This is a genomic window from Methylobacterium sp. 22177 (assembly GCF_052045615.1).
Taxonomy (GTDB): domain Bacteria; phylum Pseudomonadota; class Alphaproteobacteria; order Rhizobiales; family Beijerinckiaceae; genus Methylobacterium; species Methylobacterium radiotolerans.
In genome coordinates this window covers 1-53,634 of sequence record NZ_JBQEPK010000005.1, presented here as the reverse complement: position 1 = coordinate 53,634, position 53,634 = coordinate 1, and the positions used below count along the sequence as shown (strand labels likewise).

The 53,634-nt window shown below is 71.5% G+C and carries 60 protein-coding genes (1 of these 60 only partly in view); 30 read left to right on the top strand and 30 right to left on the bottom strand.

What is annotated here, in order from left to right; all coding sequences use genetic code 11:
- The 7 genes in view from ACTJK8_RS07545 to ACTJK8_RS07515 are tightly spaced (each overlapping or abutting the next) and all read right to left on the bottom strand, a layout consistent with a single transcriptional unit that may run on beyond the window.
- Positions 1-253, bottom strand: the beginning of a protein-coding gene (locus tag ACTJK8_RS07545; RefSeq protein ID WP_063110031.1) for a complex I subunit 5 family protein. Its footprint begins 1,502 nt before the window's first position; 253 of the gene's 1,755 nt are visible here — the first part of the coding sequence; it begins with the start codon at positions 251-253; its stop codon lies beyond the left edge, outside the window.
- Positions 250-669 carry a sodium:proton antiporter gene (locus ACTJK8_RS07540; protein WP_440761759.1) on the bottom strand — a complete coding sequence of 140 codons (420 nt, stop codon included), beginning with the start codon at positions 667-669 and terminating at the stop codon, positions 250-252. Before ACTJK8_RS07540 ends, ACTJK8_RS07545 begins: the two co-directional genes overlap by 4 nt.
- Positions 666-1,442 (bottom strand): MnhB domain-containing protein, encoded by a 777-nt coding sequence (locus ACTJK8_RS07535; RefSeq protein ID WP_012317690.1) that lies wholly within the window; start codon positions 1,440-1,442, stop codon positions 666-668. The genes ACTJK8_RS07540 and ACTJK8_RS07535 overlap by 4 nt, the downstream gene beginning before the upstream one ends.
- Entirely contained in the window at positions 1,439-1,690 is a 252-nt protein-coding gene (locus tag ACTJK8_RS07530; protein WP_012317691.1) for a Na(+)/H(+) antiporter subunit B, read from the bottom strand. The genes ACTJK8_RS07535 and ACTJK8_RS07530 overlap by 4 nt, the downstream gene beginning before the upstream one ends.
- Positions 1,687-1,971: a monovalent cation/H(+) antiporter subunit G gene (locus ACTJK8_RS07525; protein ID WP_012317692.1), complete on the bottom strand. Its 285-nt coding sequence runs from the start codon at positions 1,969-1,971 to the stop codon at positions 1,687-1,689. Before ACTJK8_RS07525 ends, ACTJK8_RS07530 begins: the two co-directional genes overlap by 4 nt.
- Positions 1,968-2,219, bottom strand: coding sequence for a monovalent cation/H+ antiporter complex subunit F (locus ACTJK8_RS07520; protein WP_012317693.1), 252 nt, complete (start codon positions 2,217-2,219; stop codon positions 1,968-1,970). Before ACTJK8_RS07520 ends, ACTJK8_RS07525 begins: the two co-directional genes overlap by 4 nt.
- Positions 2,216-2,704 carry a hypothetical protein gene (locus ACTJK8_RS07515; RefSeq protein WP_012317694.1) on the bottom strand — a complete coding sequence of 163 codons (489 nt, stop codon included), beginning with the start codon at positions 2,702-2,704 and terminating at the stop codon, positions 2,216-2,218. Before ACTJK8_RS07515 ends, ACTJK8_RS07520 begins: the two co-directional genes overlap by 4 nt.
- 129 nt (positions 2,705-2,833) lie before the next feature.
- On the opposite strand from ACTJK8_RS07515, the gene ACTJK8_RS07510 reads away from it, so the two are divergent.
- Positions 2,834-3,403 carry an NUDIX domain-containing protein gene (locus ACTJK8_RS07510; protein WP_012317695.1) on the top strand — a complete coding sequence of 190 codons (570 nt, stop codon included), beginning with the start codon at positions 2,834-2,836 and terminating at the stop codon, positions 3,401-3,403.
- A gap of 194 nt (positions 3,404-3,597) precedes the next feature.
- Positions 3,598-4,767, top strand: coding sequence for an acetyl-CoA acetyltransferase (locus ACTJK8_RS07505; protein WP_012317696.1), 1,170 nt, complete (start codon positions 3,598-3,600; stop codon positions 4,765-4,767).
- A gap of 130 nt (positions 4,768-4,897) precedes the next feature.
- Here ACTJK8_RS07505 and ACTJK8_RS07500 read toward each other — a convergent pair whose 3' ends face one another.
- The 3 genes from ACTJK8_RS07500 to ACTJK8_RS07490 form a co-directional block, all read right to left on the bottom strand.
- A complete protein-coding gene (locus tag ACTJK8_RS07500; RefSeq protein WP_440761758.1) occupies positions 4,898-6,190 on the bottom strand; it encodes an O-acetylhomoserine aminocarboxypropyltransferase/cysteine synthase family protein in 1,293 nt (430 codons plus the stop codon).
- A 58-nt stretch (positions 6,191-6,248) separates the two neighbouring features.
- Positions 6,249-6,635 carry a response regulator gene (locus ACTJK8_RS07495; RefSeq protein WP_012317698.1) on the bottom strand — a complete coding sequence of 129 codons (387 nt, stop codon included), beginning with the start codon at positions 6,633-6,635 and terminating at the stop codon, positions 6,249-6,251.
- 85 nt (positions 6,636-6,720) lie between these two features.
- Complete coding sequence (locus ACTJK8_RS07490; RefSeq protein ID WP_010686946.1) at positions 6,721-7,377, bottom strand: alpha/beta hydrolase; 657 nt, start codon at positions 7,375-7,377, stop codon at positions 6,721-6,723.
- Between the two features lie 273 nt (positions 7,378-7,650).
- Between ACTJK8_RS07490 and ACTJK8_RS07485 the strand changes: the two genes are divergently transcribed.
- The 9 genes from ACTJK8_RS07485 (at position 7,651) to ACTJK8_RS07445 (ending at position 15,790) form a co-directional block, all read left to right on the top strand.
- Positions 7,651-8,820 (top strand): cysteine desulfurase family protein, encoded by a 1,170-nt coding sequence (locus ACTJK8_RS07485; RefSeq protein WP_012317699.1) that lies wholly within the window; start codon positions 7,651-7,653, stop codon positions 8,818-8,820.
- Positions 8,821-8,889: 69 nt separating this feature from the next.
- Positions 8,890-10,359 (top strand): Fe-S cluster assembly protein SufB, encoded by a 1,470-nt coding sequence (gene sufB, locus ACTJK8_RS07480; protein ID WP_012317700.1) that lies wholly within the window; start codon positions 8,890-8,892, stop codon positions 10,357-10,359.
- 22 nt (positions 10,360-10,381) lie between these two features.
- Positions 10,382-10,621: a hypothetical protein gene (locus ACTJK8_RS07475; protein ID WP_043073162.1), complete on the top strand. Its 240-nt coding sequence runs from the start codon at positions 10,382-10,384 to the stop codon at positions 10,619-10,621.
- A gap of 15 nt (positions 10,622-10,636) precedes the next feature.
- Positions 10,637-11,389, top strand: a complete 753-nt coding sequence (gene sufC, locus ACTJK8_RS07470; RefSeq protein ID WP_012317702.1) for a Fe-S cluster assembly ATPase SufC — start codon at positions 10,637-10,639, stop codon at positions 11,387-11,389.
- 3 nt (positions 11,390-11,392) lie between these two features.
- A complete protein-coding gene (locus tag ACTJK8_RS07465; RefSeq protein WP_012317703.1) occupies positions 11,393-12,715 on the top strand; it encodes a SufB/SufD family protein in 1,323 nt (440 codons plus the stop codon).
- A 204-nt stretch (positions 12,716-12,919) separates the two neighbouring features.
- Complete coding sequence (locus ACTJK8_RS07460) at positions 12,920-14,164, top strand: cysteine desulfurase (protein ID WP_029359754.1); 1,245 nt, start codon at positions 12,920-12,922, stop codon at positions 14,162-14,164.
- 48 nt (positions 14,165-14,212) lie between these two features.
- Positions 14,213-14,596, top strand: coding sequence for an SUF system Fe-S cluster assembly protein (locus ACTJK8_RS07455; RefSeq protein WP_010685953.1), 384 nt, complete (start codon positions 14,213-14,215; stop codon positions 14,594-14,596).
- 234 nt (positions 14,597-14,830) lie between these two features.
- Entirely contained in the window at positions 14,831-15,163 is a 333-nt protein-coding gene (locus ACTJK8_RS07450; protein WP_012317705.1) for a hypothetical protein, read from the top strand.
- A 300-nt stretch (positions 15,164-15,463) separates the two neighbouring features.
- On the top strand, positions 15,464-15,790 hold the full coding sequence (locus ACTJK8_RS07445; protein ID WP_116655674.1) for a hypothetical protein: 327 nt from the start codon (positions 15,464-15,466) through the stop codon (positions 15,788-15,790).
- Positions 15,791-15,833: 43 nt separating this feature from the next.
- Here ACTJK8_RS07445 and ACTJK8_RS07440 read toward each other — a convergent pair whose 3' ends face one another.
- The gene (locus ACTJK8_RS07440; protein WP_165850975.1) at positions 15,834-16,115 is read right to left on the bottom strand and encodes a hypothetical protein; all 282 of its coding nucleotides are present in this window, start codon (positions 16,113-16,115) and stop codon (positions 15,834-15,836) included.
- A gap of 9 nt (positions 16,116-16,124) precedes the next feature.
- Between ACTJK8_RS07440 and ACTJK8_RS07435 the strand changes: the two genes are divergently transcribed.
- From ACTJK8_RS07435 to ACTJK8_RS07425, 3 genes are all read left to right on the top strand, one after another.
- Positions 16,125-16,316, top strand: a complete 192-nt coding sequence (locus ACTJK8_RS07435) for a hypothetical protein (protein ID WP_244632942.1) — start codon at positions 16,125-16,127, stop codon at positions 16,314-16,316.
- A gap of 172 nt (positions 16,317-16,488) precedes the next feature.
- Positions 16,489-17,424, top strand: a complete 936-nt coding sequence (locus tag ACTJK8_RS07430; protein WP_029359756.1) for an ABC transporter ATP-binding protein — start codon at positions 16,489-16,491, stop codon at positions 17,422-17,424.
- Positions 17,425-17,438: 14 nt separating this feature from the next.
- Entirely contained in the window at positions 17,439-18,200 is a 762-nt protein-coding gene (locus ACTJK8_RS07425) for an ABC transporter permease (protein ID WP_041372495.1), read from the top strand.
- 4 nt (positions 18,201-18,204) lie between these two features.
- On the opposite strand, the gene ACTJK8_RS07420 is transcribed toward ACTJK8_RS07425, so the two are convergent.
- A complete protein-coding gene (locus ACTJK8_RS07420) occupies positions 18,205-18,969 on the bottom strand; it encodes an alpha/beta fold hydrolase (protein ID WP_012317710.1) in 765 nt (254 codons plus the stop codon).
- Positions 18,970-19,085: 116 nt separating this feature from the next.
- On the opposite strand from ACTJK8_RS07420, the gene ACTJK8_RS07415 reads away from it, so the two are divergent.
- Complete coding sequence (locus ACTJK8_RS07415; RefSeq protein ID WP_012317711.1) at positions 19,086-19,928, top strand: FkbM family methyltransferase; 843 nt, start codon at positions 19,086-19,088, stop codon at positions 19,926-19,928.
- Here the strand turns inward: ACTJK8_RS07415 and sfsA are convergent.
- Positions 19,915-20,628: a DNA/RNA nuclease SfsA gene (gene sfsA / locus ACTJK8_RS07410; RefSeq protein WP_012317712.1), complete on the bottom strand. Its 714-nt coding sequence runs from the start codon at positions 20,626-20,628 to the stop codon at positions 19,915-19,917. The genes ACTJK8_RS07415 and sfsA overlap by 14 nt on opposite strands.
- Positions 20,629-20,705: 77 nt before the next feature.
- Here sfsA and ACTJK8_RS07405 point away from each other — a divergent pair, with 77 nt between their 5' ends.
- Positions 20,706-21,446: a competence/damage-inducible protein A gene (locus ACTJK8_RS07405; protein WP_012317713.1), complete on the top strand. Its 741-nt coding sequence runs from the start codon at positions 20,706-20,708 to the stop codon at positions 21,444-21,446.
- 43 nt (positions 21,447-21,489) lie between these two features.
- Complete coding sequence (locus ACTJK8_RS07400) at positions 21,490-22,359, top strand: formate/nitrite transporter family protein (protein WP_012317714.1); 870 nt, start codon at positions 21,490-21,492, stop codon at positions 22,357-22,359.
- A gap of 80 nt (positions 22,360-22,439) precedes the next feature.
- Here ACTJK8_RS07400 and ACTJK8_RS07395 read toward each other — a convergent pair whose 3' ends face one another.
- The 8 genes from ACTJK8_RS07395 to ACTJK8_RS07360 form a co-directional block, all read right to left on the bottom strand.
- Complete coding sequence (locus tag ACTJK8_RS07395) at positions 22,440-23,720, bottom strand: NAD(P)/FAD-dependent oxidoreductase (RefSeq protein WP_440761757.1); 1,281 nt, start codon at positions 23,718-23,720, stop codon at positions 22,440-22,442.
- A 219-nt stretch (positions 23,721-23,939) separates the two neighbouring features.
- Positions 23,940-24,425 (bottom strand): F0F1 ATP synthase subunit B family protein, encoded by a 486-nt coding sequence (locus tag ACTJK8_RS07390; RefSeq protein ID WP_174805088.1) that lies wholly within the window; start codon positions 24,423-24,425, stop codon positions 23,940-23,942.
- A 15-nt stretch (positions 24,426-24,440) separates the two neighbouring features.
- The gene (locus ACTJK8_RS07385) at positions 24,441-25,019 is read right to left on the bottom strand and encodes a F0F1 ATP synthase subunit B family protein (RefSeq protein WP_012317717.1); all 579 of its coding nucleotides are present in this window, start codon (positions 25,017-25,019) and stop codon (positions 24,441-24,443) included.
- A gap of 144 nt (positions 25,020-25,163) precedes the next feature.
- Positions 25,164-25,391, bottom strand: coding sequence for a F0F1 ATP synthase subunit C (locus ACTJK8_RS07380; protein ID WP_007566773.1), 228 nt, complete (start codon positions 25,389-25,391; stop codon positions 25,164-25,166).
- Between the two features lie 66 nt (positions 25,392-25,457).
- Entirely contained in the window at positions 25,458-26,213 is a 756-nt protein-coding gene (locus tag ACTJK8_RS07375) for a F0F1 ATP synthase subunit A (RefSeq protein ID WP_012317718.1), read from the bottom strand.
- A 74-nt stretch (positions 26,214-26,287) separates the two neighbouring features.
- A complete protein-coding gene (locus ACTJK8_RS07370) occupies positions 26,288-26,662 on the bottom strand; it encodes an AtpZ/AtpI family protein (RefSeq protein ID WP_012317719.1) in 375 nt (124 codons plus the stop codon).
- A 191-nt stretch (positions 26,663-26,853) separates the two neighbouring features.
- Entirely contained in the window at positions 26,854-27,498 is a 645-nt protein-coding gene (locus ACTJK8_RS07365) for a DsbA family protein (protein WP_012317720.1), read from the bottom strand.
- 89 nt (positions 27,499-27,587) lie between these two features.
- Positions 27,588-28,070, bottom strand: a complete 483-nt coding sequence (locus tag ACTJK8_RS07360; protein ID WP_012317721.1) for a DUF721 domain-containing protein — start codon at positions 28,068-28,070, stop codon at positions 27,588-27,590.
- A gap of 133 nt (positions 28,071-28,203) precedes the next feature.
- Here ACTJK8_RS07360 and mutY point away from each other — a divergent pair, with 133 nt between their 5' ends.
- A complete protein-coding gene (gene mutY, locus ACTJK8_RS07355) occupies positions 28,204-29,547 on the top strand; it encodes an A/G-specific adenine glycosylase (RefSeq protein ID WP_058607355.1) in 1,344 nt (447 codons plus the stop codon).
- Between the two features lie 104 nt (positions 29,548-29,651).
- Here the strand turns inward: mutY and ACTJK8_RS07350 are convergent, their stop codons facing one another.
- Positions 29,652-30,842, bottom strand: coding sequence for a site-specific DNA-methyltransferase (locus ACTJK8_RS07350; RefSeq protein ID WP_440761756.1), 1,191 nt, complete (start codon positions 30,840-30,842; stop codon positions 29,652-29,654).
- A gap of 586 nt (positions 30,843-31,428) precedes the next feature.
- Between ACTJK8_RS07350 and ACTJK8_RS07345 the strand changes: the two genes are divergently transcribed.
- From ACTJK8_RS07345 to ACTJK8_RS07325, 5 genes are all read left to right on the top strand, one after another.
- Positions 31,429-31,779 (top strand): septal ring lytic transglycosylase RlpA family protein, encoded by a 351-nt coding sequence (locus tag ACTJK8_RS07345; protein WP_012317724.1) that lies wholly within the window; start codon positions 31,429-31,431, stop codon positions 31,777-31,779.
- Between the two features lie 124 nt (positions 31,780-31,903).
- Positions 31,904-32,218, top strand: coding sequence for a polyhydroxyalkanoic acid system family protein (locus tag ACTJK8_RS07340; protein ID WP_012317725.1), 315 nt, complete (start codon positions 31,904-31,906; stop codon positions 32,216-32,218).
- Between the two features lie 79 nt (positions 32,219-32,297).
- Entirely contained in the window at positions 32,298-32,534 is a 237-nt protein-coding gene (locus ACTJK8_RS07335) for a hypothetical protein (protein ID WP_012317726.1), read from the top strand.
- Positions 32,535-32,600: 66 nt separating this feature from the next.
- Positions 32,601-34,400, top strand: a complete 1,800-nt coding sequence (locus ACTJK8_RS07330; RefSeq protein ID WP_024830997.1) for an ATP-binding cassette domain-containing protein — start codon at positions 32,601-32,603, stop codon at positions 34,398-34,400.
- 43 nt (positions 34,401-34,443) lie between these two features.
- Entirely contained in the window at positions 34,444-35,943 is a 1,500-nt protein-coding gene (locus ACTJK8_RS07325) for a carboxypeptidase M32 (protein WP_058607349.1), read from the top strand.
- Positions 35,944-35,991: 48 nt separating this feature from the next.
- Here ACTJK8_RS07325 and ACTJK8_RS07320 read toward each other — a convergent pair whose 3' ends face one another.
- Both ACTJK8_RS07320 and ACTJK8_RS07315 read right to left on the bottom strand, forming a co-directional pair.
- A complete protein-coding gene (locus tag ACTJK8_RS07320) occupies positions 35,992-39,468 on the bottom strand; it encodes an AAA family ATPase (RefSeq protein WP_440761755.1) in 3,477 nt (1,158 codons plus the stop codon).
- Positions 39,469-39,490: 22 nt separating this feature from the next.
- A complete protein-coding gene (locus ACTJK8_RS07315) occupies positions 39,491-40,729 on the bottom strand; it encodes a metallophosphoesterase family protein (RefSeq protein ID WP_440761754.1) in 1,239 nt (412 codons plus the stop codon).
- A gap of 307 nt (positions 40,730-41,036) precedes the next feature.
- Between ACTJK8_RS07315 and ACTJK8_RS07310 the strand changes: the two genes are divergently transcribed.
- On the top strand, positions 41,037-41,822 hold the full coding sequence (locus ACTJK8_RS07310; protein ID WP_012317731.1) for an endonuclease/exonuclease/phosphatase family protein: 786 nt from the start codon (positions 41,037-41,039) through the stop codon (positions 41,820-41,822).
- Here ACTJK8_RS07310 and ACTJK8_RS07305 read toward each other — a convergent pair.
- The 4 genes from ACTJK8_RS07305 to ACTJK8_RS07290 form a co-directional block, all read right to left on the bottom strand.
- Positions 41,740-43,176, bottom strand: coding sequence for a phospholipase D-like domain-containing protein (locus tag ACTJK8_RS07305; protein WP_029360418.1), 1,437 nt, complete (start codon positions 43,174-43,176; stop codon positions 41,740-41,742). The two genes, ACTJK8_RS07310 and ACTJK8_RS07305, sit on opposite strands and share 83 nt — an antisense overlap.
- Positions 43,177-43,241: 65 nt before the next feature.
- Complete coding sequence (locus ACTJK8_RS07300) at positions 43,242-43,553, bottom strand: hypothetical protein (protein ID WP_012317733.1); 312 nt, start codon at positions 43,551-43,553, stop codon at positions 43,242-43,244.
- Positions 43,554-43,680: 127 nt separating this feature from the next.
- Complete coding sequence (locus ACTJK8_RS07295; RefSeq protein ID WP_012317734.1) at positions 43,681-44,493, bottom strand: enoyl-CoA hydratase; 813 nt, start codon at positions 44,491-44,493, stop codon at positions 43,681-43,683.
- Between the two features lie 118 nt (positions 44,494-44,611).
- Positions 44,612-44,965 (bottom strand): AMP-dependent synthetase, encoded by a 354-nt coding sequence (locus ACTJK8_RS07290; RefSeq protein WP_245297789.1) that lies wholly within the window; start codon positions 44,963-44,965, stop codon positions 44,612-44,614.
- A gap of 402 nt (positions 44,966-45,367) precedes the next feature.
- Here ACTJK8_RS07290 and ACTJK8_RS07285 point away from each other — a divergent pair, with 402 nt between their 5' ends.
- Positions 45,368-45,778, top strand: a complete 411-nt coding sequence (locus ACTJK8_RS07285) for a hypothetical protein (protein ID WP_012317736.1) — start codon at positions 45,368-45,370, stop codon at positions 45,776-45,778.
- A 28-nt stretch (positions 45,779-45,806) separates the two neighbouring features.
- Here the strand turns inward: ACTJK8_RS07285 and ACTJK8_RS07280 are convergent, their stop codons facing one another.
- The gene (locus ACTJK8_RS07280; RefSeq protein WP_024830990.1) at positions 45,807-46,496 is read right to left on the bottom strand and encodes a uracil-DNA glycosylase; all 690 of its coding nucleotides are present in this window, start codon (positions 46,494-46,496) and stop codon (positions 45,807-45,809) included.
- Between the two features lie 282 nt (positions 46,497-46,778).
- Here ACTJK8_RS07280 and hemH point away from each other — a divergent pair, with 282 nt between their 5' ends.
- Both hemH and ACTJK8_RS07270 read left to right on the top strand, forming a co-directional pair.
- Positions 46,779-47,861 (top strand): ferrochelatase, encoded by a 1,083-nt coding sequence (hemH, locus tag ACTJK8_RS07275; RefSeq protein WP_012317738.1) that lies wholly within the window; start codon positions 46,779-46,781, stop codon positions 47,859-47,861.
- A 93-nt stretch (positions 47,862-47,954) separates the two neighbouring features.
- A complete protein-coding gene (locus tag ACTJK8_RS07270) occupies positions 47,955-48,113 on the top strand; it encodes a hypothetical protein (protein WP_012317739.1) in 159 nt (52 codons plus the stop codon).
- Positions 48,114-48,157: 44 nt separating this feature from the next.
- Here the strand turns inward: ACTJK8_RS07270 and ACTJK8_RS07265 are convergent, their stop codons facing one another.
- Positions 48,158-49,078, bottom strand: a complete 921-nt coding sequence (locus ACTJK8_RS07265) for a peptidylprolyl isomerase (RefSeq protein WP_029360420.1) — start codon at positions 49,076-49,078, stop codon at positions 48,158-48,160.
- A gap of 261 nt (positions 49,079-49,339) precedes the next feature.
- Here ACTJK8_RS07265 and secA point away from each other — a divergent pair, with 261 nt between their 5' ends.
- The 3 genes from secA to ACTJK8_RS07250 all read left to right on the top strand — a co-directional run.
- Entirely contained in the window at positions 49,340-52,231 is a 2,892-nt protein-coding gene (secA, locus tag ACTJK8_RS07260) for a preprotein translocase subunit SecA (protein WP_012317741.1), read from the top strand.
- A gap of 19 nt (positions 52,232-52,250) precedes the next feature.
- Positions 52,251-52,922, top strand: a complete 672-nt coding sequence (bioD, locus tag ACTJK8_RS07255) for a dethiobiotin synthase (protein ID WP_024830988.1) — start codon at positions 52,251-52,253, stop codon at positions 52,920-52,922.
- A 114-nt stretch (positions 52,923-53,036) separates the two neighbouring features.
- On the top strand, positions 53,037-53,634 hold a 598-nt coding region (locus tag ACTJK8_RS07250), incomplete at its 3' end, for a KUP/HAK/KT family potassium transporter (RefSeq protein ID WP_440761753.1).

Here is a 53,634-nt window from a genome sequence, read left to right as displayed (position 1 = left end):
CGTCCACGGAGAAGCCGATGCCGAGATGGACGCCGTCGCGCGGCGCCCAGCCGCCGAACCAGTAGACCAGAGGCTCGCCGGCGGCGTGGGTGGCGATGACACCGCAGAGCGCCGCGACGGTGAGAGCCGACAGCGTCGCCAGGATGTCGGGGAGGCGGCCGGGCAGGAGGTGCGCGGTGGCCAGCATCGCCGCGCAGATCACGAGCGGTATGGCGACGGGCAGGGGCAGGAGGGCGGCCGGGAAGGCGGTCACGGCGCGCTTCGCTCCGCCCCGCGCACCCGGCTCGATTCCGGGTCGCGCCCGGACTTGCCGCCCGCGCGCATCGGCCGGAGCTTCTCCGGGTCCAGGCTGCTGCCGCGCTTGTAGGCCTGGATGGTCAGGACGAGGAGGAGGGCGGTCAGCGTCGCGCCGACCACGATGTCGGTGAGCACCAGCGCCTGCATCACCGGGTCGACGGCGGGCGTTCCCGGCGGCTGATCGTAGAAGATCGGCGCGATGCTGCCCCAGCGATAGCCGAGGCCGAGCAGGAGCACGTAGGTCGCCGACTGGCAGACGCCGAGGCAGCCCACGAGGTGAATGAAGTTGCGGCTCGTGGCGATGCCGTAGAGGCCGATCCCGAACAGCCACGCGGCGACCGCGTAGGGCAGGAAACTGGTGACCGCACTCACGCCGATTCCTCCCCCGGCTCCTCGGGCGCGTCGGCCTCGCGGGTCTCCTCCATGAATTCCAGGAAGAGCTGCGTGAAGCCGCCCGTCACCGCCAGGGCGACGCCGAGGTTCTCGATCAGCATCAGCCCCCCCGAGAACAGGTCGCGGAAGGTGCCGAGCGGCAGGATGTTCTGCATGAAGGCGGCGCCGGTGAGCATCGGCGCCAGCCCGCACAGGGCGAAGAGCAGCGCGCCACCGCCTTCCAGGGCGTCGAGCCAGTGGCTGCGGATGGCGTCGCGCCAGCCGGCATAGCCCTCGCCGAGGTAGATCAGCAGGGTCCCGGAGGCGAGGATGACGCCGCCCTGGAAGCCGCCGCCGGGCGTGACCGTCGCGTGCAGCACGACGTAGAGGCCGAACAGCGCGGTGAGCGGGCCGGCGATGCGGCAAGCGAGCACCACGGCCTCGGAGCGCGGGATCACGGCCCGGCCGGGCCGGCGCATGGCGCGCTCGGTCGTGCCCTCGCCGCGCCGCCCGCGCAGCAGCACCACTGTCCCGGTGATCGCGGCGAGCAGCATGAACTCCTCGCCGAGGGTGTCGAGGCCGCGCAGGTCGAAGTTGATGGCACTGACCATGTTGGCGACGTGCCGGGCTTCCGGCGTGATCGCGTTGATGCGCGCGCCGTACTGGGCGATCGTCGACCCGAAGGGCGGCAGGCCGGCGATCACCTCGGCCGCGCCGGGAAGGAGGACGAGGCCCGCGAGGGCCAGGAGCGCGACGCGGACGCGCGGGTTCACGATTCCTCCTCGGGCGGCTGCGCCCGTACGGCCATCAGAGCCACGAGGAAGAGGAGCGGCACCGCCGCCGAGCCCACCGCCAGCTCCGAGAGCGCGACGTCGGGGGCCTGGAGGGCGTCGAACAGGATCGCCAGGACGAGCCCGTTGACCGCGATGGCGAAGACTTGCCGCGCGGGGTCGCGCACCAGAACCACGGCGGTGCCGGAGATCGCGGTGAACAGGAAGAGCAGCGGCAGGATCACCGTCATGCCGAGCGGCCCTCGCGCATCAGCACGGCCCGGCCGGAGACGTGCGACAGGACCGCCGCCCAGGCGAGGAACACGACCATCATCACCAGGATCTTGAGCGAACGCCCGGAGACGCCGTCGGCCAGGAAGGCCGCCACCGTCACGAGGATCGAGGCCGCGACGTTCAGGAACGCGAGGGCGTGCATCCGGTCGAGCGCCCGGGGCAGACGCCAGAGGGCGAGGGCCGCGAGCCACGCAGCCGCCACGGCGAGGGCCAGGACGGAGCCGATCACGACGCTCATATCCAGCGCTCCAGGAAGACCGCGAGCAGCATCGTGCCGGGCAGGTTGAGCAGGACCAGGGTGAGGGCCAGATCGGTGATGGACGCTTGATCGGTGGCGAAGGCCATGAGCGTCAGGATCAGCACCGTGACGCTTCCGGCGAGCTGGTAGGCGGCGAAACGCTGGCCGGGCCGGCCCCGCCACGCGAGCGCCGCGGCCACGGCGAGCGGCGGCAGCAGCGCCAGGATGGCGACCGTCCAGACGCTCATCGCGCCTCCTCCAGGCCGTGCGTCACCACTGTTCCGTGCGCGCGGTCGAGGGTGAGCACGTAGCTGTCGGGGGCGAGCGATGCGGCCAGCAGTCCGACGGCCCGCGCGGCCGGCGCCGTTTCACCGTCCGGCGTGGCCCAGGCGATCTCGACGGCGCTCCGCTCCCGTATCGCGCCGCCGCCGGCGCGCCCGACGACGGCGCGGAGGAGGTGAAGCCCGACGCGGGCGGTCCGGCGCGGCACGGCGCGGATGGCCGGACCGAGTGGACGGAGCGACGCAGAGTCGAAACGGAAGCGCAGCCCGCCGCGCCGTGCGACGCCCCACCACCAGAGCGTGCCGAGGCTGGCGCAGCCGACCGCGGCCATCCCTTCGTTCAGGCTCACCGAGCCGGCGAAGACCATGTAGGTGAGGGCGAGCACGATCCAGATCGCGGCGCCGTCGCGCCGTGAGCGCTTCCTGATCCCGCTGATCGGTCCTGCCCGCATCGATCCTGACCGGCGCGCCCCGCGGAAGCGTGACCATGCGCATGTCCGACCAAACGTGGCCGCGGGCTTCGGCGTTCCCGGAACCCGGAGACACGGTTCCGTGTAGGGCGATGAGGGATGGGAGTGCCCATGAAAGCTGAGATCCTCACTGTCCGCTTCGTCCACGAGGGCTGGAGCCGCTTCGGGATCGCGCGGGTGCGCCTCGCCGACGGCGCCGTCGTCGAGCGCGAGATCGAGGACCACGGCAACTCGGTCGGGATCCTGCCCTACGACCCGGAGCGGAAGGTCGCGACCCTCGTGCGCGAGTTGCGGGTGCCGCCGCTGTTCGCGGCCGGCGAGCAGGTCCAGCTGGAGGCCCCGGCCGGACTGATCGACGGCGGCGGTCCGGAGGAGAATGCCCGCCGGGAGGCGATGGAGGAGGTGGGGCTGCGCCTGCAAACGCTCGAGTTCGTCGGCGCCACCTATTCCTGCGCCAGCCTGACGACCGAGAAGATCCACCTCTACCTCGCGCCCTACGGCCGGGCGGATCGCGCGGAGGCGGGCGGCGGGGCCGAGGGCGAGCACGAGAACATCCGGGTGGTCGAGATGCCGCTGGCCGAGCTCGCCGCCCGCGCCGACAGCGCCGAGATCGCCGATCTGAAGACCCTCGCCCTGATCCTGGCGCTTCGCGCGCGCCATCCGGAGCTGTTCGCCCCGTGAGACGCCGCGCGCTCGCCCGCGGGCTGCTGACCGCACTGGTGCTCGTCGGCGTCGCGTGGGTCGCCGTCCACCTGCGCTGAACGGGCGCGGACGCTCCTCGTCCGGACGGGTCCGGCGCGTCGAAGAACCCGCGCATGTCTTGATCGCCGGCCGCGGCGGGCCCATCGTCCGGACCAGACTCGGGAGGTCACCGGATGACGCGCGCCTGCATCGTGGGCTGGGCCCACACCCCCTTCGGCAAGCTCGAGGAGCCCGACGTCGAGGGGCTGATCGCCCGGGTCTCGGGCGAGGCTCTGGCCCATGCCGGCGTCGAGGAGGCGCAGGTCGATGGCATCTACGTGGGCTCGATGAATACCGGCTTCTCGAAGCAGGGCTTCGAGGGCTCCCTGGTGGCGGTGAGCCGGCCGGGCCTCGCCCACGCTCCGGCGACCCATCTGGAGAACGCCTGCGCCACGGGGTCGGCGGCCCTCTACGCGGCCCTCGACTTCGTCGACAGCGGCCGCGGCCGGATCGCCCTGGTGATCGGGGCCGAGAAGATGACGGCCAAGAGCGTGGCCGAGACCGGCGACATCCTGCTGGGCGCCTCCTACCGCAAGGAGGAGGCCGACATCGAAGGCGGCTTCGCGGGCGTGTTCGGGCGGATCGCGGCGGGCTACTTCCAGCGCTACGGCGACCGCAGCGAGGAGCTGGCCCGCATCGCCGCCAAGAACCACCGCAACGGCGTCGGCAACCCCTACGCGCAGCTGCGCAAGGATCTCGGCTTCGACTTCTGCAACCGGGTCTCAGAGAAGAACCCCTACGTGGCCGCCCCCCTGCGGCGCACGGACTGCTCGCTGATCTCGGACGGGGCGGCGGCCCTGGTCGTGGCCGACGCCGAGACCGCCGAGGGCCTGGAGCGGGCGATCGGCTTCCGCGCCCGGGCCCACGTCAACGACATCCTGCCCCTGTCCCGCCGCGACCCGGCGGAGTTCAAGGGCGCGCGGATGGCCTGGGAGAAGGCGCGGGCCCAGGCCGGAATCGCCAACGAGGACCTCTCCTTCGTGGAGACGCACGACTGCTTCACCATCGCCGAGCTGATCGAGTACGAGGCGATGGGCCTCGCGGCCCCGGGCGAGGGGTTTCGTGTGGTGCGCGAGGGACTCGCCGAGAAGGGGGGCCGGCTGCCGATCAACCCGTCCGGCGGCCTCAAGGCCAAGGGTCACCCCGTGGGGGCGACCGGCGTGTCGATGCACGTCATGGCCTGCCTCCAACTCATGGGCGAGGCCGGCGAGATGCAGGTGCCCGGGGCGGAGCTCGCCGGGATCTTCAACATGGGCGGCGCGGCGGTGGCCAACTACGTGTCGATCCTGGAGCGGCGGCGCTGAGGCCATCCCGGCCGCGACCACTCTCCGCCCGCCGCGGCCGTCCTTGCGAGCGGAGCGGAGCGATTCAGCGGCGCCACAGCGATCGCGATCGCGCGGCTCCGGGTCGCTTCGCCGCGCGCGCGATGACGGATCAGGGGAGGCGGTCCAGCGCCTGCTTGAGATCCGCGATCAGGTCGGCCTCGTTCTCCAGCCCGATCGACAGCCGCACGGTCTCCGGCCCGACCTGCGCGGCGGCCTTCTCGTGCTCCGGCAGTTGCCGATGCGTGGTCGAGGACGGGTGGATCGCCAGCGACTTGATCTCGCCGATATTCACCAGATGCGAGATCAGCTCGAGTCCGGCGATGAACCGCAGCGCCGCCGGCTCACCGCCCTTCAGCGCGAAGGTGAAGATCGAGCCCGGCCCGTCCGGGGTATAGCGGCGGGCGAGGTCCTCGCCGGGCTGGCCCGGCAGCATCGGGTAGCTCACCCACGCCACAGCCGGGTGATCCTTCAGGAAGGCCGCCACCGCCCGGGCGTTGGCGCAGTGCCGCTCCATGCGCAGCGGCAGGGTCTCGATCCCCATGAGCGTCAGGAACGCGTTCATCGGCGACAGGCCGGGCCCGAGGTCCCGCAGGCCGAAGAACCGGCACGCCGCCGCGAAGGGGGTCGCCGGGAAGGCCTCGGTGAGCACCAGCCCGTCGTAGTCCGGCCAAGGCTCGGTGATCAGGTTGTAGCCGCCGGCCTTCGCCCAGTCGAAGCGGCCGGCGTCGCAGATCACGCCGCCGATGGTCTGGCCGGAGCCGCTCAGGAACTTGGAGGTGGAGTGCCAGACGATGTCGGCGCCGTGCTCGATCGGCCGGATCAGGGCCGGCGAGGCCAGGGTGTTGTCCACGACGAGCGGCAGATTGTGGCGGCGGGCCACCGCGGCGATCCCGTCGAGGTCCACCACCGACGCGCAGGGATTCACGATCGATTCGCAGAAGATGGCCCGGCAGTCCGGCGTGATGGCCGCCTCGAAGTCCTCGGGGGCCATGCCGCGCGCGAAGCGCGGCTTCAGGTCGTAGCGCCCGTCGAGGCGGCGCATCAGGCCGAGCGACCCGCCGAACAGACGCGGGGATGCCACATAGGCGTCGCCGCTCTTCATCAGCGTCATGAGGACCAGCTGCATGGCGGACTGCCCGGAGGACACCGCCACCCCCGCCTTCGCGCCCTCCAGGTCGGCGATCCGGCGCTCCAGCGCGGCGACCGTCGGGTTGGAACCGCGCGAGTAGGAGAAGCCGATCCGGCGGCCGGCGAAGATGTCGGCGGCCTGCTCGGTCGAGTCGAAGACGAAGCCGTTGGTGAAGTAGATCGGCTGGACCCGCGCGCCCGTGGCGGGATCCGGCGCCGCGCCGGCGTGGATCGCCCGGGTCGCGAAGCGGTGCGGTCGGTTCTGGTCCGTCATGGCTCTCGGTCGGGTGTTCGGGGCCCGGACCGGGTGTCAGCCCGGGCGGATCCCCGCGTCAAGCCGCGCGGCGGATGAAGGCCTGCAGGGTCCGGACCAGAGTGGTCGGCTCGTAGGGCTTCGGGATGAACCGGGCGCCCTCCGGCATGTCGTTGGGTCCGGGCGTGCCCATGCCCGATACGACCAGCACGGGAATCGACGGCCAGCGATGCGCGACGAGGCGCGCCAGTGCGAAGCCATCCATAGACCCCTGCGGCATGTCGACGTCGGTCATCAGGACGCCGACGTCGTCGCGGTTCTCCAGGACCTTCAGCGCCTTGTCGGCGTGTGTCGCCTCGACGACGGTGAAGCCCGCATCCGCGAGGGTGTCCGAGGCCTCCATCAGCAGGAGGCCGTCATCTTCCACCAGGAGAACGACGGGTTGGTCGGACGGGCTATCTGACATCAGACCTGCGAAGGTGAGTCTTAATTCCGAAGCCCGCGCCCTATTCCTCCGGGGCTCCCCCCGTCAAGGCGCGGGGCCGGATCCGTCAGGCCGCCTCCTCGCGCTTGCCGAGGCGCTTGTCGAGGTAGGTGTCGACCGTCTGGGTCAGTTCCTCGACCTTCCCGTCGAAGAAATGGTTCGCGCCCTCGACCATCTGGTGCTCGATGATGACGCCCTTCTGGGTCTTCACCTTCTCGATCACCGGCATGACCTCGCGGGCGGGCGCAACCCGGTCCTCGGAGCCGTGCACGAACAGGCCGGAGGAGGGGCAGGGGGCCAGGAAGGTGAAGTCGTAGCGGTTCGCCATGGCGGCGATGGAGATGAAGCCCTCGATCTCGGGGCGGCGCATCAGGAGCTGCATGCCGATCCACGAGCCGAAGGACACGCCCGCGATCCAGCAGGACTTCGCCTCCGGATTGACCGACTGCACCCAGTCGAGGGCGGCCGCGGCGTCCGACAGCTCGCCCGAACCGTGGTCGAACGAGCCCTGGCTGCGCCCGACCCCGCGGAAATTGAAGCGCAGGGCTGCGAAACCGCGGTTGGCGAAGGTGTAGAAAAGGTTGTACACAATTTGATTGTTCATCGTACCCCCGAACTGGGGGTGCGGGTGCAGGATGATGGCGATCGGCGCGCCGCGCTTCTTGGGGGCTTGGTAACGGCCTTCCAGGCGGCCGGCCGGGCCGGTGAAGATCACTTCGGGCATCGCTCGTCTCTCGCTCCGGAGATCGCCCGCCGGGCGATCGACGCGGCGGCGCAGCAGCCTTGACTCGTCGCGCGCGCACCATAAAAGCAGTCTTAGAACAGTTCTAGTCGATTAGAACCGTTCTAAACAAGCCGTCCGAAGCACCGCGTTGGCTACCGCGCCGACCGTGCTGGGTCGGCGGGATCTCATTTTCTCGGCGCGCCTTAGCACGGCGAGCCGGTGCGCGGGCAAGGAATTGTGACGCGCCGCAGCAGAGGGCTTAACGGAACGCGGATGAGCCGGGCACGCGCCTATCTCGACTACAACGCCACCGCCCCGGTCCGGCCGGCCGTCGCGGAGTCGGTCGCGCGCGCGCTCACGCTTCCCGGGAACCCGTCCTCGATCCACGCGGAGGGAAGGGCCGCGCGGGCAGCTCTGGAAGCGGCGCGGACCGAGGTCGCGTCTCTCGTGAACGCCCGGCCCGAGCAGGTCGTGTTCACCAGCGGCGGGACGGAGGCGGCGAACGCGGTCCTGTCGGGTGCCCTCCGTCGCCGCGGCGAGGCGGCACCGACGCGGCTGCTCCACTCGGCCACGGAGCATCCCTGCGTGGCGGCCGGTCACCGGTTCCCGGACGCGGCCGTGGAGGAAGTGCCGGTCACCGCCGAGGGCGTGGTCGATCTCGCCGCGCTGGAGGCGCGCCTCGCCGCTCTGGCGGACGAGACCCTGCTCCTCTCGGTCCATGCCGCCAACAACGAGACGGGCGCGGTGCAGCCGCTGGCCGAGATCGTCGAGCTGGCGCGGGCGCACGGCCGGACCCTGATCCACAGCGACGCGGTGCAGGCAGCCGGCAAGATCCCCCTCGACACCGCGGCGCTCGGCCTCGACGCGCTGACCCTGTCGGGCCACAAGTTCGCGGCGCCCAAGGGCGTCGGCGCGCTCGTTCTGGCCGAGGGCGTCACCCTGGAGACCGCCTTCCTGCGCGGCGGTGGCCAGGAGCGGCGGCAACGCTGCGGCACCGAGTGCCTGCCGGCCCTCGTCGGCATGGGCGAGGCCGCGCGGATCGCCCGCGAGACGCTCGACGGCGAGGCCGCGCGCCTGGCGGCCCTGCGCGACCGGATCGAGGCCGGCGTGCTGGCCATGGCGCCCGACGCGGTGGTGTTCGCCGCCGGAGCGCGGCGCCTGCCCAACACCCTGAGTTTCTCGGTCCCGGGCCTCGACGCGCCCTCGGCCCTGATCGCCCTCGACCTCGCCGGCGTGGCGGTGTCGTCGGGCTCGGCCTGCTCCTCGGGCAAGGTCGCGCGCTCGGCGACACTCGCCGCGATGGGCGTCGGTCCTGACCTCGCCGGGGGGGCGCTGCGCGTCAGCCTCGGCTGGAACACGGTGGACGAGGAGGTGGCATGCTTCCTCGACGCCTTCGAACGGGCCTTGCAGCCCCTATATAAGCGGAGAGGACAGGCGGCCTGACGGCCGCATCCCCCGCTTTCCGACAGACGCTTCCCGGTCCTTGACGCCGGAGATGCCTAGGAGACGCTGATGCCTGCCGTGCAGGAAACCATTGACCGGGTCCGCTCGATCGACCTCGACCAGTACAAGTACGGGTTCGAGACCACCATCGAGATGGAGAAGTCCGAGAAGGGCATCTCCGAGGACGTCGTCCGCTTCATCTCGGCCAAGAAGAACGAGCCCGCGTGGCTGCTGGAGTGGCGCCTCGACGCCTACCGGCGCTGGCTGACCATGAAGGAGCCGGAGTGGGCCCGCGTCTCCTACGACAAGGTCGACTACAACGACATCTACTATTACGCCGCCCCCAAGCGGCAGGGGCCGGAATCGCTCGACGAGATCGATCCCGAGATCCTGAAGACCTACGAGAAGCTCGGCATCCCGCTGCGCGAGGTCGAGGTGCTGGAGGGCATCGCGCCGGAGCGCCGCGTCGCGGTCGACGCCGTGTTCGACTCGGTCTCGGTGGCCACCACCTTCAAGAAGGAGCTCGAGAAGGCCGGCGTGATCTTCATGCCGATCTCCGAGGCCGTGCGCGAGCATCCCGAGCTGGTGAAGAAGTACCTCGGCTCGGTCGTCCCGGTGACCGACAACTTCTTCGCGACGCTGAACTCGGCCGTCTTCTCCGACGGGTCCTTCGTCTACATCCCGCCGGGCGTCCGCTGCCCGATGGAGCTGTCGACCTATTTCCGCATCAACGAGCGCGACACCGGCCAGTTCGAGCGCACGCTGATCATCGCCGACAAGGGCTCTTACGTCTCGTATCTGGAGGGCTGCACCGCTCCGAAGCGCGACGACAACCAGCTCCACGCCGCCGTGGTCGAGCTCGTCGCCCTGGACGATGCTGAGATCAAGTACTCGACGGTCCAGAACTGGTACCCGGGCGACAACGACGGGAAGGGCGGCATCTACAACTTCGTGACGAAGCGCGGCGATTGCCGCGGCGCCCGCTCGAAGATCTCGTGGACGCAGGTCGAGACCGGCTCGGCGATCACTTGGAAGTACCCGTCCTGCATCCTGCGCGGCGACGATTCCCGCGGCGAGTTCTACTCGATCGCGGTGTCGAACGGCATGCAGCAGGTCGATTCCGGCACCAAGATGATCCATCTCGGCAAGAACACGACGAGCCGGATCATCTCGAAGGGCATCTCGGCCGGCCGGTCGCAGAACACCTACCGGGGCCTCGTCTCGGCGCACCGAAAGGCCAAGGGCGCGCGCAACTTCACGAACTGCGACTCCCTGCTGATCGGCGACCAGTGCGGCGCGCACACCGTGCCCTACATCGAGTCGAAGAACGCCTCGGCCGTGTTCGAGCACGAGGCGACCACCTCGAAGATCTCCGAGGAGCAGAAGTTCTACTGCCAGCAGCGCGGCCTCTCCGAGGAGGAGGCGACCGCGCTCATCGTCAACGGCTTCGTCCGGGACGTGCTGCAGCAGCTGCCCATGGAGTTCGCCGTGGAGGCCCAGAAGCTGATCTCGATCAGCCTGGAAGGCTCGGTGGGCTGACCGCCTGGGCGGATACGACGAGGTGCTGCGGGCGGCCCATCGGCACAGCGCGCGGCACGCCGACGAGGTGAGGAGCAGCGTCCTGTGCGGATGCTTCTTCTGCCTCGAAGTTTTCGCGCCGGACGAGATCGCGGGCTGGATCGCCGATGACGGCACCGCCCTCTGTCCCCGGTGCGGCATCGACGCGGTGATCGGCGACCTCTCCGGCTACCCGGCCGGGAACGCCGCGTTCCTGCGGGCGATGCGGGACGAATGGTTTTGAAGGACTTGGACTGACATGCTGGAAATCAAGAACCTCGTCGTGCAGATCGAGGACAACCGCATCCTGAACGGCCTCAATCTGACCGTGAACGACGGCGAGGTCGCGGCGATCATGGGCCCGAACGGCTCGGGCAAGTCGACCCTCTCCTACGTCATCGCCGGCAAGGAGGATTACGAGGTCCTCGACGGCGAGATCCTGCTCGACGGGCAGAACGTGCTGGAGATGGCCGCCGACGAGCGCGCCGCGGCCGGCGTGTTCCTGGCCTTCCAGTACCCGCTGGAGATCCCCGGCGTCGGCACCATGACCTTCCTGAAGGCCTGCCTGAACGCGCAGCGCAAGGCGCGCGGCGAGGCCGAGCTGTCGACCCCGGACTTCATCCGCGCGGTGAACGGCGCGGCCGACAAGCTCGAGATCAACAAGGAGATGCTCAAGCGCGCCCTCAACGTCGGCTTCTCCGGCGGCGAGAAGAAGCGCATGGAGATCCTCCAGATGGCGCTGCTGCAGCCGAAGTTCTGCGTGCTCGACGAGACCGATTCCGGCCTCGACATCGACGCCCTGCGCATCGTCTCCGAGGGCGTGAACGCGCTCCGCGACCAGGGCCGCTCGTTCCTGGTGATCACCCACTACCAGCGGCTGCTCAACCACATCGTGCCCGACACCGTGCACGTCATGTCGAAGGGTCAGATCGTGAAGACCGGCGGCAAGGAGCTCGCCCTCGAGCTCGAGGCCTCCGGCTACGCCGAGTACCGCACCAGCGAGGCCGCCTGAGCCATGGCCGACGTGACCAACCTCCGCTCCCCCGCCGAGGCCGGCCTGTCGAAGCTGTTCGAGTCGGCCCGCCAGAGCTTCGCCAGCGAGAAGGCGATCGCCCGCGAGGAGGCCTTCCGCTTCTTCGAGGCGACCGGCCTGCCGAGCCGGCGGGTCGAGGCGTTCAAGTACACGGACCTGCGCGCCGCCATCACGGAGGCCGCGCCCCCGGCCGAGGCGCCGAGCCTCGACGTCGCCGAGGCGGCCGTCGCCCGGGCGAAGGGGTTCTCCGGGATCGAGGCCGCGCGCCTGACCTTCGTGAACGGCCATCTCGTCCGCGAGCTGTCGGACCTCGACGGGATCCCCGAGGGCGTCACGGTCGTGCCGATGTCGGACGCGCTGACGCGGGCGCATGTCGACCTGAAGCAGCTCGCCCCGGTGCCGCAGGCCCGGGAGAACCCGGTCTACCAGCTCAACACCGCCTTCCTGGCCGACGGCGCCCTGATCACGGTGGCGCCCGGCGCGAAGCCGGCGCGGCCGCTGCACCTGCGCTTCGTCGGCGCCGGCGATGCCCCGTTCTCGACGGCGACGCGCGTGCTCGTCCAGCTGGGCGAAGGCGCGGAGTTCAGCCTCCTGGAGAGCCACGAGGGACCGGACGGCCTCACCTGCCAGCCGAACGACGCCCTCGACGTGGTGGTCGGCCCCAGGGCCGCCTTCCGTCACACGCGCCTGAACACGGAAGGTGATGCCACCATCGCGCTCTCGACCCTGTCGCTGAAGGTCGAGGCCGAGGGTCAGGTCGAGACCGTCAACCTCGTGACCGGGGCGGTGCTGTCGCGTCACCAGATCTTCGTCCACGTCGCGGGCGAGGACACGAACCTGGTCGTCAACGGCGCCGCCATGCTGCGCAAGGGCCAGCTCGCCGACTCGACCCTGCTCGCGGACCATGCCGCGGTCGGCGGCGTCGGCCGCGAGCAGTTCAAGTGGATCATCGACGGCGACGCCACCGGCGTGTTCCAGGGCAAGATCATCGTCCGTCAGGCCGCGCAGCAGACCGACGGCAAGATGAAGTCCGACTGTCTCCTCCTCACCGACGAGGGGCAGATGATGAACAAGCCGGAGCTGGAGATCTTCGCCGACGACGTGGCCTGCGGCCACGGGGCCACCTGCGGCGCGCCGGACGAGGATCTGCTGTTCTACCTGATGGCCCGCGGCCTTCCGCGCGCGACTGCCGAGAGCCTGCTCGTGCAGGCCTTCGTGGGCGAGGCCGTGGAAGCGGTGACGCACGAGGGCGCGCGCGCGGCTCTGATCGGCGCGATCGAGGCTTGGCTCGAGGCGCGGGGCTGACCATCCCGGCCGGCCCCCTCACGGGACCGGCCGCTTCTCCGAACCTGGATCTCTGCCCGAGATGTCCGCGTCGGCGGGCCCCGAGCGAGGGATCCAGGGATCGCAATGCCAGCCGGAGGCCTCCGCCGAGGCCTCCGCTTCGCTCCGGCACCTCAGGATGAGGGCTGTTCCCGGGTTCGGCGAAGTCTTCGGAAGGTCGCGACCATGAACGCACCCGTCCTCACCCCCGCCTACGACGTCGAGGCGATCCGGAAGGATTTCCCGATCCTGGCGGAGCAGGTCTACGGCAAGCCGCTCGTCTACCTCGACAACGCCGCCTCGGCGCAGAAGCCCCGGCAGGTGATCGACGCGATGGTCTCCTGCATGGAGACCGGCTACGCCAACGTCCACCGCGGCCTCCACTACATGGCGAACGCCGCCACGGAGGGCTTCGAGGGCGCGCGCGAGACCACGCGCCAGTTCCTCAACGCCGCCTCCACGGACGAGATCATCTTCACCCGCAACGCCACCGAGGCCTACAACCTCGTGGCCTCGTCGATGGGCTGGGCCGGCCTGATCGGGGAGGGCGACGAGATCATCCTCTCGATCATGGAGCACCACTCCAACATCGTGCCCTGGCACTTCCTGCGCGAGCGCCGGGGCGCCGTGATCAAGTGGGCGCCGGTGGACGACCAGGGCAACTTCCTGGTCGAGGAGTACGAGAAGCTGTTCTCGCCCCGGACCAAGATGGTGGCGATCACCCACATGTCGAACGTGCTCGGCACCGTGACGCCGGCCGCCGAGATCGTCCGCATCGCCCACGCCCACGGCGTCCCGGTCCTGCTCGACGGTGCGCAGAGCGCGGTGCATCAGCCCGTCGACGTGCAGGCGCTCGATTGCGACTTCTTCGTCTTCACCGGCCACAAGGTCTACGGACCGACCGGGATCGGCGTGCTCTACGGCAAGAAGGCGTGGCTGGAGCGCCTGCCGCCCTATCAGGGCGGGGGCGAGATGATCCGGACGGTGAGCGAGGACGCGATCACCTACAACGATCCGCCTCACCGGTTCGAGGCCGGCACCCCGGCCATCATCGAGGCGGTCGGTCTCGGCGCCGCGCTCGAGTACATGATGACGCTCGGGCGCGACGCGATCGCCGCCCACGAGGCGAAGCTCACCGCCTACGCGCAGGAGCGGCTCGGCGCGATGAATTCCCTGCGCCTGATCGGGACCGCACCGGGCAAGGGCGGCGTGATCGCCTTCGAGATGAAGGGTGCGCACGCCCACGACATCGCCACGGTGATCGACCGGCAGGGCGTCGCCGTGCGCGCCGGGACCCACTGCGCGATGCCGCTGCTCAAGCGGTTCGGCGTCACCTCGACCTGCCGCGCCTCGTTCGGGCTTTACAACACCACCGCCGAGATCGATGCCCTTGCCGAGGCGCTCGGCAGGGCAGAAATGCTGTTCACCTGATACTGGGATGAGGCTGGTCCCGCCCGCGGGCCCGGGGAGAGTGAAGCGATGAGCACCGACGCCACCATCACGGGCGGCATGAACGCCCCCGCCGTCGCCGGCGACTCGACGATCCCGCAGGCGGAGCTGGACCGCCTGACCGACGACATCGTCGCGGCGCTGAAGACGGTCTACGATCCCGAGATCCCGGCCGACATCTACGAGCTCGGCCTGATCTACAAGGTCGATATCGGCGACGATCGGAACGTCGCGATCGACATGACCCTCACCGCGCCCGGCTGCCCGGTGGCGGGCGAGATGCCCGGCTGGGTCGAGAACGCGGTGTCCGCCGTGCCGGGCGTCCAGTCCTGCGCGGTGACCATGGTGTTCGATCCGCCGTGGGACCAGAGCCGCATGTCGGACGAGGCCCGCGTCGCCCTCGACATGTGGTAGGCCGTCACGGCACCTCACGGCTTCCTGAAGACGCGTCCCGGGCGCGGCGCGGCGCCCGATCTCCGTTATACCGGAAGCGCTTGCGCCGCGTGCTCGACGTGGGCGTGGCGCTTCGATCGCGGCGCGATCCGGGCCATCTACGTAGCCGTTAAGGTCCCGCTAACCATGACCCCGCAGATCGGGGGCCGGCCGCCGCGAGAGCGGCCACTCCCTCGATACGGTTGGTGGAAGCGGATGGCTGCGGGCTACGTGGTCGCGGCGTTCTTGGAGGCGGCCGGGCTGGTCGGCCTCGTGATCGCCGTGCTCAAGATGCGGACGGAGCGGCAGGCGCGGGCCGCGGAACTGCGGAGCTTTCTCCGCTCCGGACAAATCCCGACCGTCGACACCGCCGGGATGCGCCGTCTCGCGGGCTCCGCCTCGCGCGCGACCGCCGTCCCGTACACGTCCGGCCGGGGCGACGGTGCGACCGCCCGTCCGTCGGCCGCCCGCGCGGCGCTCGGGCGCGCCTTCACGTCCGGCGGCCCGGCGCCGCGGGCCGGGCTGACCGGCGCGATCAGCGCAGGATGATGTCGAGACCGCTGCCGAACAGGACCACGGCGCTGAGCGTCAGCATGAATTTCAGGTCTTCGAGACGGGCGCTCATGATCGATCCTCGATGTTCGGCCGACTGGCCGCCGTTCCGATGATCGATGATCACCAGATTAACGAATCTTTCGCGAGTCCTTTCAGGATCCGTTAGGGATTTACCGACGGTTTCCCTTTGCTAACGTTACCGATGTGTTAAGGCGCGGTCAGGAGCCGTCGGCCCAGTCTGGTCCGGCGACGCGGCCCGGGACGGGCCGGCCGGAGCGCACGAAGGTTCGAGCCATGTCTCCACGTCCGCGCACAACCATCGGGCGGGCCGTCGACTGGATGTTTCGCGACCGAACCACCGGCGCGATCACCGTCGCGCAGTGGCCGAACCTGCCGCTCTGGCTGTTCGCGGGCCTCAGCCTCGCGGTCTGGCTGGCCCAGGACAGGGGACAGCTGGCCTCCTGGCTGCCGACCTCCTCGCTGTCTTTCGGGGCCGACATCGCACTGACATGGTGGGCGATCGACGAGCTCGTGCGCGGCGTGAACCCCTGGCGCCGGATCCTCGGTGCCGCGACCCTTCTCGGTCTGGCCGCGCTGATCACCCTCCGGCGCGCGGCCTAGTGCCGGAACTCTGCGACCGGCAATTGTATTTCTTCGAGGCAATTCAGCACGGAATCTGCTCCGCCTTCGCCGATTGCGGAAGATCGGCACGACATCTCGCATCGAAATCGCCGACCGCGTGTGCCGCGCCGAACGGCCCTGCCGAGGCGAAACTATAACGGTAGGTTGCACCCACCGAGAAAGTGTGAATGGTCGTGCCGCGCGCCGGGTGATCGGCGTCTGCCGGGCATACCGTGCATCCGAGCTCGACTGAAGGATTGGCCTCGAAGAGATCATGACGGACGCGGGCGGATTCGATCTCGACGGCGCGGCGAAATCTGCTCACGAGCGGGACGTGCTGCTTCGCCAGATCGCCGACGCGCTGAACATCCCGGTCTCGATCTTCCGGAGACCGCCGGGCGCTTCCGCGCCCCGCGGCCCGAGCGCCGCGGAATGCACCGCCCTGCTGAACGCCTTCTCGCGCATCGAGGACCCGGAGCTCCGAAAGGAATGTCTCGCGCTGGCGGAGCGCTTCAGCCGCACGTGAGCGGCGGGCGTCCTCGCGGTGCGGTGGCACACACGGGCTCGGTCAGCGCCGGAAAGTCCGCGTGCTATAGGGGCGCCCGCCGCCGGTGGCGTCCCGCTCGGTCGGCCAACCGCGTGTCCGGTGCCGGAATCCTGGTCGCCGGTCGCGTGCATGCCCCCGCTCGCGCCAGGCCCTGATGCCGATCATCTCCATCTCGAAGCTGTCGAAGACCTACACGTCCGGCTTCACCGCCCTGCGCGACATCGACCTCGCCATCGAGCGCGGGGAGATCTTCGCGCTGCTCGGTCCGAACGGGGCGGGCAAGTCGACGCTCATCAACATTGTCTGCGGCATCGTCACCGCGAGTTCGGGGACCGTTCTGGTCGACGGCCACGATATCGTGGCCGATTACCGCGCCGCGCGCCGGGCCATCGGGCTCGTCCCGCAGGAACTCACCACCGACGCCTTCGAGACGGTGCTGAACACCGTGAACTTCTCCCGCGGCCTGTTCGGGCTGCGGCCGGATCCCGGTCACATCGAGCGGATCCTGCGGGCGCTCTCCCTCTGGGACAAGCGCGACAGCCGGCTGATGACCCTGTCGGGCGGCATGAAGCGGCGGGTGCTCATCGCCAAGGCGCTGTCGCACGAGCCCCGCGTGCTGTTCCTCGACGAGCCCACGGCGGGCGTCGACGTCGAGCTGCGCCAGGACATGTGGCGCCTCGTGCGCGACCTGCGCCAGCAGGGCGTCACCGTCATCCTCACCACGCACTACATCGAGGAGGCCGAGGAGATGGCCGACCGCATCGGCGTGATCCGCCGGGGCGCGATCATCCTGGTGGAGGAGAAGGCCGCGCTGATGCGCAAGCTCGGGCGCAAGCAGCTGACCCTGCATCTCCAGCAGCCGATCGCCGCGGTGCCGCCGGAGCTGGCCGATTACGGCCTGGCGCTCGGCGGTGAGGGGACCGAGCTGGTCTACACCTACGACACCCGCGCCGAGCGCACCGGCATCACCGGGCTCCTGACCGGCCTGGCGGCCGCGGGCATCCGCTTCAAGGACCTCCACACCGAACAGAGTTCGCTGGAGGACATCTTCGTGGGCCTCGTGCGCGAGGAGAGGGCACAGGCATGAGCGCGGCGTTCAGCATGAACTGGCCGGCGGTCCGGGCCATCTACCTGTTCGAGATGGGGCGCTTCTGGCGCACCGCCGGGCAGAGCATCCTGGCCCCCGTCATCTCGACAACCCTGTACTTCGTGGTCTTCGGCGCGGCGATCGGCTCCCGGGTCTCGGCGGTCGACGATGTGCCCTACGGGCTGTTCATCGTGCCCGGCCTGATCATGCTCTCGCTGCTGACGCAGAGCATCTCGAACGCCTCGTTCGGCATCTATTTCCCGCGCTTCGCCGGCACGATCTACGAGATCCTGTCGGCGCCGATCTCGCCGCTGGAGGTGGTGCTGGGCTTCGTCGGCGCAGCGGCCTCGAAGTCGATCCTGATCGGGCTGATCATCCTGGCGACCTCGGCCCTGTTCGTGCCGCTGCGGATCGACCATCCGCTCTGGATGATCGGCTTCCTGCTGCTCACCGCGGTGACGTTCAGCCTGTTCGGCTTCGTCATCGGCCTGTGGGCGGACGGGTTCGAGAAGCTGCAGCTGGTGCCGCTCCTCGTCGTGACCCCGCTCACCTTCCTGGGCGGCAGCTTCTACGCGATCGGCATGCTGCCGCCGTTCTGGCACGCGGTGAGCCTGCTGAACCCGGTCGTGTACCTGATCAGCGGGTTCCGCTGGGCCTTCTTCGGCAAGGCGGACGTGAACATCGCGATCAGCCTCGGCATGACCGCGCTGTTCCTCGTGATCTGCCTCGGCCTCGTGACCTACATCTTCCGCACGGGCTACCGGCTGAAGAGCTGAGGCCTCACGGCTGCGCGGCCAGGAAGGCCAGCACCCCGTCCCGGTGCGGCTTGGCGCCGACCGCCGTGGAGTGGTCCTTGCCCTCGATCTCGAGGGCCCGGGCGTCCGGGATCAGGGCGGCGAGCCCCGGGCCCGAGCCCGCGACCGTGTCGAGGGTCCCGACCGAGACCAGGACCGGCACCTCGATCTGCGCGAGCTCCCCCCGGCTGAGCGTCTGGCGCGAGCCGCGCATGCAGGCGGCGAGCGCCCGCAGGTCGCTCCGGGTCTGCTCGGCGAACATGCGGAAGGCCGCGGCCGTCGGGTTCGGCGCGGGCGTGCCGGCCGGCGCCTCCAGCGCCTCGGCGATGCCGGACGGCAGGCCCTTGCCCTCGATCAGGTGCATCCCGAGGCCGCCGATCAGGGCCGAGCGCACCCGGTCCGCGTGGTCCAGCGCGATATGGGCGGTGATCCGCCCGCCCATCGAGTAGCCCATGACGTGGGCGCGCGCGATGCCGAGATGGTCGAGGAGCCGGATCGCGTCGCCGGCCATCGCCTCGGAGCTGTAGGCGGCCGGGTCGTAGAGCTTCTCGCTCTCGCCGTGGCCGCGGTTGTCCAGCGCGATCGCGCGGTAGCCCGCCTGGGTCAGGGCCTTCACCCACTGGGTGTTGACCCAGTTGACCGCGTGGTTCGACGCGAAGCCGTGGATCAGCAGGATCGGCTTGCCGGCCCCCTCCGCCGGCGGCACGTCGATATAGGCGATCCGCACGCCGTCGGAATTGAAGGACTCCATGCCGCGCAACCTGTGTTCATCAAGCTCGGCCACGGCTTAGACCACCCGGGCGCGCGGGAGCAACGCGGATCGATCCGCTTGCGGGTCGCGGCGCCGGCTGGCAAACCGCCCCGGTCATGACGGACACGCAGCCCTACGGCACCTACGAACCGTCCGGTCTCGTGGCGGCGATCACCCGCCGCACGAACCGGATCCCGGCCGAGTCCTGGTACGGGCGGCGCCTCGCGCTGTTCCTGCGCCGGATCGCCATCGCGCGGCTCGGCGGCAAGCCCCTCGACGTGACCCGCTACGGCGCGCGGATGCGGCTGCACCCCTACAACAACAACTGCGAGAAGAAGGTGCTCTTCACCCCGCAGTTCTTCGATCCGGAGGAGCGGGCGCTGCTCCGGGAGCGCCTGCCGCAGGACTGCGTGTTCCTCGACATCGGCGCCAATGTCGGCGCCTACGCCCTCTGCGTCGCCGCCTTCTCGGGCCCGGGCGCGCGGATCGTGGCGGTCGAGCCGCAGCCCGACGTGTTCGATCGCCTGACCTACAATATCGCCCAGAACCCGTTCCACACCGTCAAGGCGGTCGCCTGCGCGGTGGCCGACAAGGCCGGCGAGCTCACCCTGTTCATCGATCCGCGCAACCGCGGCGAGTCGAGCCTGCGCATCGTCGGCACCAACGAGGGCGCGCGGATCACCGTGCCGGCGGTGACGCTGCTCGACCTGCTGCACAGCGAGGGCCTGACCCGGGTCGACGCCATCAAGCTCGACGTCGAGGGCGCCGAGGACCTGATCCTGGAGCCGTTCCTCCGCGAGGCGCCGGACGCGCTCCTGCCGCGGATCCTTCTGGTCGAGAACGGCACCGGCCAGTGGCAGCTCGACCTGCTGCAGCACTTGGCGAGCTACGGCTACCACGAGATCGCGCGCTCGCGGCTCAACCTGATGTTCGAGCGCGGCGCCGTCAGGGCGGCGTGATCACCGGGATCTCCTCGGCGATGGCGACGCCCTCCGGCCCGACGGCGCAGCGGTAGGCCCTGACCGCGACGCCCGCCGCGCGCGCCTCCCGGAACGCCCGGTCGAAGGCCGGATCGATGTCCCGGGCGACGTCGAAGGCCTCGGCCCGCATCTGCACGACGATGACCACGAGCGCCCGGCCGCCGTCGGCCACGACCTGGGCCAGGTCGCGCATGTGCCGGGCGCTGCGGGCGGCCTTGCAGTCCGGGAACTCGGCCAGACCCGCCCGCCGCATCAGGTGGCAGTTCTTGACCTCGACGTGGCAGGGCCCGGCCTCCGCGCCGCTCGCGAGGAAATCGACCCGGCTGGCCTCGGCGTAGCGCACCTCGGGCCTCAGCGCGTCGTGGCCGGCGAGCGCCGCGATCGCGCCGGCCCGGAAGGCCTCGGCGACGAGCGCGTTCGGCCGCTGCGTGTTGATGCCGACCCACTGCGCCCCGCCGGGGAGCTCGGCCTCGACCAGTTCCCACGTGAGCGGGAGCTTGCGCGCCGGGTTGGACGAGCGCGACAGCAGCACGCGGGCACCCGGCGCGTTCAGCCCGAGCATGGCTCCGGGATTGGGGCAGTGGACGGTGACGCGGCCGTCGTCGGTGTCGATGTCGGCCAGGAAGCGCTTGTAGCGCTGCACGAGCCGTCCCGGCACGAGCGGCGCGGCGAACTGCATGGGGTCCTCGGGGTTCACGTAGTCGGGGGCGGCGGTTGCGCTATGTGCCTGCCGGATCCGCCCGACACCAGAGACCCATGAGCCAGCCTTCTGAATCCGTCACCGCCGCTATCCTCGTCATCGGCGATGAGATCCTCTCGGGTCGAACCAAGGACAAGAACATCGGCACGATCGCCGACTTCCTCACCGCCGCCGGGATCGACCTGCGCGAGGTGCGGATCGTGCCCGACGAGGCCGCCATGATCGTCGAGGCGGTCAATGCCCTGCGCAGCCGCTACACCTACCTGTTCACCACCGGCGGGATCGGCCCGACCCACGACGACATCACCGCCGATTGCGTGGCCGAGGCCTTCGGGGTCGGCATCGACGTCGACGAGCGCGCCCGGGCGATGCTGCTGGAGCGGCACAGGCCCGAGGATCTCAACGAGGCGCGCCTGCGCATGGCGCGGATCCCGTTCGGGGCCGACCTCATCGCCAATCCCGTCTCGAAGGCGCCGGGCTTCCGCATCGGGAACGTCCACGTGATGGCCGGCGTGCCCAGCATCATGCAGGCCATGCTGGACTCGATCGCCCCCACGCTGACGGGCGGCGCCGCGATCATCTCCGAGACGATCGAGGCGGCCGGTCTCCCGGAGGGCACCTACGCGGGCGGGCTCGGGGAGATCGCGAGAGCGCGGCCCGCCGTCTCGATCGGCTCGTATCCGGCGATCACGCCGGAGGGCTTCCGCAACCGGATCGTCGTGCGCAGCCGGGATCGCGAAGCCCTGGCCGAGGCGCGGAGCGCCGTCGAGGCGCTGCTGGCGCGGCTCTCGGCCTGACTTGTCCCATCCGATCGATCGGGTTGCGTAGCGGAGCTGTCGGATGGTGCGGGACAAGGACAAGCGGGCCAATCCCGAGGCGCGGCGGGACGAACTGCTGAAGGAAGTCTCCGAGATCGGCAGGCCCGACGCCTACGTGCTGCACGAGGTCATACGTCTCGAGGGCGACGAGGAGTTGCGGCGCCACGGCCTCGCGCTGTTCCTCTCGGCGTTCTCCGCCGGCCTCAGCATCGCCCTGTCGCTGATCGTACCCGGCGTCCTGCGCAGCCACCTGCCGGAAACCGACTGGGCCAAGATCGTCAGCTCGATGGGCTACGCGGTCGGCTTCCTGGTCGTCGTTCTCGGGCGCCAGCAGCTCTTCACCGAGAACACCATCACGCCGATCCTGCCGCTGCTGCACGACCGCTCCGTGAAGACGGCTGTCCGTGTCATCCGGCTCTGGATGATCGTGCTGTCGGGCAACATCCTGGGAACGCTCGCGATCGCGGCGCTGCTGGCCTATTCGGGCGCCTTCGAGCCGCCGGTCCTCAGGGCCTTCGCGGAGATCAGCCACGACGCCATCGCGCACGGCTTCTGGGTGACCTTCATCAAGGCCGTCTTCGCCGGGTGGATGATCGCCCTGATGGTCTGGTTCCTGCCGGCCACCGCCAGCGCGGCGCCGTTCGTGATCCTCCTGATGACGTGGCTGGTCGCGCTCTGCAGCCTCGCCCACATCGTGGCCGGCTCCGTCGAGGCCTTCTACCTCGTGGTCACGGACGCCGCGTCGCTGCACGACTACGCGGTGAAGTTCTTCCTGCCGACCCTCCTCGGCAACACCTTCGGCGGCGTGACGCTGGTGGCGGTGCTGAACTACGGGCAGGTCGCCCCCGAGGTCGAGGAGACCAAGGCGGTGGAGGGCGAACGGCCGGATTGAGGCCGCGGGACGCGGATCGCCGGCGCGAGCCGCTGCCGGCACGGCGCGGCCCCCGCGACCCCGGATCCGCGCCGGCCGCCTCAGTCGAGCCGCACCGGCGGGCTGATCAGGTGGTCGAGATCGTCGAGGACCCACGTCATCGTCCCGCGCAGCGCCCCGTAGAGCCCGATCTGGTGCTGCCGGTACAGGAGGTCGTGCGTCAGCCGCGCCGAGAGCCCGTTGAGGTGCCCGCCGCCGAAGGTGTAGCGGCCGAGGGTTCCCCAGCCGTTGAAGTCGGCCAGCGAGACGATCGCGCCCTTCTCGACGTAGTGGAACGGCGGTAGGTCCGAGGCCGTCCCGTCCCCGCGCGCCAGCGCGCGGCCGAGATGCCGCGCGAGGTGCTGCGCCTCCTGGCGGGCGGCCTGCGCGGTCGCCGGTACCGGTCGGCCGGTCCGGGGATCGGTGAGGCTTGAACAGTCGCCGAGGGCGACGATGGCCGGATCCCGGGTCGTGCGCAGGTCCGGGCGGACGACGAGCTGCCCGGTCCGGGAGCGCTCCAGGCCGTCGAGGCCGGCGAGCACGTCCGGCGCCTTCACGCCGGCGGCCCAGACCTGCAGCCCGGCCGGGATGCGGCTGCCGTCCTTCAGGACGAATCCCTGCGCGTCCGCCGCCGTCACCGTCGCGCCGGTCCGGACCTCCACGTCGAGATCCGACAGCGTGCGGGCGGCGGCGCGGGAGACCTTGTCGGGGAAGGCCGGCAGCAGGCGCGGCCCGCTCTCGATCAGCGTCAGGCGCAGGCGCCCCGGCAGGTCGGGCGAGCCGTAGTCGGCGAGGAGGTTGATGGCGTGCTTGAGCTCGGCGGCCAGCTCGACACCGGTCGCACCGCCGCCCACGATGGCGATCTGCAGCAGACCGCCGCCGTCGAGCCGGGCCAGGAGATGGCACCGCAGCTGTTGGTGGAAGTGCTCGGCCTCGGTCAGATCGTCGATCGTCAGGCAATGCTCGGACACGCCCGGCGTGCCGAAATCGTTGGCGCGGCTGCCGATGGCGAGCACCAGCAGGTCGTAGGCGCGCTCCACCTCCGGGAGCCCCTCCGCGGCCTCGACCGCGAGCCGGACGCGCCTGGCCTGCCGGTCGATGCCGACGAGGGCGCCGGGCTGGAAGCGGAAGCCGTTGCGGCGCGCCTGGGCGAAGAAGTCCACCTTCTGCCGGTCGGCCCGGGCGGTGCCGGCCGCGAAGGTGTGCAGCATCGGCTTCCAGACATGCGAGAGGCTGCGATCGGCGAGGGTGACGTCGGCCCGCCCGCCGCGTCCGAGGCTCGTGGCCACCTCGATCCCGGCGACGCCGCCGCCGACGATCACGATCCGTGGTCTCTCCGCCATGACGTCTCCGCATCCTCACCGATCGGGAACGCCGGTCACGGCCTCGGTGTTCGCCGCGGGCCGCGCCGATCCCGCCCGTCGTCGGCAGCACCTCTTGCGCGGCGCGTCCCCCGACCCGGCGCCGGCGGAGACCGCATCGGCGCGCGCCGGGAGGGCCGTCGCCCATGAAAAAAGCCGCCCGGAGGCGGCTTTCTCGAACGTCGCGGCGCTGCGTCCGGTTCAGGAGCGCATGCGGGTCCGCACCTCGCCGAGGCTCGCGCGGATCAGGTTCTGGGCGGCGTCGCCCTGCATCCGCTCGCGCAGGATCGTCTCGGAGACCTTCACGGCAGCCTCCGCGGCGGCGGCGCGGACCTGAGCCTCGGCCTGGGCCTCGGCCTGAGCGATCTTGGTCTCGGCGGCCTTGGTGCGGCGGGCGAGGAAATCGTCCAGCTTGCGGTGACCCTCCTCGGCGGCGCGCTCGGCCTCCTCGCGGGCACCGGCGACGATCGCCTCGGCCTCCTTCTCGGCCTCGGCGCGGCGGCGCTTGTAGTCGGCCAGCACGGCGGCGGCCTCCTCGCGCAGGCGCTTGGCCTCGTCGAGCTCGTGGCGGACGCGGTTGGCGCGGCCGTCCAGGCCCTTGGTCATCGCCGAGAAGGCGCCGACCTTCCAGGCGATGCCCATGAAGATGAAGAACGCGACGGCGACCCAGAATTCGGCTTCGAGCAGCATCGTGGGATCCCGTCAGTGTGCGGTGGCGTCGAGGGCGCGGTCGAGGCTCGTCCGGTCCGGGGCCTGCCCGGTCAGACGCTCGACGATCGCCGACGCGGCTTCGCCCGCGATGGTGCGGACGTTGCCCATGGCGGCCTCGGTCCGCGTGCGGATCGTCGCCTCGGAGGCGGAGAGCTTGGCGTTCAGCTCGTCCTCCAGCGCCTTGCGCTTGGTCTCGGCCTCGGCGGCCAGCTCGTTCCGGGTGGTCTGCGCGATGTCGCGCGCCTTGCCCTGGGCATCCCGGAGGGCGGTCTCGAAGGCCACGCCGGCGGCGTCCGCCTCGGCCTTCATCGCCTGCGCCTGGTCCAGATCGGCACGCAGGCGCTCGGCGCGGGCGTGCAGGATCGACTGGATCCGCGGCAGCGCGATCTTGTCCATCAGGTAGTAGAGGAGCCCGAAGGCCAGGGCGAGCCAGATCAGCTGCGCCAGGAAGCCCGAGGTCTCGAAGGGCGGGAAGGCGCCCGAATGCGCTTCCGTATGCTCGACATGGCCCGGCACGACCTGCGTGTCGGCGCCCGGGGGCGGCGTGGTGAGGGGATTGGGCTGCGCCATGAGACCGCTACACTGACACCGTTCGCTGAGGCCACCGCCGGCGCGGTGACGGACGAAGGCGGACGCCCCGTCGCGGGAGCGTCCACCCGTTCATCGGGCCGGAGCCCGGGAGGAGACCGCGGGGACCGCGGGCTCCGGCGCCGATCAGACGGCGAAGAGCAGCAGCAGCGCGATCAGCAGCGAGAAGATGCCGAGCGCCTCGGTGAGGGCGAAGCCCAGGAGCAGGGTGGCGCGCTGGCCGTCGGCCGCGGACGGGTTGCGAAGGGCGCCGGCGAGGAACTGACCGAACAGGTTGCCGAGGCCGATGCCCGCACCCGCCATGCCGAGGCAGGCGAGGCCGGCGCCGATGTACTTCGCAGCGACGGGATCCATGGTAACTCCTGAGGTCTCTTCAGATCGAAACGTGCGATGACGTTTGCGGCGGGTGGAGCCGGCCGATCAGTGGCCGGGGTGAAGGGCGTCGTTGAGGTAGATCGCCGTCAGCGTCGCGAAGACGTAGGCCTGAAGCGCCGCAACGAGGAACTCGAGAGCGGTCAGCGCGATCGTCAGGAACAGCGGGAGCGGCGATAGCACGCTCCAGGCGCCCGCGAGAAGGAGCTGAACCACGAAGAAGGCGAAGATCTTCATCGCGATGTGGCCGGCCAGCATGTTGGCGAACAGACGGACCGACAGGCTGATCGGGCGCGAGATGAACGAGATCACCTCGATCGGCACCAGGATCGCGAGGAGCGGCTTCGGCACGCCCGACGGCACGAACAGGCCGAAGAAGTGGGTGCCGTGCTTCATCACGCCGAAGATCACCACGGTGGAGATCACCAGCGCCGCGAGGCCGAAGGTGATGATCAGGTGGCTGGTCACCGCGAAGGCGTAGGGGATCATCCCGAACAGGTTCAGGACGAGCACGAACATGAACAGCGAGAACACGAGCGGCATGAACCGCTTGCCGCCGTCGCCCGTCGCCTGGTGCACGGTGTCGGCGATGAACTCGTAGAAGATCTCGGCCAGCGACTGCATGCGGCCCGGAACGATCGAGCGGGACGCGGTCGCCACGATGGTGATGAGCGCGATCACACCGACGGCGGCGAACATGTAGAGGGCCGACTGCGTGAACGCGAGCTGCTGGTGGCCGATATGGCCCAGCGAAACGAGCGGCTTCAGCTCGAACTGATGGATCGGGTCGATCGTGACCGCCATTCCCGCTTCCGCCCTTCTTGTCCGGCGCGCCGACGGGTGTCGGCCGCCCCACATTCCCCACTGACCGGCGCGCCTTATGGCTCCTGCCGATCGCGCCGTCCCGGACGCGCGCCGGCGAAACCCGACACCCGCATCACGTTGTAGACCCCCGCGACGAACCCCAGCATCAGGAGGACGATCAGGCCCCAGGGCTTCGTCCCGAAGACATGATCGACGATCCAGCCGAGTATGCCCCCCGCGATCACGCCCGCGACGAACTCCGTGGAGAGCGTCATGGCCTGGCCCAGCGAGGATGGCCCGCCGTTCCGAGGGCGCGTGGAAGGATCGGGAGCGGCCTGCGGCCGCTTCCGTTCGATCTGCGTCTCGAGACGTCTGAGCCTCGCGGAGAGTTCGCTGTCCGTCGGCGTCTGCTCGGTCCCTTTCCCGTCCCTCGGATCGTCGCCGTTCACGGCTCAAAACTCATCGGGCGGGAGGCTGTGGAACCGGCTGGACACCCCCAGCAAGCGGGGCGCACCATAGTTTCGCCTATCTTGAGTGTCAAGGCGAACCCCATACACCGTAAGTAATTGATTTCAGTTTGGTATTCCAACTTCGGGCGATGCGCCGGAGCCGCGCCGCGCACGAGGCTCCGACCGGTCGATCAGGCGCCGATGATCGGCTTGATCACCTTCTCCATGCCCTCCACGGTCATCTCGCCGGTGTAGCGCTCGCCGTTGATGAAGAAGGTCGGGGTCGAATCCACCTTGAAGACGTCGAGGCCGCGCTGCTTCACGGCGTTGACCGCGCTGTAGATCTTCTGGTCCTTCAGGCAGGCCTCGAAGGTCTGCTTGTTGTAGCCCGCCTGCCGGAGCATCTGCTCCAGCGCGTCCACGGGCTTCGGCGTGAAGGCCCAGGCCGCCTGCTGGTCGAACAGCAGGTCGGTGATCGGGTAGTACTTGGAATCGCCCTGGCAGCGCGCGAGCATGAAGGCCGCGGTGGCCAGCGGGTCGAGGGGAAATTCGCGCAGGGTGAACCGCACCTTGCCGGTGTCGATGTAGCGTTCCTTGAGGGTCGGCCACGTGTTCCGGTGGAAGGCGGCGCAGTGCGAGCAGGTCATCGAGGCGTACTCGATGATCGTGCACTTCGCGTCCGCCGGGCCCAGCCAGACGTCGCCGAGCGGGCCCGGCTGCAGCAGGGCCGCCATCTCGGAATTCTGCGCCTGGGCAGGCCGCCCGAGATAGGGCAGGGCGAGGCCGGCGCCGAGGGCGAGGCCGGAGAACTTGAGAGCGTCGCGTCGCGTCGTCATCGGGCAGGCTCCGCCGGATTGATCAGTCGTGGCGTCCGGATGCCGGTACTCGGGCGCGACCGTCCTGGCAAGGTGACCGAATCGACCGTTCACCGCTCCGGACGCGTCGCCACGGCGGCGGTGCCGAGGCGGTCGAGGGCGGCGCGCAGGCCGTCATCGACGATCCCCGCCACGGCGCGCTGGACCTCGACGGCGGCGGCCGGATCGACGCGCGCGCGCGCGGGCGCCCGGCCGGCGCGCCCGACCCGGTCCTGCTGCAGCACGATCCGGGAGACGCAGGCCCAGCCGTAATGGGCGTTGATCCGCTGGATCACCACCGGCGCGAGATGCTGCAACTCGAGCGCGAAGACGCCCTCGACGCGCACGACCAGCGTGCCGGATTCGGGCGTGGCGGACTCGCTCCGGCGGCGCTTCGGCCATTCCAGCTTGGACGGCCGGCAGTAGCGGGCCAGCCGCTCGCCGACGATCTCCGGCCAGGCGGCCAGGATGTCGGTCGAGGCGAATCCCTGCGCCGCGAAGGCCGGCCCGATGCAACTCTCGATCAGCTCGGCCAGCGGTTTGACGCGCGCCATGGTGGTTCCGGCCCTGTGGATCCGCGAAGGTTAGCGCAGGATGGTTGACGAAGGGAGCACGCGCCGGCGCTTTCGACGCCCTATGATCGCCGCGGCGCTCCGGCTATTCAGCGCGACCCCTGTCGACCTGCCCATGCCGCCTCGCACAGCCACGGATCCTGAAGCCGGTCCCGGACCGCGCGCCGACGACCTGCTCGCCTGGTACGACCGGCATCGGCGGGTGCTGCCCTGGCGGGCGCTCGCCGGCGCGGCCCCGGATCCCTACCGGGTTTGGCTGTCCGAGGTGATGCTGCAGCAGACCACCATCGCGGCGGTGCGGCCGTACTTCGAGCGCTTCCTGACGCGCTTTCCCGACGTCTTCGCCCTCGCCGAGGCCCCCGAGGAGGCGGTGATGTCCGCCTGGGCCGGCCTCGGCTACTACTCCCGGGCCCGCAACCTCCACGCCTGCGCCAGAACGGTCGCGGCGGCCGGCGGGCGCTTCCCCGACACCGCCGAGGGCCTGCGCAAGCTCCCGGGAATCGGCGCCTACACGGCCGGCGCGATCGCCGCGATCGCCTTCGACCGGCAAGAGGCGGCCGTCGACGGCAATGTCGAGCGGGTCCTGAGCCGCGCCTACGCGGTGGAGGCCCCGCTCCCGGGGAGCCGGCCGGAGATCCGCCGCCTGACGCAGGCGCTCGTGCCGACGGACAGGCCGGGCGACTTCGCCCAGGCGCTGATGGATCTCGGCGCGACGATCTGCACGCCCAAGCGCCCCGCCTGCGCGCTCTGCCCGTGGATGCGGCCCTGCCGCGCCCGGTCGCTCGGCACGCAGGAGAGCTTCCCGCGCAAGATCAAGGTCGCCAAGGGGGCGCTCCGCCGCGGCGCCGCCTTCGTGGCGATCCGCAGCGGCGACGAGGCGGTGCTGCTGCGGACACGCCCGCCCGAGGGTCTGCTCGGCAACATGGCCGAGCCGCCGGGGAGCGCCTGGGAGCCGGATTACGACGTCGCCGCCGCCCTGCTGGACGCGCCGCTCGACGCGCGGTGGAAGCGGCTCCCGGGGCTGGTCCGCCACGGCTTCACGCACTTCCCCCTGGAGCTGACGGTCTTCGTGGCCCGCGTCGCGCTGGCGACACCGGCTCCGGCCGGCACCCGCTTCACGCCGCGCAGCGCCCTCGACGACGAGCCGCTGCCCGGCCTCATGCGCAAGGTCCTGGCGCACGCCTTCGACCCGAAGCCGGAGCCCGAGAAGAAGCCGCGCGGGCGGCCCAGGAAGGAACCGCCGCCGATGCCGCTGCTGGCGGCGATGGAGGCGCCGGTCTCGATGCCGGATCCCGAGCCGCGTCCGCGCGTGCGCGCCGTCCCCAAGCCTCAGCCGAAGGCGCCGCCGGCGCCGCCGCCCGAGGCGGACGAGTTGTTCGACGGGGAGGTCGAGCCATCACCCGCACCGGCGCGGGCCCGGTCATCGCCGCGGCGGCCGGGGCCGGTCCGGAAGCGGTAGGACGACCGTCATCGCGAGCGCAGCGAAGCGACCCAGGGCAGCGCGAGGCCTCGAGACGTCGCGCGACCGGCTCGCTTCGCCGCGCTCGCAGAGACGGCGGCGCGTCAGCCGTTCGCCATCGCCTGGCGGAGACCGGCCCGGAAGGTGTCGATCACCATCGGCTTGCCGCCGCGCTCCACGTGCCAGAAGGTCCAGCCGTTGCAGGCCGGAAGGCCCTGCACCAGCGCGCCGATCTTGTGGATCGAGCCGATGACGAGGCCGTTGTCGAGCTGGCCGTCCGGGCGCACCGTGGCGCGGAACCGGCGGCGCTCGTCGGTCACGGTCTCGCCGGGGCGGATGTGGCCCGCCTCGATCACCGACAGGAACGGCACCCGCGGCTCGGCGCGCTTGGTCGGCGCCACCATGAGGGCGGCCCTCGACAGGGTCTCCACGGCGGCGATCCGCTCCCGGGCGGCCTCGGCGTAGGTCGCCTCGCGCTCGATGCCGATGAAGCGGCGGCCGAGGCGCTTGGCGACGGCGCCGGTGGTGCCGGTGCCGAAGAACGGGTCGAGCACCACGTCGCCGGGATTGGTCGCCGCGAGCAGCGTCCGGGCGAGCAGGGCCTCGGGCTTCTGGGTCGGGTGGACCTTGCGGCCCTCCGCATCCTTCAGCCGCTCCTCGCCGGTGCAGAGGGGGATGAACCAGTCCGAGCGCATCTGGAGGTCCTCGTTGCCCCCTTTCAGCGCCTCGTAATGGAAGGTGTAGCCCTTCGAGTCGGCCGAGCGCGAGGCCCAGATCAGGGTCTCGTGGGCGTTGGTGAAGCGCTTGCCGCGGAAGTTCGGCATCGGGTTGGCCTTGCGCCAGACGATGTCGTTGAGGATCCAGTAACCGAGATCCTGCAACGCGCTCCCGACCCGGAAGATGTTGTGGTACGACCCGATCACCCAGAGGGTCGCGTTCGGCTTCATCACGCGCCGGCAGGCGGAGAGCCAGTCCCGGGTGAAGCTGTCGTAGGCCTCGAAGGTCGCGAACTTGTCCCAGTCGTCGTCGACCGCGTCGACGCGACTCTGGTCCGGGCGCAGGAGGCCGGCGTCGCCGAGCTGGAGATTGTAGGGCGGATCGGCGAACACGCAGTCGACGCTCGACGCCGGCAGGGCGTTCATGGCCGCGATGCAGTCCCCGACGAGAACCTGGTCGAGGGGCAGGGAACGCTGGGCGGGTACGAGACCCATCCGTGGCGCCGACGCGGGCCGCCCGGCACGCGAGACCTGTTTCCGGGCGACGGCGTCGGCAGCCACGGTACGCGGGGAAGCCATGGCAAACACCGGTTACGCGACTGACCTGCAGACCATGCGCCGGGTACGGTAAAGGTCACGTTGTCGAATTCGCGTCCGGCGCGTCCCGTTCTGGGGCTGCAGATTTTGCCGACCGGGCGCTCGGACAAGGATCCGACAGGTTAAGCAACCGTTACTGCGCCGCACCGCGCCTCCGCGACCAGGCGACAACACTCTATCGTTGCGGGCCGCGCGCCGCCGCGGCGGCCTATCCTTCGGCAACAGCCGCGCACGACAATCATCGTCGTCAGCGGGCAGCCCGGCACCCGCCGCTTCCACCTCAGCGGGACGCAGGGTCACACCCGGCGCAGGGCTTAAGAATGATATCCTATTCTGCGGCTTCGCGGGCCGACATGGGCAGTTCTTGGTGAATACACGGAACGACGCGCCAATGCATCACCCGCAACAAGAGCGCAAATAAGCTGAAATAAGCCCTCATGTAATCAGCATGACCAGCACGAAATCGGCCAAAATATGACCCCAGCGACCGGAAAACGCCTGCCATATTCCGGCCGATTTCGGACACGACTGGCGCCGCCCCGACAAAAACAAAGGGAATGCGTCGAGAATGTCGTTTGGTTTCGGTAAGCTCGTTGTCTCACTTGGAATGCTGTCCACCGTCGTCGGAACAAGCCTCCCGGCCGCCGCGCAGAGCGGAGCGGCCTCCTGGTACGGGAGCGGCCATCGCACCGCCAACGGCGAGCGTTTCAACCCCAACGGACTGACCGCCGCCCATCGCAGCCTGCCGTTCGGAACCCGGGTCCGCGTCGAGAACAAGCGGACCGGCCGCTCGGTCGTCGTCCGCATCAACGACCGCGGCCCCTTCGTGCGCGGCCGCATCATCGATCTGTCGCGCGGCTCCGCCCGCGCCCTCGGCATGGGCGGCACGACCTACGTGTCGCTGCAGGTCGTGCACTGAGCCCTCAGGGGTATTCCACGCCCCGGCCCGCTCCCGCTCCGCGCGGGCGGGGCGGCCTCCGGGGCGTTGTCTGCCGGACCCGGACGCACCATCTGCTGCCGGGTTCAGCTCGGATCACCCGCCCATGCCCAAGCCCCTCATCGTCGACATCCCGCACGACCTCGGCCGCGACGAGGCCAAGCGGCGCCTCGAGCACGGCACGGATCAGGCGCGGGCCTTCCTGGCCAAGAGCGGTATCACGGTGGACCAGCTCGCCTGGACGGGAGACCGCCTCGATTTCGGTGTGTCCGCGGTGGCGCAGAAGATCGCCGGCACGATCGACGTGGGCGCGGAGAGCGTCCGTCTCGAAGTGAAGCTGCCTTTCCTGCTCGCCCTGTTCGCCGAGAAGATCCAGAAGGTGGCGAGCAAGGAGGGCAATCTCCTGCTGACGAAGAAGTAGGGCTCGGAACCGGATCGGCCGGACCTTGTTTCCGCGGAAACGGTGCGGATCTGCACCGTCGGTCTCGCGGAGGATAACGGTGCCCGATTTCACGCTCGCCGACCCGGGGCAGGTCCCCGAGGTTCCGCCGCAGCCGGCGCCCGTGCCGGACCGGCCCTACGATCCGCCGCAGGCCCCGACGCAGCCGCCCGGACCGGAAATCCCCGGGAACACCCCGGCCGAGGCGCCGGGCGTCCATCCGCCCGAGGTCCCGGTCAACGATCCGGGCGCGCCGGAGATCAGCCCGCCGACGGGACCGGCCAACCCGATCGCCTGACCGGGAGTCGATCGACGGGGGCGGCGCCGTTTGAACAGGCCGCCCCACGCTGCCATAAGCCGGCCCATGGCCGCTCCCCCGCTCCTCACCCTCCAGGACGTCGCGCTCACCTTCGGCGGCACGCCGCTGATCACGAGCGCGAGCCTCGCCATCGCGCCGGGCGAGCGCACCTGCCTCGTCGGCCGGAACGGGTCCGGGAAGTCGACGCTCATGAAGATCGCCGCGGGCCTCGCGGAGCCCGACCGGGGCCGGCGATTCGTCCAGCCCGGCACGACGATCCGCTACCTCGCGCAGGAACCCGACTTCACGGGCTTCTCCACGACCCTGGACTTCGTCGAGGCCGGCCTGCCGCCAGGCGAATCGACCCACCGCGCCCGCTACCTGCTGGAGAGCCTCGGCCTGACCGGCGCGGAGGATCCGAGCAAGCTCTCCGGCGGCGAGGGACGCCGCACCGCGCTGGCGCAGGCGCTCGCTCCGGAGCCCGACGTGCTGCTCCTCGACGAGCCCACCAACCACCTCGACCTGCCGGCGATCGAGTGGCTCGAGACGGAGCTGAAGGGCACCCGCGCGGCCCTCGTACTCATCAGCCACGACCGGCGCTTCCTCTCGGCGCTGTCCCGGGCCACGATCTGGCTCGACCGCGGCGAGACGCGCCGGATCGACCAGGGCTTCTCCAGCTTCGAGGCGTGGCGCGACGCCTTCTTCGAGGAGGAGGAGCGGGACCAGCACAAGCTCGACCGCAAGATCGCCGCCGAGGAGCACTGGCTGCGCTACGGGGTCACCGCGCGGCGCAAGCGCAATGTCCGCCGGCTCGGCAACCTGCACGAGCTGCGCAAGAACCGCCGCGAGGTGCGTCGCCCGGTGGGCAGCGTCAGCATGCAGGCCTCCGACGCGGAATCCTCGGGAAGCCTCGTCGTCGAGGCCCGCGACATCGCGAAGAGCTACGGCGAGCGCAAGATCGTCGACGGCCTGTCCCTGCGGGTGATGCGGGGCGACCGGCTCGGCATCGTCGGGGCGAACGGCGCGGGCAAGAGCACCCTGATCAACCTGCTCATGGGCCGGCTCGCGCCGGATGCCGGGCAGGTCGTGCTCGGTACGAACCTGCTGCCGGTGGTGCTCGATCAGGCCCGCGCCGTGCTGGAGCCCGGGATGACCGTCACCGACGTGCTGACCGGCGGTCGCGGCGACAGTGTCACGGTGAACGGACAGAGCCGCCACGTGATCGGCTACCTCAAGGACTTCCTGTTCACGCCCGAGCAGGCCCGCACGCCGGTCTCGGTGCTGTCCGGCGGCGAGCGCAACCGGCTGCTGATCGCCCGGGCCCTGGCCCAGCCGGCCAACCTCCTCGTCCTCGACGAGCCGACCAACGACCTCGACCTCGAGACCCTCGACCTGCTCCAGGAGATGCTGGGCGACTACCAGGGCACGCTGATCCTGGTCAGCCACGACCGCGACTTCCTCGACCGCGTGGTCGGCAGCGTGCTGGTCTCCGAGGGCGCCGGCCGGTGGGTCGAGTATGCCGGCGGCTACAGCGACATGCTGGTCCAGCGCGGGCAGGGCGTCGAGGCGCGCACCGTCGCGCCGAAGACCAAGGAGCCGCGCGAGCGCGCCGCTCCGGCGGCCCAGCCGTCGGGCAAGCCCAAGCTCGGCTTCAAGGACCAGCACGAGTTGAAGACCCTGCCGGCCCGCATCGAGAAGCTGGAGGCGGCGATCGCCCAGCTCCGGACGATCCTCGCCGACCCCGAGCTCTACGCCCGCGACCCGGCGCGGTTCGACAAGGCCTCGACCATGCTGGCCCAGGCCGAGACCGAGCTGTCGCAGGCGGAGGACCGCTGGCTGGAACTGGAGATGCTTCAAGCGGGGTGAGAGCCGCAGCGTCGCGCCGCGAGACCTTTCCGACGGAGACCGCATGACCGCCTATCAGACCCTCGAACAGCGCTTCGCCCGGCTCGCCGCCCTCGAGGGCGCGGCCGGGATCCTCGGCTGGGACGCGCAGACCCTGATGCCGGAGGGTGCCGCCGAGGCCCGCGGCGACCAGCTCGCGATCCTGCGCGGGCTCGCCCACGGGATGCTCACCGCCCCCGAGGCCGCCGAGGAACTGGCGGCGGCCGAGCAGGCCGGGAACCTCGAACCCTGGGCCGCCGCCAACCTGCGGGAGATGCGCCGCGCCCAGGCCCACGCCACCGCGGTGCCCCGCGACCTCGTCGAGGCGAGCTCCCGCGCCGTGTCCCGCTCCGAGATGGTCTGGCGCGAGGCGCGGCGCGACGCCGACTTCGCCCGCCTCGAACCCCACCTCGCCGAGGTGCTGCGGCTCCAGCGGGAGATCGGCCAGGCGAAGGGCGCGGCCCTCGGCCTTGATCCCTACGACGCGCTGCTCGACAGCTACGACCCCGGCATGCGCCGGGCGACCATCGACCCGCTCTTCGCGGACCTGACCGGCTGGCTGCCGGACCTGATCGCCCGCGCCCGGGAGATCCAGGCGTCCCGGCCGGCGCCGCTCCCGCTCGACGGGCCGTTCGACGTGACGGTGCAGCGCGACCTCGGCCTGACGCTGATGAAGGCGGTGGGCTTCGACTTCACCCGTGGCCGGCTCGACATCAGCCTGCACCCGTTCTGCGGCGGCGCCACCGACGACGTGCGGATCACCACCCGCTACGACGCGGCCGATTTCGGCCGGTCGCTGATGGGCGTTCTCCACGAGACCGGGCACGCCCTCTACGAGCAGGGCCGGCCGGCGGCGTGGCGGAACCAGCCGGTCGGCGCGGCGCGCGGGATGAGCCTGCACGAGAGCCAGTCGCTCATCGTCGAGATGCAGGCCTGCCGGAGCCGGGAGTTCTTCACCTTCCTGGCGCCGCTCCTGCAGGCGGCGTTCGGGCGATCCGGGCCCGAATGGTCGCCGGAGAACCTTCACGCGCTCAACACCCGGGTCGCGCCGGGCTTCATCCGGGTGGATGCCGACGAGGCGACCTACCCGGCCCACATCCTCCTGCGCTACCGGCTGGAGACCGCGATGATCGCGGGCGACCTTCCGGTGCGCGACTTGCCGGGGGCGTTCAACGACGGGCTGCGCGATCTGCTCGGGCTCACCGTGCCGGACGACCGGGTCGGCTGCCTCCAGGACATCCACTGGCCGAGCGGCGCGTTCGGCTATTTCCCGACCTACACGCTCGGCGCCCTGGCGGCCGCGCAGCTGTTCCGGGCGGCCCGCACGGCCGAGCCCGCGCTGCCGGGCTGCCTCGCGCAGGGCGACTTCGGACCCTTGCGGGACTGGCTCCGCGCGCACGTGCACGCGGTGGGGAGCCTGCTCGACACCGACGACCTGCTCACCCGCGCCACCGGGACGAAGCTTGGCACGGCGGCGTTCCGGGCCCACCTGGAGGCGCGCTATCTCGGGGGCGCGGGCGCCTGAGCGGCTGCGGACGGGGAGGGGGCGGATCGGCCCCCTCCGCCAGCCCCCCTAGAGCGTCACCACGTCGACGGAGTCGCCGAGCCGGTCGCGGGCGATGTCCGCGACGTGGCGGTGGTGCGTGAACAGGATCGGCTGGACGCGGGTGCCGATCGCGGCCAGCGCGTCCAGACCGTACCCGGTCCGGGTCTCGTCGAAGGTCGAGAACAGGTCGTCGCCGATGAACGGGGCCGGCTCGGCGCGACCGGCGTAATCCTCCAGATAGGCCAGCCGCAGGGCGAGATAGAGCTGGTCGCGGGTGCCCTCGCTCATGCCCTCGATCGCGACCGTGCCGCCCCCGGCACGCTGCCCGGCGAGCTTCGGCGTGTCTGCCTCGTCGTAGATCTGCGCCAGGCCGGAGAACGCGCCGCCGGTCAGCGCGCTGAACAGCGCGCCCGCCCGGGTGACGAGCGGATCCTGCTGCCCCGCGCGGTGGCGGGCCACGGCCTGCCCGAGCATCAGCCCGGCGAGCCGCAGCACGGCCCAGGACCGGGCCGCCGCCTGGAGATCCGCCTCCGCGGCCTTGCGCTCCGCGAGGGCCAGCTCGGCGCCGGTGCCGCCCTCGAGCTCCGCACGCCGCCGCTCCGCCCGGTCGCGGTCCGCGAAGATGACCTGGCCGCGCTCGGCCTGCTCATCGGCCTCGAGCGACAGCCGCGCCAGCTCCGCCTCAATCGCCTCCGGGGACAAGGTCTCCAGGCCGGCGCGCAGCTCGGCCTCGGGAAGCCCGTCGGCCGCGCCCGCGAGGGTGCCGCGGAGCCGCAGACGCTCGGCGCGCAGCGCCTCCCGCGCGCTGAGGCGGCCGAACAGCCGGTCGATCTCCGGCGTCGGTGCCGCGGCGAGGTCCGGCATCACCTCGGCCACCTGCCGGACGAGCGTCGCCCGCGCGGCTTCGCGCGCCTCGGCGGCGGCGCGATGGGCCGCCTCGGCCTCGTCGCGGCGGCGGTCCAGCTCGACGCGCCGCGCCTCGCGGGCCTGCGCGGCCACGAGGCGGCCGTGGAGCGATCGGATCGCGCCGGCGGACGACACCTCCGCGAGGTCGGGCGCCAGGGCCCCGACCAGGGTGGCCGCCGTGGACCGGAACGCCTCCATGTCCCGCCGGATCCCGGCGGAGCGGCGCTGAAGGGCGGCCCGTTCCGCCAGCCGGTCCGGCACGCTTCGCCACGCCTCCAGCGCGCCCTCCGCCTCCTCGGGACCGGCCGAACCGTCGAGGCCGAGGGGCAGGAGCGCCGCCGCCCAATCCGCCCGCCACGCGGCGCGACGGGCAGCGGTCTCGGCGAGGCTCGCCTCCAGCCGCTCCACGGCGAGTCCCGCGGCGCGCAGCAGCCCGCCGGTCTGCAGATTGGCCTCCCAGCGGCTCGCCAGGGCGGCGATGCGCGCTTCGAGACCGTCCAGCGCGGCGGCGATCTCGAGGTCCGGTGCGGCGTCGAGCCCGGCTCGGGTACGCAGGTCGGCCAAGGGCCCCCGCGCGGTCTCGATCCGCGCCAGGAGGCGGTCGGCCTCGATCCGCTGCGCCGCGAGGCGCTGCTCGGCCTCGATCAGGCTCTCCACCTCGGCGAGCCAGGCCGCCATCTCGGCCGGCGGCCCGGGCACGAGGCCGGCGGGCCGCCAGGCCTCGCCCCATGCCGCCTCGCCCGCCGCGATCTCCGCGGCGAGACCGGCGAGGACGTCGTCGGCCTGCGCGGCCTCCGCCTCCTCGGCGGCGAGCCGCTCCAGGTCGGCCGCGTGGGCGGCGACCCGGGCGGCGTCGGAGGCCCGCTCGTCCGCGACGCGGTCGGCCTCGAGGAGCGCACGCTCGAAGGCCGCGATCTCGGCGACGGCGGCCGCTCGGCCGGCCGCGAGAGCGTCGCGCAGGGGCGCGAACGCCGCGTCGCGGGTTGCCCGCAGGGCGTCGAGCCGCTCCCGGGTGGCGACGGGCCGGCCGGCCTCGCGCTCCCGCAGCCGCGCCCGGGTGACCGCGACCTGCCGGCGGGCCGTGTCGCACCGGTCGGCGGCTCGCTCGTGCTCGCGGGTCTTGGCCTCCAGGCGCTGACGGTAGCGCGCTACCGTGTCGGGGGCGGGCAGGGGCGTCCGAACGAGGGCGGCGAGGTCGGGGACCGGGGGCGACAGCCGCTCGGCCTGGTTGCGCAGCAGCGCCGCCTCCCGGCGGACCGCGCCGTCCAGGGTATCGCGGGCCGCGATCCACTCGTGGAGCCGGACGAGGGGCTTCAGCGCCTCCCGGAGCGGGGTCGGATCCCGGGCCGCGTCCGCCGCCTCCACCTCGCGGGCGAGGCGCTCCCGCTCGGCGCGGGCGGCGGCGAGGTCGCGGGCGACCTGCTCCTCGGCGGCCGCCAAGGTCCGGCCGTCGCGGATCAGCCGCTCGGTTCGCGCCCGCGCGGCGTCCGGGGGCTGGCGGGCCTCCAGCGCGGCGAGGTCGGGCACGCCGATCCGGGCGCGCAGCCGCTCCAGCTCCAGCCCGACCTTGTGGGCGTCGCCCTCGATGCGGGGCAGGTCGGTGCCGCCCTTCTCGAACTCCCTGGTGCCGCTGAACGCCGCCAGGATCTCGTCCGCCCGGTGGGTCAGCCCCGGCTCGACCGGGACGGATTCGGCCTCGCTGCGGGCCCGGTCGAGCGCGGCCTCGGCCCGCTCCGCCTCGGAATCGGCGGCGCGGCACGCGTCCAGGGCGGCCCCGAGACGGGCGATCCAGGCGGGATCCGCGTCGACGAGGTCGGTCTCGGCGGCGATGCGCTGCTCCAGCGCGTCGATCTCGGCGATGATCGGCCGGACGCGCTTGAACCGCTCCAGCCGGGCGCGCGCGACCGCGCCGGCCTTCTGCTCGGCCCGGAGCGCCTCGAGCTGCGCGGCCGCCGCGGCGATCTCGTCGTTCAGGGCGCGCCAGTCGCCGGCGCGCAGGCCCCGCTCGCGGATCGCCCGCCGGGCCGTCTCGTGGCGCTCCAGCGCCTGGTAGAAGGTCCGGTGCTTCGCCTGGCGCGGGGCGAAGATGGCGTCGGCCTCCGCGTCGAGCGTCGTCTGCAGATCCGTGAGGCCGCGCAGGCCGGAGCCCGCCGCGAACAGGCTCGCGCCGACCTCGCCCTCGACGTCGACCATCTCGCGGCCCCCGGCCCGGAGGCTCGCCGCGTCGAGCCCGAAGGCCCGGCAGAACACCGTCCGGGACAGGCCGCCGAGGTAGGGGGCGAGGGCGTCGTCGGCGAGCGGCGCGTCGGCGGCGTCGATGAGGGTGCGGCTGTTGCCCTTCCGGCGCCGGAAGGACAGCCGGCGTCCGTCGGCGGCGGCGATCTCCGCGCCGAGGCGCAGCTGCGGCATGTCGTGCAGGAAGGCGTAGGGCGTGGTCTTCCCGAAGCCGAACAGCAGGTCGGTGACCGCCGCCAGCGCGGTGCTCTTGCCGGCCTCGTTGGCGCCCAGCACGACGTGCAGGCGCGCGTCCGGCCGGAACGCGACGGTGCGGTCCGTGAAGGCGCCGTAGCGCTCCAGGGCGAGGCGGATCAGGCGCATCGGGGGTCCATGGGCGCGCGCCTCAGCAGTGCCGGCCGCCGAGGCGGCCGAGGACGAGCGCCTCGGCCTCGGCGCAGAGCGCGTCGAACTCCGCGTCGAGGTCGGCCTCCGCGGCGGCCGTCCCCGGCATACGGCCGCCGATCTCGGCCAGCGCCGCCTTCGCCCGCGCGCGGAACTCGGGGTCGCGGTCGAGGTCGGCGAGCAGGGCCGCGGGGTCGATGGCGGCTCCGGTCGGCTCCGCCGTGGCGCGCGGGCGGCGGGTCTCGATCTTCAGGCGCTCCAGCCAGATGTCCTCGTGCAGCCGGTGCGCGGCCGCCTGGATCTCGGCCGTCAGGGACTCGCGGTCGGCCGCGAGGGCGTCGTGGGCCCGCGTCGTCCCGGCGAGGTGGACGCGGACCAGGAGCAGCCGGCGCGCCGCGATCGGCGCCAGGGGCGCAAGCGCCGCCTCGACGGCCTCGACGGCGCCGCGCGCGTCGGCCACCGCCCCGAGATCGACCGTGACGCGCTCGAACCGCGCCCGGTCGAGGGGCAGGCGGCTCACCCCCGTCACCCGACCGTCGGCGACGTCGACCACGACGGCCCCCTTCTCGCCGCACTCGCGCACGCTCCGGCCCTGGAGATTGCCGGGGAACACGATCCAGGGATCCCGGGACAGCTCCGCGTACTCGTGGATGTGGCCGAGCGCCCAGTACTCGTAGCCCCGGGCCGCGAGGTCGGCGACCGAGCAGGGGGCGTAGGTCTCGTGGGCCGCGTGGCCGGTGCAGGAGGTGTGCAGGACCCCGAGGTTGAACCAGCCCGGCACGGCGGCCGGGTAGGTCAGCGCGAGGTTCTCCTCGACGGCCCGGCCCTGGAAGCTGCGGCCGTGGACCGCGACGCGGAGCGCGTCGAGGCGCAGGGTGCCGGCGCGGGCGGTCGGGAAGACGTGCACGGAGGCCGGCAGCGTGATCGAGCGCGTGATGACGCTCTCGGCGTCGTGGTTACCGCGCACGAGGATCGTCGGGATGCCGGCGCGGTCGAGGCGCGCCACCTGCCGGGCGAAGAACAGGCCGATCGTGGTGTCGGCCCAGTCGCCGTCGTAGACGTCGCCCGCCACCACCACGAAGGCGACCGACCGCTCGATCGCCTGGCTCACCAGATCCTCGAAGGCCTGCCGACTCGCCGAGGCGAGGCGACGGGCCAGATCCGCGTCGCGCGCGGCGAGCCCCGCCAGCGGGCTGCCGAGGTGCAGGTCGGCGGCATGGATGAAGCTGAACGCCGTCATGGCCTCCGGACGGGATCGGTGGATGGCGGCACGCGGCGGTCCGCGGAGCGGCCGGCGCGGCGCCGTGCCGGCTCTTAGGCCGCCGACCGGGTCCGCCTCAAGCACCGTCCTGCGATGCGCTGTGGGGCGAAGAGATCGGCCCCGGGCGCGTCCGCGAGCGGCACCGCTATCGCGGCCCCTTTCCGATCACGGCAAGCCCGATTGCAAGCCCGATCACGGCGCGGCACCGGTCGAACGTCCCGGCTCCGGGCGCGTTAGAGCGTGGCGGTGGCGGGAGCGCCGCGCGTTGAGGTACGAGACCGGCCCGATGAATCCTTCTGCACGCCCGGCCCGCTCCAACCCCGCACCGTCACCCGTCACTCCCATCCGCCCGGCAGACCGGCCGCACCACCCCTTCAAGATCGTGAGCTGGAACCTGCTGCGGCGCACCGGCGCGGCGGTGGACGACGTCGCCGCCCTCGTGGCGCAGGAGAGGCCGGACCTGCTGCTGATGCAGGAGGCCACCCGCGCCATCGGCTTCCTGCTGGACCGGATCGGCGGCCACTACGCCTGGGCCCCCCTGCCGGGCCGGATCCACGGGCTCGCCATGTGGAGCCCGAAGCCCTGGACGGCCCCGCCCCGGGTCATCGCACTCCCCTCCGGCGCCCTCGTGCACCGGGTCTGCCAGATCCTCGACCTCGGCGAGTTCGGCGTGGCCAATGTCCACCTCTCGCACGGACAGATGCTGAACCGGCGCCAGCTGCGCTGCATCGTCAGCGAGCTGCCGCCGCGGGCGGCCGTGCTCGGCGACTACAACATCGTCGGCCCGGCGCTGATCCCGGGGTTCCGCGATGTCGGACCGCGGCAACCGACCCACGCGATGGTCGAGGTCCTGCCGCTGCGGCTCGACCGCTGCCTCGCCCGCGGGCTCGTCTGCCACGCGCACGCGGTGCTGCCGCGGGGGCGCTCCGATCACCGGCCGATCGTCGTCCATCTCGGCCCGGCGCCGGAGGCGCACGCGCCCGCCCGGTTCAAAGGTATGGCAGCAGCAGTCGCACGCCTGCGTCGCGCAGACGGAGCGGCAGGCCGCGCGCGGCGAGATCCTCCCGGCTGAGCCGCGCCTCCATCTTGCCGCGCATGAACCGGTCGAGGTGGGCCGCGAGGTCCGCGTCGATGATCTCGACGTTCAGCTCGAAATTGAGCCGGAAGCTGCGCATGTCCCAGTTGGCGCTGCCGACGAAGCACCAGATGTCGTCGACCACCATCGCCTTGGAATGGTCGAAGGGCGGCTCGTCGAGCCAGACGTTCACGCCGGCCCGCAACAGCGGATCGAGATGCGCCCGGGTCGCCCAGTCGATGTACGGGTGGTCGCTGACCCGCGGGATGATGACGTCGACGGTGATGCCCCGGGTCGCGGCCTGGGCGAGCGCGCCGGTCACCAGCTCGTCGGGCAGGAAGTAGGGCGTCACGAAGCGCACCGACCGGCGCGCGCAGGCGAGGGCCTGGAGGATGACCTGCTCGATCTTCTCGACGTCCGCGTCCGGGCCGGATGTGACGGCCCGGGCGACGCTCGGTCCGCACGGCTCGAGGTCGACGAACCACGGGGGGCCGTCGAGGATCTCGCCGTCCACGAAAGCCCAGTCGGCCGCGAAGGCGGCGGCGAGCTGCTCGACCACGGGGCCGGTCATCCGGAAATGGGTGTCGCGGATCGGGTGCTCGGGCTTCAGGGCGACGCGGTTCGGGTGGGAGATGTTGAGGCCGCCGGTGAAGGCGATCCGCCCGTCGATGACCAGCAATTTCTTGTGCGAGCGCAGGTTGAGGAACGGCATCCGCCAGGGGAGGGCGGAGTGCATGAACAGGGCCGCCGGCACCCCGGCTGCCGTCAGCCGGCGGTAGACCGGCGCCCGGAAGTAGCCGCCGCCGATCCCGTCGATGATGACGCGGACCTTCACGCCCCGGGCCTGCGCCTCGACCAGCGCGTCGCAGAACTCGCGGCCGGTGGCGTCGTCCCGGAAGATGTAGCTCGACAGACCGATGCTGGTCCGCGCCTCCCGGATCGCCGCGAGCATCACCGGGTAGGCCGCGTCGCCGTTGCGGAACATCTGCACGGTGTTGCCGGCGAAGGCCGGCAGGCCGGTGATCCGCCGGATCGCCCGGTCGAGGGGCCAGAGCGCCTCCGGCACCACGGCGTCGTCGGTGTCGGGCAGCTGCGTCGCGTCGGAGGGCTTGGTCCGCAGCCGCCGCGCGCGGCGCGAGACGCGGTTGATGCCGAAGGTCAGGTACAGGGCGGTACCGAAGATCGGCGACAGCCACGCGAGCCCGATCCAGCCCACCGCCACGCTGACCCGGCGCTTGCGCAGCAGGGCGTGCAGGGTGACACCGATCGCCAGCGCGAAGCCGAGCAGGGCCTCGACATCCGACCGCATCAGGGCGGTCGACTGGACCCAGCGGGTGATCGCGTTTTCCAAGGTGCGGCTATCCGGGTTCGCGTCGAGGGGCGCCGGATCGACCTAAAGCCCATGCGGCGGGCGGATCAATCCGCCGGCTTGGCCGGATGCGCAATGGCCGCCGCGGCCGCGGGCCGCTCGCAGCGATAGGGTCCGCTGCCGTCGAGGGCCCCGTACAGGACCCGGCCGCCGGAGGCGATGCAGCGCGCCTTGGCCTCGGCGTAGGGGCGGTGGAAGCTCCAGATGGTGATCATCGGCCCGACCGTCGCGATGCAGACGCCTCCGAAGATCACGGCGGCGGCCCAGGTCGCACCGTTGCGGTTCGGCCGCGGGGGCCGCGGCGGCGGCATCGTGCCGTAGAAGGACAGCGTCAGACCGAGCAGGTCGAGGGTGCTCATCAGCCGTTCCGCGTTGCGGCGCCGAGCCCGGCAGGATCGGACAGGCCCTCATCCTAGAGCAGGGCGGCGCCATCACCTACGCGCGCCGCGCAGAACCGCCTGCGTCGTATCGCGCCAGGAGGCCGGCTCACGGCTCCCAGCGGGGCGGTCGCTTGCCCAGGAAGGCGTCGATCCCCTCCTGCGCGTCGGCCATCATCATGTTGCGGGTCATGACCTCCGCCGTGTAACCGTAGGCGTCCTCCAGGCTCATCTCGATCTGCCGGCCGAACGCCTCCTTGCCGATCGCCAGGACGCGCCGGGCCTTGCCGGCGATCCGGGCCGCGAGGGCGCTCACCGCCGCGTCGAGATCCGCCTCCGGCACGGCGCGGTTCACGAGTCCGATCCGCAGAGCCTCCGCGGCGTCGATCGGGTCGCCGACCAGCAGCATCTCCAGGGCGGCCTTGCGCGACACGGCCCGCGACAGGGCGACCATCGGGGTCGAGCAGAACAGGCCGATCTGCACCCCCGGCGTGGCGAAGCGGGCGGTCTCGGCGCAGACGGCGAGGTCGCAGGTGGCGACGAGCTGGCACCCGGCGGCGGTGGCGATCCCGTGCACCCGGGCGATCACCGGTTGCGGCAGGCGCGTGAGGCTCAGCATCAGCCGGGCGCAGGTGCGGAACACCGCCTCGGTGGCCTCCCGGGACGGGTCGGCGCGCATCTCCTTGAGGTCGTGCCCGGCGCAGAAGGCGGGGCCTGCCCCCTGCAGGATCACGACCCGCACGGACGGATCCGCGCGGATCGCGTCGAGCTGCGCCTGGAGCGCGCCCATCAGGGCCATCGACAGGGCGTTGCGGGCCTGCGGCCGGTTCAGCGTCAGGGTCGCGACGCCGTCGGCGTCGCTGCGCAGCAGCACAGGCGCCTCCGGGGTGGCGGCGGGGGCCGTGGCAAGGGCTGCGGTCATAACGGCGTCTCCCGGCGCCGGCCTCCCTGCGGCGGGGCCGGTCGCGTCGCCGGACGGTAGCACGCGGTTTTCCGGTTCGCGACGGCGCCGCGGCCCGGCCTCCGCGATGAGCCGGCTGTCAGGCCTGCTCGGCCAGGGCGAGGTCGAGGCTCGCGTAGTCGGCGCCCGGCCCGTTCCACCACAGCGTGGGATAGGCGTCGAGCCGGCCCATCACGCCGGCATAGGCATCGGCGAGCGCGGCATCGACGACCACCAGCACGGCGCCCGACTCGGAGAGGCTGTCGGCGAGCGCCCGGTCACGGCCGGCGCAGTCGAGGCAGACGACGCGCAGGCCGAGACGGGTGAGGCCGAGGCGCATGGCCTCCGCCTGCCCGAGATCCTGCACCATGAGCGCCACGGTCTGCCCGGCCCGCAGGCCCTCGCCCCAGGCCCAGCGCGAGAAGCGGTGCGGACAGATCGCGGCGACCGGCACGGCCGGCCCGACACGCCGCTCCGGGTTGGCGACTCCTTGCGCGCCGGGCCGGGCGCGCCGGTCGGCGTCTCGAGCCGGGAGAGGGATGGAGGCCGCCGGGGAATGGACGCCGTACATGCGATGCGGACCGCCTGAATCTGGACACACTGCAGGTCCTGGCGTGACGCGAGCAGGTTAACACTCTCTCACGCGCCGGCGTTCCGCCGAAAAACGACCGCATTTTCGTCGGTGCGCGGGCCGGCGACTGCCGCCATGGCCAACGGGCCGTGAACGGCGACGGGCGAATCGTCGGCATCTCGGGCCGCATCTTCGGTCGCATTGGCGCGCGCGCGGGTCCGGCCTATGTCCCGCGCGCCAGAGGCCGCCCGCCAGAGGCCGCCCACGATCGAGGAACCGCCGCGCATGCGTCCCACAACGACCCGGATCTCTCTCCTCGCCGCCGCCACGCTCGCGGCCCTGCCGGCGCAGGCGCAGATCCGGAACGCCCCGTCGCCGCGGGCGCTGGAATTCGCCGCCTACATCTTCGCGGCCTCGAACGTCTGCGGCTACCGGATCGGCAGCGACCAGTTCGAGGCGTTGCTGGCGAAGCAGAACGTGCAGATCGGCGACGTCCAGCCGCGGGGGCCGTTCGGCAACCGGGTGCAGACCATGTTCACGCTGATGTCGAACCAGATGGCGCAGAACCGCGACCAGGCCTGCCTCGCGGTGGCCGGCGAGTACGGACCCGAGGGCACGGTGGCCAAGAACGTGCTCCTGCCCGCGGGCCAGGAGCCGGCCGCTCCTGCGAAGCCCGCCGAGCCCGCCAAGCCGTGATCGGTCGCGCTCCGGATCGACGCCGGCCTCAGCCGAGGCGCCACTCGATCGGCCGACGCCCGTGCTCGGCGAGCCACCGGTTGGCCCGGCCGAACGGGTCGGAACCCGGAAAATCCCGGGCGCGGTTGAGCGGCGAGGGGTGTCCGCTCTCGAACACGCCGTGGCGGGTCGCGTCGATCAGCGCGGCCCGGGCCCGCGCCTGGGCCCCCCAGAGCAGAAACACCGCGGGCTCGGGCCGCGCCGACACGGCGCTCACCGCCTCGTCGGTCAGCGCGGCCCAGCCGTAACGCAGATGCGCCCCGGCCTTGCCGGCCTCGACGGTGAGCGCGCTGTTGAGCAGGAGCACGCCCTGCCGCGCCCAGGGCGTCAGGTCGCCGCCCGCGGCGCGGTCGGAGCTCGCCTCCGCCAGGATCACCTTCAGCGAGGCCGGCAGGCGACCGGAGCCCACGAACGAGAAGGCGAGGCCGTTGGCGTCGCCCGGGGTCGGGTACGGATCCTGGCCGAGGATCACGGCCCGCACGTCCTGCGGCGGGGTCTCTGTCAGGGCGCGGAAGATCCGGTCCGGCGCCGGCAGGACGCGGGCGCCCGCGGCGATTCGCGCATCGACCCGCGCCGCCACGGCGTCGGCCTCCCCGCCGGCGAAGAAGGGCAGGCTCAGCCAGGGCGAACCCGAGGCGCGGAAGGCGGTGAGGGCGTCGGCGACGGGCGTGTCGGTCATGGTCTCTCGCGGTCGGGTTCCGCGGCCAGATAGGGGGCGGGGGAGCACCGTCACGGGCGCGGCGGTTGCGGCCGGGAGCCGCCCGTGTTTAGGGACTGGGGTCGAGCGTCCCGCCTATCGCGGTGCGACATGGCGCGTCCGGTCTTCGCCGGGCGGCTTCGCACCCTACATGTGGGCGCACCCGACGGGGTTTAAGCTCCGGCCAAGCTCGAGGCGTCCGCGCCGGCTGCCGGATATCGGAACCAGAGGAAGGATCTCGGCGCGCGGCGCCGGAACGCTGCCATGAACGAACGCGTCGAACCCGCCGCGCTGGCGAATGGCCGGCCCCTCGCACCGCTGCAGCCCGCGGCGAACGCCCTGCCGGCCGACCACCCGAAGGTGGCCTGGGGCCGCGTCGGCGTGCTCCTGATGAATCTCGGGACGCCCGAGGGCACGTCCTACTGGCCGATGCGCCGGTACCTCAAGGAGTTCCTGTCGGACCGCCGCGTGATCGAGGTGCCGCGGCTGATCTGGTGGCCGCTGCTCAACCTGATCATCCTGACGAAGCGCCCCGGCCCGAAGGGCCGCGACTACGCCAGCGTCTGGAACAATGCGCTGAACGAGGGGCCGCTGAAGACGATCACCCGCGGCCAGTGCGAGCGCCTCCAGGCCGCGATGGGCGAGTCCGTGGTGGTCGACTGGGCGATGCGCTACGGCAAGCCCGAGGTCGCCGGCCGGATCCAGGCGCTGCTGGACCAGGGCTGCGACCGCATCCTGCTGGTGCCGCTCTACCCGCAATACGCCGCCGCGACCTCGGCCACGGCCTGCGACCAGGCCTTCCGGGCGCTGATGGACATGCGCTGGCAGCCGACGGTGCGCGTCTCGCCGCCCTATCACGACGACCCGGTCTACATCGCCGCCATGGCCGATTCGATCCGCGAGGGTCTGGCCAAGCTCGATTTCGAGCCGGAGGTGATCCTCACCTCGTTCCACGGGGTGCCGCGGAGCTACCTGCTCAAGGGCGATCCCTACCATTGCCAGTGCCACAAGACCGGGCGTCTGATCCGCGAGGCGCTGGGCCTGTCGCCGGAGAAGATGCGGGTGACCTTCCAGTCGCGCTTCGGCAACGAGGAGTGGCTGAAGCCCTACACCGACGAGACCGTGATGGAGCTCGCGAAGTCGGGCGTGAAGCGGATGGCGATCGTCGCCCCGGGCTTCACGGCCGATTGCCTGGAGACCCTCGAGGAACTCGACGGCGAGAATCGTCACTACTTCGAGGAGAATGGCGGCGAGCGCTTCGCCTACATCCCGTGCCTGAACGACAGCGACCTCGGCATGCGGGTGATCGAGCACGTGGTGCGCCGCGAGCTGCAGGGCTGGATCTGAGATCCCGGCCGGGATGCCGCTTGCGGCGCGGCCCGGCCCGCCTATTCTTCTCCCAAGCCGAGCGGGCCCAGAGGTTCGGCGCGGGAGGATCACATGGCGTTCTTCATCGGCATCGCGTGTCCGTGGCTGCTGATCGCGGTGCTCGACAGGATCGCCGAGGGGCGCCGCAGCGCCGAACTCTCGGCCCTCGGGATCACGCCCCAGCCGGCCCCGGCGCAGTCCAGCTACCTCGTCCCGGACCGGCCGTACTGACGACGGGGCGCGGCCCCGGGGCCGCGCCGGTCGGGCGCCGAGCGCTACTTCTTCGGTTCGGGTGCGGTCTGCGCGGCCGGCGGCGCGTCGGCGCGCTCGATCTTGGCCTCCGAGCGGAGCTTCAGGATCATGTCCTGCTGCGCCTTGCGGATCAGGTGCTGGTCGATCTGCTCCTTGAGCTCGTCGAAGGTTGGCTGCGGCTTGGTCCGCTTCTCCTCGACCTTGATCACGTGCCAGCCGAACTGGGTCTTGATCGGGTCGGAGACCTGGCCGGCCTTCATCGCGAAGGCGGCGTTGGCGAAGTCGGGCACCATCCGCTCCTTGGTGAACCAGCCGAGATCGCCGCCCTCGGCCTTCGAGCCCGGGTCCTTCGACGCCTCGGCGGCGACCTTGGCGAAATCCTCGCCGCCCTTGATGCGCGCGGCGATCTTCTTGGCCTCGGCCTCGTTGTCCACCAGGATGTGGCGCGCGTGCACCTCCTCCTCGGGCTTCATCAGCTTGACGGTCTGGTCGTAGATCGCGTGCTCCGCCTCGGGCGTGACCGCGCGCTTGGCCTCCTGCTCCAGGTAGTCGTCGAGCAGGAGCTTGTCGCGGAAATAGGCGAGCTTGCGCTTGAACTCCGGCGTGTCGCCGATCTTGGCGGCCTCGGCGGCCTGCGCACCGACGCGGAGGTCGACCATGTAGTCGACGAGCAGGTTCTTCTTCTGCGCCTCGTCGACGCCGGGCAGCGACAGGGCCGGGTCATCGGCCGCGATGGCGAGGTCGCCCTGGGTGATCGGCTTGCCATTGACGCTCGCCACGACCGCGTCCGCGCTCGGCGCGGCAGCCGGCGTCGCGGCGGGGGCCGCCGGCGTGTTGGCGGCCGGCGTCGGGGCCTTCTGGGGTGCCTGGGCCAGCGCCAGTCCCGGCATCGCGATCATGACGGCGAGCGCGCTGACGCGCCGGAGAAGGGCGGTGTTCGGCATACGGGCGAAGTCCTCGGCTCACGTCTCGGCGTCGCGCCGGATCGGCCGGGCGTCGCGCCGCGGCACAGGTGGCCCGCGTCGGGCGAGAAGGCAAGCGCGGCCATTTCACCGGTGCCGGAACCGTGACCGTACCGGCATGCGTTGAGGGCTGCCCCTTCCAGGTGCGCCGGGCGATGTTTACCTCTATAAGCCCGGCCAACTCCGTCCAGGCCGGCCCGCCACGCTCACCCGTGGGCGGGCTCGCGCGTCCGCAGGTCCACGATGCTCGGCTCCATCGCCAAGAAGATTTTCGGCTCCTCGAATGACCGCCGCGTCAAGGGCTACCGCCCGCGCGTCGCGCAGATCAACGCGCTGGAACCGGAGATCCAGGCCCTCTCGGACGAGGCCCTGCGCGCCCGCACCGACATGCTGAAGGCCGAACTCGCCAACGGCAAGAGCCTCGACGACATCCTCGTGCCGGCCTTCGCCACCGTCCGCGAGGCGGCCAAGCGCGTCTTCGGCCAGCGCCACTTCGACGTGCAGCTCATCGGCGGCATGGTGCTCCACGAGGGCGGCATCGCCGAGATGAAGACCGGCGAGGGCAAGACCCTGGTGGCGACGCTGCCGGTCTACCTCAACGCCCTGGAGGGCAAGGGCGTCCACGTCGTCACGGTGAACGACTACCTCGCGTCGCGCGACGCCGAGTGGATGGGTCAGGTCTACCGGTTCCTGGGCCTCAGCGTCGGCACGATCGTGCACGGCCTCGACGATGCGCAGCGCAAGGAGGCCTATGCCTGCGACATCACCTACGGCACCAACAACGAGTACGGCTTCGACTACCTGCGCGACAACATGAAGTACGAGCTGTCCCAGCTGGCGCAGCGCGGGCACAACTTCGCGATCGTCGACGAGGTCGATTCGATCCTGATCGACGAGGCGCGCACGCCGCTGATCATCTCGGGCCCGGTGGACGACCGGTCGGAACTCTACGTGGCGGTGGACGCGCTGATGCCGCGCCTGCGCAAGGAGTTCTACGACCTCGACGAGAAGCAGCGCACCGTCTCGCTGACCGAGGAGGGCAACGAATTCATCGAGGAGGCGATGCGCGAGGCGGGCCTCCTGAAGGAGGGCGACCTCTACGACGCCCACAACGTGACGCTCGTCCACCACGTGAACCAGGCGCTGCGCGCCCACACGCTGTTCACCCGCGACAAGGACTACATCGTCAAGAACGACGAGGTGGTGATCATCGACGAGTTCACCGGCCGCATGATGCAGGGCCGGCGCTACTCGGAAGGCCTGCATCAGGCGCTGGAGGCGAAGGAGCGGGTCACGATCCAGCCCGAGAACCAGACGCTCGCGTCGATCACCTTCCAGAACTACTTCCGCTTGTACAAGAAGCTGGCCGGCATGACCGGTACCGCCTCGACCGAGGCCGACGAGTTCGCCGAGATCTACAAGCTCGACGTGGTCGACATCCCGACCAACAAGGAGGTCGAGCGCGTCGACGAGGACGACGAGGTCTACCGGACCGTCGGCGAGAAGTACGAGGGCATCATCGCCGAGATCGACAAGGCGCATGCGCGCCACCAGCCGATCCTGGTCGGCACCGGCTCGATCGAGAAGTCGGAGCACCTCGCCGAGATGCTCAAGAAGGCCGGCTACAGCCTGCTCGACTACTCCGACCCGAACGCCCTGACCGACGTCTACGCCGCCGCCCGCGAGGGCCGGGTGACCAAGCGCTTCGCCGTGCTGAACGCCCGCTTCCACGAGCAGGAGGCCTACATCGTGGCCGAGGCGGGCGTGCCGGGCGCGATCACCATCGCCACCAACATGGCCGGACGCGGCACCGACATCAAACTCGGCGGCAACCTCGAGATGCGCATCGAGAAGGAGCTGGGCCATCTCGCCGACGGTCCGGAGCGCGACGCCGCGATCGCGGCGATCAAGGCCGAGATCGCCGAGAACCGGACCAAGGTGCTGGCCTCGGGCGAGCCGGCCGATCCGGCGGCGGGCCGGAAGAAGGACCTGCCGGGCGGCCTCTACATCATCGGCACCGAGCGCCACGAATCGCGGCGCATCGACAACCAGCTCCGCGGCCGCTCCGGGCGTCAGGGCGATCCCGGCCGCTCGAAGTTCTACCTGTCGCTTCAGGATGACCTGATGCGCATCTTCGGCTCCGACCGCATGGACGGGATGCTGCAGAAGCTCGGCCTCGAGCAGGGCGAGGCGATCATCCACCCCTGGATCAACAAGGCGATCGAGAAGGCGCAGCAGAAGGTCGAGGCGCGCAACTTCGACATGCGCAAGAACGTGCTCAAGTACGACAACGTCATGAACGACCAGCGCAAGGTCGTGTTCGAGCAGCGCCGCGACTTCATGGGCCAGGACAGCGTCCGCGAGACCGTGGACGAGATGCGCGAGGGCGTGATCGACGACCTCGTCGCCCGGCACATCCCGGAGAACGCCTACGCCGAGCAGTGGGACGTCGCCGGCCTGCGCGAGCAGGTGAAGGAGATCCTCAATCTCGACGTGCCGGTCGAGGACTGGGCCAAGGAGGAGGGCATCGCCGACGAGGAGATGCGCGAGCGCCTGCTGAAGGCGGCCGAGACAGCCTACGCCGAGCGGACGGAGAAGAACGGCGCCGAGGTCACGGCCTACATCGAGAAGCAGGTCCTGCTCCAGACGCTCGACCATCTCTGGCGCGAGCACCTCGTGACGCTGGACCACCTCCGGCAGGTGATCGGCTGGCGCGGCTTCGCCCAGCGGGACCCGCTGAACGAGTACAAGTCCGAGGCCTTCGACCTGTTCAACGGGCTCGTGACCGCCCTGCGCGAGCAGGTCACCGCGCAGCTCTCGCGGGTCGAGATCATGCTGCAGGAGCCGCCGGCGGAGTTCCCGGCCGGCGGTCCGGCGCTGCCGCCGATGTTCGCCCAGCATCTCGACCCGGTCACCGGCGAGAACGAGATGGACTACGCCGGCTTCGGCTCGGGCAGCGACGGCGGCGGGGGCCCGGCCTACGGCTTCGCCGCCCAGGGCCTCGCGGCCGACGGGGCGGTGCTGGAGCGTGACCCGACCGACGCCAACACCTGGGGCCGCGTCGGCCGCAACGAGCCGTGCCCCTGCGGCTCGGGCAAGAAGTACAAGCACTGCCACGGCAGCCTCCAGGCCTGAGGCGGGGATCGCGGCGGGGATGACCGCGCGGGCGCTGTTCATCGCCGGGGCCGGCACCGAGATCGGCAAGACCTACGTCACCGCCGCCCTGACCCGCAGCCTGCGGGCGCAGGGTCGGGCGGTCCGGACGGTGAAGCCGCTCGCGAGCGGTGTCCCGCCGCTGAGCGATCCCGGCTTCATCGAGAGCGACACCGCCCGGCTGCTGGACGCGCAGGGCCTCGCCCTGGACGAGGAGGCCGTGGAGGCCTGCTCGCCCTGGCGGTTCTCGGCACCGCTCTCGCCCGATCAGGCCGCCGTGCTGGAGGGGCGATCCCTGGACCTGGCCGACCTCGTCGGCTGGTGCCGGGATGAGATCGCCCGCACGGAGGGCACCCTGCTGATCGAGGGCGTCGGCGGCCTCATGAGCCCGGTCACCGGGGCCGCCACCGGCCTCGACTGGCTCCGGGCCCTCGGCCTCCCGGCGCTGCTCGTGTCCGGGAGCTATCTCGGGGCGATCAGCCACGCGCTCACCGCCTGCGAGACCCTGCGCTTCCACGGCGTGGCGCTGCGCGCCGTGGTGGTCAGCGAGAGCCCGGACGCGCCGGCGCCCGCCGCGACCGTGGCCGCCGCCATCGCCCGGCACGCCGGGGCGCCCGTCGCCTGCCTGCGTCGCGGCGAGGCCTGCCCGGATGACCTGGCCGCCCTGATCTGATGGCCTGCCGCGCCGTCGCTGGACGGCGCGACCGCTGCCCCTAGCTTTACCGCTGCGGCGTCGAACCCGGCGCTCGAATCGTCTCGGCCGGGTGATGCCCTTGGAGGCCCTGCGGTGAGTCAGACCCTTGCGCCGGCGGCGAGTCCCCGATCCGATACGGGCGCGGTCGACGCGGAGACGGCGCGCGACAGGCTCCGGCCGGCCCTCGTTTTCGGCGCGCTGGGCGTCGTGTACGGCGACATCGGCACGAGCCCGCTCTACGCGTTCAAGGAGGCGGTGAAGGCGGCGACCGTGGGCGGCTCCTCGGTGCCGGCAGCCGCCACGGGCGCGGTGTCGCTGATCCTGTGGGCGCTGATCCTGATCGTGTCGCTGAAATACGCGGTGCTGATCCTGCGGGCCGACAACCGCGGCGAGGGCGGCATCGTCGCCATGCTGGCGCTGCTCGGCGCCCGTCAGGCCCGGCCGGGTACGTGGAAGGCGCTGCTCCTGGTGGTCGGGCTGGTGGGCGCGGCCCTGCTCTACGGCGACGGCGCGATCACGCCGGCGATCTCGGTCCTGTCGGCGATCGAGGGGCTGAAGGTCGACGCGCCGTCACTCGGCCCGTACGTCGTGCCGATCACCCTGGTGATCCTGGTCGGGCTGTTCCTCGTCCAGCACAAGGGCGTGGCCGCCATCGGCCGGGTCTTCGGACCCGTCATGCTCGTCTGGTTCG

Bases quoted from the DNA above. Each gene is read 5' to 3' on its own strand.
- ACTJK8_RS07460 (WP_029359754.1), top strand. From the start codon at position 12,920: ATGAACGCACCCGTCCTCACCCCCGCCTACGACGTCGAGGCGATCCGG.
- ACTJK8_RS07515 (WP_012317694.1), bottom strand. From the start codon at position 2,704: ATGCGGGCAGGACCGATCAGCGGGATCAGGAAGCGCTCACGGCGCGAC.
- ACTJK8_RS07420 (WP_012317710.1), bottom strand. From the start codon at position 18,969: ATGGAGTCCTTCAATTCCGACGGCGTGCGGATCGCCTATATCGACGTG.
- hemH (WP_012317738.1), top strand. From the start codon at position 46,779: ATGAACGAACGCGTCGAACCCGCCGCGCTGGCGAATGGCCGGCCCCTC.
- ACTJK8_RS07340 (WP_012317725.1), top strand. From the start codon at position 31,904: ATGCCCAAGCCCCTCATCGTCGACATCCCGCACGACCTCGGCCGCGAC.
- sufC (WP_012317702.1), top strand. From the start codon at position 10,637: ATGCTGGAAATCAAGAACCTCGTCGTGCAGATCGAGGACAACCGCATC.
- ACTJK8_RS07300 (WP_012317733.1), bottom strand. From the start codon at position 43,553: ATGAGCACCCTCGACCTGCTCGGTCTGACGCTGTCCTTCTACGGCACG.
- ACTJK8_RS07270 (WP_012317739.1), top strand. From the start codon at position 47,955: ATGGCGTTCTTCATCGGCATCGCGTGTCCGTGGCTGCTGATCGCGGTG.
- ACTJK8_RS07495 (WP_012317698.1), bottom strand. From the start codon at position 6,635: ATGTCAGATAGCCCGTCCGACCAACCCGTCGTTCTCCTGGTGGAAGAT.
- sfsA (WP_012317712.1), bottom strand. From the start codon at position 20,628: ATGCAGTTCGCCGCGCCGCTCGTGCCGGGACGGCTCGTGCAGCGCTAC.
- ACTJK8_RS07320 (WP_440761755.1), bottom strand. From the start codon at position 39,468: ATGCGCCTGATCCGCCTCGCCCTGGAGCGCTACGGCGCCTTCACGGAC.
- sufB (WP_012317700.1), top strand. From the start codon at position 8,890: ATGCCTGCCGTGCAGGAAACCATTGACCGGGTCCGCTCGATCGACCTC.
- ACTJK8_RS07345 (WP_012317724.1), top strand. From the start codon at position 31,429: ATGTCGTTTGGTTTCGGTAAGCTCGTTGTCTCACTTGGAATGCTGTCC.
- ACTJK8_RS07385 (WP_012317717.1), bottom strand. From the start codon at position 25,019: ATGGCGCAGCCCAATCCCCTCACCACGCCGCCCCCGGGCGCCGACACG.
- ACTJK8_RS07510 (WP_012317695.1), top strand. From the start codon at position 2,834: ATGAAAGCTGAGATCCTCACTGTCCGCTTCGTCCACGAGGGCTGGAGC.
- ACTJK8_RS07455 (WP_010685953.1), top strand. From the start codon at position 14,213: ATGAGCACCGACGCCACCATCACGGGCGGCATGAACGCCCCCGCCGTC.
- ACTJK8_RS07415 (WP_012317711.1), top strand. From the start codon at position 19,086: ATGACGGACACGCAGCCCTACGGCACCTACGAACCGTCCGGTCTCGTG.
- ACTJK8_RS07315 (WP_440761754.1), bottom strand. From the start codon at position 40,729: ATGACGGCGTTCAGCTTCATCCATGCCGCCGACCTGCACCTCGGCAGC.
- ACTJK8_RS07530 (WP_012317691.1), bottom strand. From the start codon at position 1,690: ATGACGGTGATCCTGCCGCTGCTCTTCCTGTTCACCGCGATCTCCGGC.
- ACTJK8_RS07425 (WP_041372495.1), top strand. From the start codon at position 17,439: ATGAACTGGCCGGCGGTCCGGGCCATCTACCTGTTCGAGATGGGGCGC.
- ACTJK8_RS07280 (WP_024830990.1), bottom strand. From the start codon at position 46,496: ATGACCGACACGCCCGTCGCCGACGCCCTCACCGCCTTCCGCGCCTCG.
- ACTJK8_RS07520 (WP_012317693.1), bottom strand. From the start codon at position 2,219: ATGAGCGTCTGGACGGTCGCCATCCTGGCGCTGCTGCCGCCGCTCGCC.
- ACTJK8_RS07450 (WP_012317705.1), top strand. From the start codon at position 14,831: ATGGCTGCGGGCTACGTGGTCGCGGCGTTCTTGGAGGCGGCCGGGCTG.
- ACTJK8_RS07465 (WP_012317703.1), top strand. From the start codon at position 11,393: ATGGCCGACGTGACCAACCTCCGCTCCCCCGCCGAGGCCGGCCTGTCG.
- ACTJK8_RS07395 (WP_440761757.1), bottom strand. From the start codon at position 23,720: ATGGCGGAGAGACCACGGATCGTGATCGTCGGCGGCGGCGTCGCCGGG.
- ACTJK8_RS07350 (WP_440761756.1), bottom strand. From the start codon at position 30,842: ATGGCTTCCCCGCGTACCGTGGCTGCCGACGCCGTCGCCCGGAAACAG.
- ACTJK8_RS07310 (WP_012317731.1), top strand. From the start codon at position 41,037: ATGAATCCTTCTGCACGCCCGGCCCGCTCCAACCCCGCACCGTCACCC.
- ACTJK8_RS07325 (WP_058607349.1), top strand. From the start codon at position 34,444: ATGACCGCCTATCAGACCCTCGAACAGCGCTTCGCCCGGCTCGCCGCC.
- mutY (WP_058607355.1), top strand. From the start codon at position 28,204: ATGCCGCCTCGCACAGCCACGGATCCTGAAGCCGGTCCCGGACCGCGC.
- bioD (WP_024830988.1), top strand. From the start codon at position 52,251: ATGACCGCGCGGGCGCTGTTCATCGCCGGGGCCGGCACCGAGATCGGC.
- ACTJK8_RS07330 (WP_024830997.1), top strand. From the start codon at position 32,601: ATGGCCGCTCCCCCGCTCCTCACCCTCCAGGACGTCGCGCTCACCTTC.
- ACTJK8_RS07405 (WP_012317713.1), top strand. From the start codon at position 20,706: ATGAGCCAGCCTTCTGAATCCGTCACCGCCGCTATCCTCGTCATCGGC.
- ACTJK8_RS07360 (WP_012317721.1), bottom strand. From the start codon at position 28,070: ATGGCGCGCGTCAAACCGCTGGCCGAGCTGATCGAGAGTTGCATCGGG.
- ACTJK8_RS07380 (WP_007566773.1), bottom strand. From the start codon at position 25,391: ATGGATCCCGTCGCTGCGAAGTACATCGGCGCCGGCCTCGCCTGCCTC.
- ACTJK8_RS07365 (WP_012317720.1), bottom strand. From the start codon at position 27,498: ATGACGACGCGACGCGACGCTCTCAAGTTCTCCGGCCTCGCCCTCGGC.
- ACTJK8_RS07485 (WP_012317699.1), top strand. From the start codon at position 7,651: ATGAGCCGGGCACGCGCCTATCTCGACTACAACGCCACCGCCCCGGTC.
- secA (WP_012317741.1), top strand. From the start codon at position 49,340: ATGCTCGGCTCCATCGCCAAGAAGATTTTCGGCTCCTCGAATGACCGC.
- ACTJK8_RS07295 (WP_012317734.1), bottom strand. From the start codon at position 44,493: ATGACCGCAGCCCTTGCCACGGCCCCCGCCGCCACCCCGGAGGCGCCT.
- ACTJK8_RS07400 (WP_012317714.1), top strand. From the start codon at position 21,490: ATGGTGCGGGACAAGGACAAGCGGGCCAATCCCGAGGCGCGGCGGGAC.
- ACTJK8_RS07500 (WP_440761758.1), bottom strand. From the start codon at position 6,190: ATGACGGACCAGAACCGACCGCACCGCTTCGCGACCCGGGCGATCCAC.
- ACTJK8_RS07265 (WP_029360420.1), bottom strand. From the start codon at position 49,078: ATGCCGAACACCGCCCTTCTCCGGCGCGTCAGCGCGCTCGCCGTCATG.
- ACTJK8_RS07445 (WP_116655674.1), top strand. From the start codon at position 15,464: ATGTCTCCACGTCCGCGCACAACCATCGGGCGGGCCGTCGACTGGATG.
- ACTJK8_RS07505 (WP_012317696.1), top strand. From the start codon at position 3,598: ATGACGCGCGCCTGCATCGTGGGCTGGGCCCACACCCCCTTCGGCAAG.
- ACTJK8_RS07375 (WP_012317718.1), bottom strand. From the start codon at position 26,213: ATGGCGGTCACGATCGACCCGATCCATCAGTTCGAGCTGAAGCCGCTC.
- ACTJK8_RS07525 (WP_012317692.1), bottom strand. From the start codon at position 1,971: ATGAGCGTCGTGATCGGCTCCGTCCTGGCCCTCGCCGTGGCGGCTGCG.
- ACTJK8_RS07285 (WP_012317736.1), top strand. From the start codon at position 45,368: ATGCGTCCCACAACGACCCGGATCTCTCTCCTCGCCGCCGCCACGCTC.
- ACTJK8_RS07490 (WP_010686946.1), bottom strand. From the start codon at position 7,377: ATGCCCGAAGTGATCTTCACCGGCCCGGCCGGCCGCCTGGAAGGCCGT.